This is a genomic window from Polaromonas sp., assembly GCF_029945925.1.
Classification (GTDB): Bacteria; Pseudomonadota; Gammaproteobacteria; order Burkholderiales; family Burkholderiaceae_C; genus Polaromonas.
This window is the reverse complement of record NZ_JAQSDN010000003.1, coordinates 1-56,466: the sequence shown is the minus strand read 5'-3', so window position 1 is coordinate 56,466 and position 56,466 is coordinate 1. Positions and strand designations below refer to the sequence as shown.

The 56,466-nt window shown below is 63.6% G+C and carries 51 protein-coding genes and 2 tRNA genes; 30 read left to right on the top strand and 23 right to left on the bottom strand.

The window, feature by feature from the left end; all coding sequences use genetic code 11:
* The first annotated feature begins 72 nt into the window (after positions 1–72).
* Complete coding sequence (locus PSV40_RS01125; RefSeq protein WP_300533258.1) at positions 73–468, top strand: cell envelope biogenesis protein TolA; 396 nt, start codon at positions 73–75, stop codon at positions 466–468.
* Positions 469–558: 90 nt separating this feature from the next.
* Positions 559–1,044, top strand: a complete 486-nt coding sequence (locus PSV40_RS01120; RefSeq protein WP_300533256.1) for a DUF192 domain-containing protein — start codon at positions 559–561, stop codon at positions 1,042–1,044.
* Between the two features lie 86 nt (positions 1,045–1,130).
* Here PSV40_RS01120 and PSV40_RS01115 read toward each other — a convergent pair whose 3' ends face one another.
* The 3 genes from PSV40_RS01115 to xseA form a co-directional block, all read right to left on the bottom strand.
* Positions 1,131–3,368, bottom strand: a complete 2,238-nt coding sequence (locus tag PSV40_RS01115) for an NADP-dependent isocitrate dehydrogenase (protein ID WP_300533254.1) — start codon at positions 3,366–3,368, stop codon at positions 1,131–1,133.
* Between the two features lie 421 nt (positions 3,369–3,789).
* Positions 3,790–4,371, bottom strand: coding sequence for a Fe-Mn family superoxide dismutase (locus tag PSV40_RS01110; RefSeq protein WP_300533252.1), 582 nt, complete (start codon positions 4,369–4,371; stop codon positions 3,790–3,792).
* Between the two features lie 65 nt (positions 4,372–4,436).
* Positions 4,437–5,732, bottom strand: a complete 1,296-nt coding sequence (xseA, locus tag PSV40_RS01105; RefSeq protein WP_300533250.1) for an exodeoxyribonuclease VII large subunit — start codon at positions 5,730–5,732, stop codon at positions 4,437–4,439.
* 341 nt (positions 5,733–6,073) lie between these two features.
* Here xseA and PSV40_RS01100 point away from each other — a divergent pair, with 341 nt between their 5' ends.
* The 6 genes from PSV40_RS01100 (at position 6,074) to adk (ending at position 9,924) form a co-directional block, all read left to right on the top strand.
* Positions 6,074–6,715, top strand: a complete 642-nt coding sequence (locus PSV40_RS01100) for a MotA/TolQ/ExbB proton channel family protein (RefSeq protein ID WP_300533248.1) — start codon at positions 6,074–6,076, stop codon at positions 6,713–6,715.
* 31 nt (positions 6,716–6,746) lie between these two features.
* The gene (locus PSV40_RS01095; RefSeq protein ID WP_300533246.1) at positions 6,747–7,175 is read left to right on the top strand and encodes a biopolymer transporter ExbD; all 429 of its coding nucleotides are present in this window, start codon (positions 6,747–6,749) and stop codon (positions 7,173–7,175) included.
* 41 nt (positions 7,176–7,216) lie between these two features.
* Complete coding sequence (gene lpxK / locus PSV40_RS01090) at positions 7,217–8,227, top strand: tetraacyldisaccharide 4'-kinase (RefSeq protein ID WP_300533295.1); 1,011 nt, start codon at positions 7,217–7,219, stop codon at positions 8,225–8,227.
* Positions 8,208–8,390, top strand: a complete 183-nt coding sequence (locus PSV40_RS01085) for a Trm112 family protein (RefSeq protein ID WP_096662311.1) — start codon at positions 8,208–8,210, stop codon at positions 8,388–8,390. Before lpxK ends, PSV40_RS01085 begins: the two co-directional genes overlap by 20 nt.
* A 10-nt stretch (positions 8,391–8,400) precedes the next feature.
* A complete protein-coding gene (gene kdsB / locus PSV40_RS01080; protein ID WP_300533245.1) occupies positions 8,401–9,159 on the top strand; it encodes a 3-deoxy-manno-octulosonate cytidylyltransferase in 759 nt (252 codons plus the stop codon).
* Positions 9,160–9,267: 108 nt separating this feature from the next.
* The gene (gene adk, locus PSV40_RS01075; RefSeq protein WP_300533244.1) at positions 9,268–9,924 is read left to right on the top strand and encodes an adenylate kinase; all 657 of its coding nucleotides are present in this window, start codon (positions 9,268–9,270) and stop codon (positions 9,922–9,924) included.
* Positions 9,925–10,002: 78 nt separating this feature from the next.
* Here adk and PSV40_RS01070 read toward each other — a convergent pair whose 3' ends face one another.
* From PSV40_RS01070 to PSV40_RS01060, 3 genes are read right to left on the bottom strand one after another with little or no spacing between them, the layout of a single operon-like run.
* Positions 10,003–10,482 carry a DUF6152 family protein gene (locus PSV40_RS01070; protein ID WP_300533242.1) on the bottom strand — a complete coding sequence of 160 codons (480 nt, stop codon included), beginning with the start codon at positions 10,480–10,482 and terminating at the stop codon, positions 10,003–10,005.
* Between the two features lie 27 nt (positions 10,483–10,509).
* The gene (locus PSV40_RS01065) at positions 10,510–10,929 is read right to left on the bottom strand and encodes a hypothetical protein (protein WP_300533240.1); all 420 of its coding nucleotides are present in this window, start codon (positions 10,927–10,929) and stop codon (positions 10,510–10,512) included.
* Between the two features lie 4 nt (positions 10,930–10,933).
* Positions 10,934–11,893 carry an asparaginase gene (locus PSV40_RS01060; RefSeq protein ID WP_300533238.1) on the bottom strand — a complete coding sequence of 320 codons (960 nt, stop codon included), beginning with the start codon at positions 11,891–11,893 and terminating at the stop codon, positions 10,934–10,936.
* 126 nt (positions 11,894–12,019) lie between these two features.
* Between PSV40_RS01060 and lexA the strand changes: the two genes are divergently transcribed.
* The 3 genes from lexA to PSV40_RS01045 all read left to right on the top strand — a co-directional run bounded on the left by lexA (position 12,020) and on the right by PSV40_RS01045 (position 14,477).
* Entirely contained in the window at positions 12,020–12,712 is a 693-nt protein-coding gene (gene lexA / locus PSV40_RS01055; RefSeq protein WP_170954752.1) for a transcriptional repressor LexA, read from the top strand.
* Positions 12,713–13,035: 323 nt separating this feature from the next.
* A complete protein-coding gene (locus PSV40_RS01050) occupies positions 13,036–13,269 on the top strand; it encodes a hypothetical protein (RefSeq protein ID WP_300533236.1) in 234 nt (77 codons plus the stop codon).
* 200 nt (positions 13,270–13,469) lie between these two features.
* Entirely contained in the window at positions 13,470–14,477 is a 1,008-nt protein-coding gene (locus PSV40_RS01045) for a D-2-hydroxyacid dehydrogenase family protein (protein ID WP_300533234.1), read from the top strand.
* Between the two features lie 39 nt (positions 14,478–14,516).
* On the opposite strand, the gene PSV40_RS01040 is transcribed toward PSV40_RS01045, so the two are convergent.
* Entirely contained in the window at positions 14,517–16,520 is a 2,004-nt protein-coding gene (locus PSV40_RS01040; RefSeq protein WP_300533232.1) for a hypothetical protein, read from the bottom strand.
* Positions 16,521–16,746: 226 nt separating this feature from the next.
* The gene (locus PSV40_RS01035; RefSeq protein WP_300533231.1) at positions 16,747–18,384 is read right to left on the bottom strand and encodes a hypothetical protein; all 1,638 of its coding nucleotides are present in this window, start codon (positions 18,382–18,384) and stop codon (positions 16,747–16,749) included.
* A gap of 398 nt (positions 18,385–18,782) precedes the next feature.
* Between PSV40_RS01035 and PSV40_RS01030 the strand changes: the two genes are divergently transcribed.
* From PSV40_RS01030 to PSV40_RS01010, 5 genes are all read left to right on the top strand, one after another.
* Entirely contained in the window at positions 18,783–20,303 is a 1,521-nt protein-coding gene (locus PSV40_RS01030) for a 3-hydroxyacyl-CoA dehydrogenase (RefSeq protein WP_300533229.1), read from the top strand.
* Positions 20,304–20,453: 150 nt separating this feature from the next.
* On the top strand, positions 20,454–21,233 hold the full coding sequence (locus PSV40_RS01025) for an oxepin-CoA hydrolase, alternative type (protein ID WP_300533228.1): 780 nt from the start codon (positions 20,454–20,456) through the stop codon (positions 21,231–21,233).
* Positions 21,234–21,365: 132 nt separating this feature from the next.
* Positions 21,366–22,091, top strand: a complete 726-nt coding sequence (locus tag PSV40_RS01020; RefSeq protein WP_077594314.1) for a Crp/Fnr family transcriptional regulator — start codon at positions 21,366–21,368, stop codon at positions 22,089–22,091.
* 4 nt (positions 22,092–22,095) lie between these two features.
* The gene (locus PSV40_RS01015) at positions 22,096–23,196 is read left to right on the top strand and encodes a phosphotransferase (protein ID WP_300533226.1); all 1,101 of its coding nucleotides are present in this window, start codon (positions 22,096–22,098) and stop codon (positions 23,194–23,196) included.
* Positions 23,197–23,238: 42 nt separating this feature from the next.
* Complete coding sequence (locus PSV40_RS01010; protein ID WP_300533224.1) at positions 23,239–24,498, top strand: acyl-CoA dehydrogenase family protein; 1,260 nt, start codon at positions 23,239–23,241, stop codon at positions 24,496–24,498.
* A gap of 86 nt (positions 24,499–24,584) precedes the next feature.
* On the opposite strand, the gene PSV40_RS01005 is transcribed toward PSV40_RS01010, so the two are convergent.
* On the bottom strand, positions 24,585–25,241 hold the full coding sequence (locus tag PSV40_RS01005; protein ID WP_300533222.1) for a hypothetical protein: 657 nt from the start codon (positions 25,239–25,241) through the stop codon (positions 24,585–24,587).
* Between the two features lie 125 nt (positions 25,242–25,366).
* Between PSV40_RS01005 and PSV40_RS01000 the strand changes: the two genes are divergently transcribed.
* Positions 25,367–26,071, top strand: a complete 705-nt coding sequence (locus tag PSV40_RS01000; RefSeq protein WP_300533220.1) for a glutathione binding-like protein — start codon at positions 25,367–25,369, stop codon at positions 26,069–26,071.
* Between the two features lie 31 nt (positions 26,072–26,102).
* Here the strand turns inward: PSV40_RS01000 and PSV40_RS00995 are convergent, their stop codons facing one another.
* The 7 genes from PSV40_RS00995 to PSV40_RS00965 all read right to left on the bottom strand — a co-directional run bounded on the left by PSV40_RS00995 (position 26,103) and on the right by PSV40_RS00965 (position 32,689).
* Positions 26,103–26,654 (bottom strand): hypothetical protein, encoded by a 552-nt coding sequence (locus PSV40_RS00995; protein WP_300533219.1) that lies wholly within the window; start codon positions 26,652–26,654, stop codon positions 26,103–26,105.
* Positions 26,641–29,823 (bottom strand): carboxypeptidase-like regulatory domain-containing protein, encoded by a 3,183-nt coding sequence (locus PSV40_RS00990; protein WP_300533217.1) that lies wholly within the window; start codon positions 29,821–29,823, stop codon positions 26,641–26,643. The genes PSV40_RS00995 and PSV40_RS00990 overlap by 14 nt, the downstream gene beginning before the upstream one ends.
* Positions 29,824–29,910: 87 nt before the next feature.
* On the bottom strand, positions 29,911–30,825 hold the full coding sequence (locus PSV40_RS00985; RefSeq protein ID WP_300533215.1) for a fimbria/pilus periplasmic chaperone: 915 nt from the start codon (positions 30,823–30,825) through the stop codon (positions 29,911–29,913).
* A 78-nt stretch (positions 30,826–30,903) separates the two neighbouring features.
* Positions 30,904–31,359, bottom strand: coding sequence for a DUF4402 domain-containing protein (locus PSV40_RS00980; protein WP_300533214.1), 456 nt, complete (start codon positions 31,357–31,359; stop codon positions 30,904–30,906).
* A 171-nt stretch (positions 31,360–31,530) separates the two neighbouring features.
* Positions 31,531–32,067, bottom strand: coding sequence for a DUF4402 domain-containing protein (locus tag PSV40_RS00975; RefSeq protein WP_300533212.1), 537 nt, complete (start codon positions 32,065–32,067; stop codon positions 31,531–31,533).
* A 426-nt stretch (positions 32,068–32,493) separates the two neighbouring features.
* Positions 32,494–32,570 (bottom strand) — tRNA-Arg (locus PSV40_RS00970).
* A gap of 42 nt (positions 32,571–32,612) precedes the next feature.
* Positions 32,613–32,689, bottom strand: a tRNA-Pro gene (locus PSV40_RS00965).
* A 152-nt stretch (positions 32,690–32,841) separates the two neighbouring features.
* On the opposite strand from PSV40_RS00965, the gene PSV40_RS00960 reads away from it, so the two are divergent.
* Positions 32,842–33,228: a DUF488 family protein gene (locus PSV40_RS00960; protein WP_300533210.1), complete on the top strand. Its 387-nt coding sequence runs from the start codon at positions 32,842–32,844 to the stop codon at positions 33,226–33,228.
* A 115-nt stretch (positions 33,229–33,343) separates the two neighbouring features.
* On the opposite strand, the gene boxB is transcribed toward PSV40_RS00960, so the two are convergent.
* From boxB to PSV40_RS00945, 3 genes are read right to left on the bottom strand one after another with little or no spacing between them, the layout of a single operon-like run.
* Positions 33,344–34,768 (bottom strand): benzoyl-CoA 2,3-epoxidase subunit BoxB, encoded by a 1,425-nt coding sequence (gene boxB, locus PSV40_RS00955; protein WP_300533208.1) that lies wholly within the window; start codon positions 34,766–34,768, stop codon positions 33,344–33,346.
* 4 nt (positions 34,769–34,772) lie between these two features.
* A complete protein-coding gene (gene boxC, locus PSV40_RS00950; protein WP_300533207.1) occupies positions 34,773–36,476 on the bottom strand; it encodes a 2,3-epoxybenzoyl-CoA dihydrolase in 1,704 nt (567 codons plus the stop codon).
* 21 nt (positions 36,477–36,497) lie between these two features.
* Entirely contained in the window at positions 36,498–37,439 is a 942-nt protein-coding gene (locus PSV40_RS00945; RefSeq protein ID WP_300533205.1) for a helix-turn-helix transcriptional regulator, read from the bottom strand.
* Between the two features lie 101 nt (positions 37,440–37,540).
* Here PSV40_RS00945 and PSV40_RS00940 point away from each other — a divergent pair, with 101 nt between their 5' ends.
* The 9 genes from PSV40_RS00940 (at position 37,541) to PSV40_RS00900 (ending at position 48,799) form a co-directional block, all read left to right on the top strand.
* On the top strand, positions 37,541–38,029 hold the full coding sequence (locus PSV40_RS00940; protein ID WP_300533203.1) for a flavodoxin domain-containing protein: 489 nt from the start codon (positions 37,541–37,543) through the stop codon (positions 38,027–38,029).
* Between the two features lie 76 nt (positions 38,030–38,105).
* On the top strand, positions 38,106–39,689 hold the full coding sequence (locus tag PSV40_RS00935) for a benzoate-CoA ligase family protein (protein ID WP_300533202.1): 1,584 nt from the start codon (positions 38,106–38,108) through the stop codon (positions 39,687–39,689).
* A gap of 144 nt (positions 39,690–39,833) precedes the next feature.
* Positions 39,834–41,033, top strand: a complete 1,200-nt coding sequence (locus PSV40_RS00930) for an ABC transporter substrate-binding protein (protein ID WP_293595039.1) — start codon at positions 39,834–39,836, stop codon at positions 41,031–41,033.
* A 96-nt stretch (positions 41,034–41,129) separates the two neighbouring features.
* Positions 41,130–41,756: a LysE family translocator gene (locus tag PSV40_RS00925; protein ID WP_300533200.1), complete on the top strand. Its 627-nt coding sequence runs from the start codon at positions 41,130–41,132 to the stop codon at positions 41,754–41,756.
* A 9-nt stretch (positions 41,757–41,765) separates the two neighbouring features.
* Complete coding sequence (locus PSV40_RS00920; protein ID WP_300533199.1) at positions 41,766–42,629, top strand: branched-chain amino acid ABC transporter permease; 864 nt, start codon at positions 41,766–41,768, stop codon at positions 42,627–42,629.
* 145 nt (positions 42,630–42,774) lie between these two features.
* Positions 42,775–43,782 carry a branched-chain amino acid ABC transporter permease gene (locus tag PSV40_RS00915; RefSeq protein ID WP_300533197.1) on the top strand — a complete coding sequence of 336 codons (1,008 nt, stop codon included), beginning with the start codon at positions 42,775–42,777 and terminating at the stop codon, positions 43,780–43,782.
* A complete protein-coding gene (locus tag PSV40_RS00910) occupies positions 43,775–44,524 on the top strand; it encodes an ABC transporter ATP-binding protein (RefSeq protein WP_300533195.1) in 750 nt (249 codons plus the stop codon). The genes PSV40_RS00915 and PSV40_RS00910 overlap by 8 nt, the downstream gene beginning before the upstream one ends.
* Entirely contained in the window at positions 44,524–45,261 is a 738-nt protein-coding gene (locus tag PSV40_RS00905; RefSeq protein ID WP_300533193.1) for an ABC transporter ATP-binding protein, read from the top strand. The genes PSV40_RS00910 and PSV40_RS00905 overlap by 1 nt, the downstream gene beginning before the upstream one ends.
* A gap of 148 nt (positions 45,262–45,409) precedes the next feature.
* On the top strand, positions 45,410–48,799 hold the full coding sequence (locus tag PSV40_RS00900; protein WP_300533191.1) for a PAS domain S-box protein: 3,390 nt from the start codon (positions 45,410–45,412) through the stop codon (positions 48,797–48,799).
* A gap of 15 nt (positions 48,800–48,814) precedes the next feature.
* Here PSV40_RS00900 and PSV40_RS00895 read toward each other — a convergent pair whose 3' ends face one another.
* Complete coding sequence (locus tag PSV40_RS00895; RefSeq protein ID WP_300533189.1) at positions 48,815–49,654, bottom strand: IclR family transcriptional regulator C-terminal domain-containing protein; 840 nt, start codon at positions 49,652–49,654, stop codon at positions 48,815–48,817.
* A 115-nt stretch (positions 49,655–49,769) separates the two neighbouring features.
* Between PSV40_RS00895 and pobA the strand changes: the two genes are divergently transcribed.
* The gene (pobA, locus tag PSV40_RS00890) at positions 49,770–50,954 is read left to right on the top strand and encodes a 4-hydroxybenzoate 3-monooxygenase (RefSeq protein ID WP_300533187.1); all 1,185 of its coding nucleotides are present in this window, start codon (positions 49,770–49,772) and stop codon (positions 50,952–50,954) included.
* 20 nt (positions 50,955–50,974) lie between these two features.
* Here the strand turns inward: pobA and PSV40_RS00885 are convergent, their stop codons facing one another.
* Together PSV40_RS00885 and PSV40_RS00880 are read right to left on the bottom strand one after the other, a co-directional pair.
* Entirely contained in the window at positions 50,975–51,187 is a 213-nt protein-coding gene (locus PSV40_RS00885) for a helix-turn-helix transcriptional regulator (protein ID WP_300533185.1), read from the bottom strand.
* 275 nt (positions 51,188–51,462) lie between these two features.
* Complete coding sequence (locus PSV40_RS00880) at positions 51,463–52,032, bottom strand: DUF2975 domain-containing protein (protein ID WP_300533183.1); 570 nt, start codon at positions 52,030–52,032, stop codon at positions 51,463–51,465.
* Positions 52,033–52,260: 228 nt separating this feature from the next.
* On the opposite strand from PSV40_RS00880, the gene PSV40_RS00875 reads away from it, so the two are divergent.
* Both PSV40_RS00875 and PSV40_RS00870 read left to right on the top strand, forming a co-directional pair.
* The gene (locus PSV40_RS00875; RefSeq protein WP_300533181.1) at positions 52,261–53,175 is read left to right on the top strand and encodes a CoA transferase; all 915 of its coding nucleotides are present in this window, start codon (positions 52,261–52,263) and stop codon (positions 53,173–53,175) included.
* A 327-nt stretch (positions 53,176–53,502) separates the two neighbouring features.
* A complete protein-coding gene (locus PSV40_RS00870; RefSeq protein WP_300533179.1) occupies positions 53,503–55,005 on the top strand; it encodes a CYTH and CHAD domain-containing protein in 1,503 nt (500 codons plus the stop codon).
* 166 nt (positions 55,006–55,171) lie between these two features.
* Here the strand turns inward: PSV40_RS00870 and PSV40_RS00865 are convergent, their stop codons facing one another.
* Positions 55,172–56,083, bottom strand: a complete 912-nt coding sequence (locus PSV40_RS00865) for a DMT family transporter (protein ID WP_300533177.1) — start codon at positions 56,081–56,083, stop codon at positions 55,172–55,174.
* Between the last annotated feature and the right edge of the window lie 383 nt (positions 56,084–56,466).

Sequence of the window (56,466 nt, the reverse complement as noted above, 5' to 3'; positions counted from 1 at the left end):
AGGGCTCGTTACAGTCATGTCCACGAGTTTTTCGGGGGACCTGGTTCAAAAACTTATTTAGGAAAACTCCAAATGAACAAGATTCTTGCTGCCCTGATCGCTGGCCTTTTCGCCGTTGGTGTGTTTGCCCAGACTCCTGCCCAGCCAGCACAGCCAGCACAGCCGGCCAAGCCAGCGATGCCTGCTATGCCAGCTACGCCTGCCACTCCGGCAACGCCTGCTACCCCTGCTATGCCAGCTGCCAAAGTGGAAACCAAAGCCGATAAAGCTGCTGCTGCCAAGGCCGCCAAGGCAGAAAAAGCCGCCGCTGCCAAAGTCGCCAAAGCTGAAAAAGCAGCTGCCGTCAAGAAAGCAAAAGCTGATAAAGCAGCTGCTGCCAAGGCCGCCAAGGCAGAAAAAGCCGCCGCTGCCAAGAAAGCCAAGGAAGACAAAGCTGCTGCTGCCAAAGCCGCCGCTGCCAAGAAGTAATTCTTCGCGCGCACCTGAAATGCCCGCTTTGCGGGCATTTTTCATGGCTGTCGTTTATGCTGGCAGCCTGACCTCTTTCCGGTGAACCTTATGCCCTTCCTGCCCGATGTCCCGAAGCCGTCCCTGCGCGGACTGAAGCTCGCACTTTCCTGCCTGGTGTTGACCACCGGATGCGCGCTGGCGCAGGGAACGCCGCAAACAAACCTGCCGCGGGTCAAACTGTCGGCGGGAATGCACCAGATCGACGCGCAACTTGCGTTGACCCCCGAGCAGCGGCAAATCGGGCTGATGTTTCGCCAGGAGATGCCGTCAACCGAAGGCATGCTGTTTGTGTTCGAACAGCCTGCCCAGCAGTGTTTCTGGATGAAAAACACCCTGCTGCCGCTGACCGCGGCGTTTGTCGCTGACGACGGCACCATCGTGAACCTCGCTGACATGAAACCACAGACGACAGACTCGCACTGCTCGGAAAAACCGGTGCGTTACGTGCTGGAGATGAACGTCGGCTGGTTTGCCAAAAAAGGCGTCAAGGCCGGCAGCAAGCTGGCGGGACCGGTGTTCGCGCCACCCCGCTGAACGGAACGCGCCGCGTTGGCGGCACCATGAAAAAAAGCCGACGCGAAGTCGGCTTTTTTGTGCGCCGGTCAAGGCGTCAAGTTGGTTTACGCCTTGAAAGACGCCAGGGTCGCGTTCAGGGTCTTGCTCGGCCGCATCACGGCATCGAGCTTGTCGAAGTCAGGCTTGTAGTAACCGCCGATGTCCACCGCTTTGCCCTGCACGGACTGCAGTTCGGCGACGATGGCCTGCTCGTTGGTCGTCAGTTCCTTGGCCAGCGGAGCAAAGCGGGTAGCCAAGGCCGCGTCTTCGGTCTGTGCGGCCAGTTCCTGCGCCCAGTACATGGCCAGGTAGAACTGGCTGCCGCGGTTGTCCAGCTGACCGGTCTTCGGCGACGGATTTTTGTTGTTGTCGAGAAGCTTGCCAGTGGCGGCATCCAGCGTTTTGGCCAGGATCTTCGCCTGGGCGTTGCCAGTCTTGATACCGAGGTCTTCCAGCGACACCGCCAGGGCCAGGAATTCGCCCAGGGAGTCCCAGCGCAGGTGGTTTTCCTCAACCAGTTGCTGAACATGCTTGGGTGCGGAGCCGCCGGCGCCGGTTTCATACATGCCGCCGCCGGCCATCAGGGGCACGATGGACAACATCTTGGCGCTGGTGCCCAGCTCCATGATGGGGAACAGGTCGGTCAGATAGTCGCGCAGGATGTTTCCGGTGGCGCTGATGGTGTCCAGGCCACGCACAACGCGCTCCAGCGTGTAGCGCATGGCTCGCACCTGGCTCATGATCTGAATGTCCAGACCCGCCGTGTCGTGCTCGTGCAGGTACATCTTGACCTTGGTGATCATCTGCGCTTCGTGCGGGCGGTAGGAATCGAGCCAGAACACCACCGGCATGCCGGAGTTGCGCGCGCGGGTCACAGCCAGCTTCACCCAGTCACGGATCGCGGCGTCCTTGACCTGGCACATGCGCCAGATGTCGCCAGCTTCCACATTCTGGCTCAACAGCACCTCGCCGGTGGACAGGTCGGTGATGTTCGCCACGCCGTCTTCGGCGATCTCGAAGGTTTTGTCGTGCGAGCCGTATTCCTCGGCCTGCTGGGCCATCAGTCCCACGTTGGGCACCGTGCCCATGGTCTTGGGATCGAAGGCACCGTGCCACTTGCAGAAATTGATGATCTCCTGGTAGATGCGGGCGAAGGTCGATTCGGGCATCACGGCCTTGACGTCCTTCAGTCGACCGTCGGCGCCCCACATCTTGCCGCCGTTGCGGATGGCCGCTGGCATGGAAGCGTCCACGATGATGTCGTTCGGCGAATGGAAGTTGGTGATGCCCTTGGCCGAATCGACCATGGCCAGCTCGGGGCGGCCTTCGTGGCAGGCGTGCAGGTCGCGCTTGATCTCGTCCTGCTTGCTCTGCGGCAGCGTGCCGATCTTGTTGTACAGGTCGACCATGCCGTTGTTGACGTTAACACCCAGCTCCTCAAACAGTTTGGCGTGTTTTTCGAACGCTTCCTTGTAGAAGATCTTCACGCAGTGGCCGAACACGATGGGGTGCGACACCTTCATCATGGTCGCCTTCACGTGCAGGGAGAACATCACGCCGGTCTTGTGCGCGTCCTCGATCTCCTTCTCGTAGAAGGCCACCAGCGCCTTCTTGCTCATGAACATCGAGTCGATGATTTCGCGGTCCAGCAGCGCGACCTTGGGCTTGAGTACGATGGTCTTGCCGCTCTTGGCGATCAGCTCCATCTTGACTTCGCGCGCGCGGTCCAGTGTGATGGACTTTTCGCCGTGGTAGAAGTCGCCGGCGTGCATGTGCGAGACGTGCGAGCGTGAGGCCTGGCTCCAGTCGGCCATGCTGTGCGGGTTCTTGCGCGCGTATTCCTTGACGGCCTTGGGCGCGCGGCGGTCCGAATTGCCTTCGCGCAGCACCGGGTTCACGGCGCTGCCGGTGCACTTGTTGTAGCGCGCACGGATGTCCTTGTCCTCGTCGGTCTTGGGGGCTTCCGGGTAGTCCGGGATCTTGTAGCCCTTGCCCTGCAGCTCCTTGATCGCGTCCTTGAGCTGAGCCACCGACGCGCTGATGTTGGGCAGCTTGATGATGTTGGCTTCGGGTCTGAACGTGAGCCTGCCCAGCTCTGACAGGTTGTCCGCAACCCGTTGTTCCTCGGTCAGGCATTCCGGAAATTGCCCCAGAATCCGGCCAGCCACCGAGATGTCGCTGGTGGTGACCTTGATCCCGACCGGCGCGGTAAAAGTGCGAACGATAGGCAGGAAGGCACTGGTCGCGAGTAAGGGGGCCTCGTCGGTCAGGGTGTAGATGATGGTGGGTTGCTCGGTGCTCATCGTTTATCTCCAGAAATTGTTATGGGAACGCCACCGGCTGCGTCACAGACCGGAGGTCAAGATCGGATGTTGTCTGACTTTCCTTAGAGGAATCTGACCCAAGCTGCATTTTATGCAACGCAATATCACAATGCGAAATTGCAGGCATTTAAATCAATTTTTTTCCGCACTCCCGAAAAAAAATGCCGTCAGGTGAAAGGACCGTCCGCGGCCCACTGCGCAGGTCCGGCGAAGGCTTGCTGCCAGCCCCGGGAGCGCAAGACCCGTGGACGGCCATGAAAAAAGGGCTCGAAGATCAAATCTTCGAGCCCCTTTTTTTTGTTCCAGCCGGATGGTTCCTGCAGGCCTGCCCGGTTCAAAACCAGCTTGTTTTACGCAAAGCCCGCGTCCCGAGGAAGCACCGCGACCAGCCGAACGGATGTCAGGCGAAGTTCTTGGCGGCGAAGTCCCAGTTCACCAGCTTGTCGAGGAAAGTCTCGACAAACTTGGGACGCTGGTTGCGGTAGTCGATGTAGTAGGCGTGTTCCCACACGTCCACCGTCAGCAGCGCCTTGTCAGCGGTGGTTAGCGGTGTGCCGGCCGGGCCGGTGTTGACGATGTCAACCGAGCCATCGGCCTTTTTCACCAGCCAGGTCCAGCCCGAACCGAAGTTGCCGACAGCCGACTTCACAAAGGCTTCCTTGAAAGCCGCGTAGGAGCCGAACTTGGCATTGATGGCCGCGGCCAGCGCGCCGCCTGGTTCGCCGCCGCCGGCGGGCTTCATGCAGTCCCAGAAAAAGGTGTGGTTCCAGATCTGGGCCGCGTTGTTGTACACACCGCCGCTGGACTTCTTGATGATCTCTTCGAGCGTCATGGCCTCGAACTCGGTGCCTTTTTGCAGGTTGTTGAGGTTGACCACATAGGCATTGTGGTGCTTGCCATGGTGGTACTCAAACGTCTCCTGGCTGTAGTGGGGTGCCAGCGCGTCGATGGCGTACGGGAGTGGGGGGAGTTTGTGTTCCATGTTTTTTTCCTCGTGAGGTGTTGTTGATAAAGTGATAAAGGCGGTTTCAACGGGCATTGTAAAAACTAAATCAGCCGCGGTGCAGAAACGGTCAAATCGACCTCGCCGTCGGCAAGGGTAGCGCGCAGCGCCTGGCCGGGATGGGTGGCGCGGGCGCTGGTGACAGCCTGCCCCTGCAGGTCGGCCAGCCAGGCATACCCGCGTTGCAGCACGAGCTTGGGGTCCAGCGGTTCCAGCTTCAGTTGCGCACGCTCCAGCCGGCGTTGCTGCTGCGCCAGCGCTCCCGCCATGGCCTGCGGGAAAGCCAGCGCCAGTCCCTGGAGACGGCTGTTCTCCCGCTGCACACCCGACTGCAGCGCATGCCGCAGGCGCTGCGTCTGCCCGGCCAGCCGGGCTTGCTGGCGTGTCACCAGATGGGACGGCCGGCTCACGCGGGACGCGGCCCAGTCGAGCCGCTGGTTCCGGGCCTGCAGTTGCCGCTCCACGCCGTCCTGCATGCGCCCCTGGGCCAGGTCCAGCGCACCGAGCCAGACGCTTTGCGGCTGGGCACACATTTCGGCCGCCGCGGTGGGGGTGGGCGCGCGCAGGTCAGCACAAAAATCGGCAATCGTGAAATCGGTCTCGTGGCCGACGCCGCACACCACCGGCACCGGCGAAGCCACGATCAGGCGGGCCAGCTGCTCGTCGTTGAAAGCCCACAGGTCTTCCATGGCCCCGCCGCCGCGCACCAACAACAGCACGTCCACCTCTGCGCGTTCGTTGGCCCTGCGCAGGGCCTGGCGCAACTCCTCGGGCGCCTGGACGCCCTGCACGCTGGCCGGGTAGATCACCACCGGAATGTGCGGCGCGCGCCGCTGCAAGGCCGTCACCACGTCATGCAGGGCAGCCGCCCCGAGTGAGGTCACCACGCCGATGGCGCGCGGCAACAGCGGCAAGGGCCGCTTGCGGCCGGGTTCGAACAGGCCCTCGGCCTCCAGCCTGGCCTTGAGCAACAGGAATTGTTCGAACAGGTTGCCCTGCCCGGCTTGCCGCATGGACTCGACCACCATCTGCAGCTCGCCGCGCGGCTCGTAGACGCCGAGCCGGCCACGCACTTCGACCAGCTGACCGTCGCGTGGCGAAAAATCCAGCAGGCCGGCGGCTCGCCGGAACATCGCGCAGCGGATCTGGCCCTGCTCGTCTTTCAGGGAAAAGTAGCAGTGACCACTGGCCGCCCGCGAAAACCCGCTGACCTCTCCTTGCACGGCCACCGGGTTGAAACGGGCCTCCAGGCTGTCGGCAATCGCGCGCAGCAATGAGCCGACGGGCCACACCCGCACACCCGGCGAGGCTCTTTCTGGTGCCCCGGAAGACTCAAACACGCGCAAACCCCCTGATAACTCGGGGGTAATACTCCACAGAGCCGCATGACAGCGGGGTTAAACCTGCGGTTTGCCGGGGAAGCCTAGATAAGTTCATGTAACTCATTGATTTATAAGAACTATATTCTGCTTATTTTTTCATCGTTCTGTCACAGCGCCCATTTGGCGCGGCCTGGCGGCCCGCCGCCGGCTACTTGCTAACAAAGTTATCCACAAGATCTGTGAGTTAGGTCCTACAAGCTTCCGCCTTGCGAAAAGGCGGCGGGCGCACAGCGTTGCTTCCGGGCCGCGCCCATGGCTGGGCCATAATCCACAGCAACTATTTGCCGGGAGACGTTTACTTGTTTTCGATCATACAAGCCGCAGGCTGGCCCATCTGGCCCCTGGTTGCCTGCTCCATACTGGCCCTGGCCCTGGTCATCGAGCGTTTTGTCAGCCTTAAAACCGGAAAAATTGCCCCGCCCAAATTGCTGGACGAAGCCATCACCGTGTCGCGCAGCACGGTTCCCGCCCCCGACGTGGTTTCGCACCTCGAGCAGAACTCGCTGCTCGGGCAGGTGCTGGCCAGCGGTTTTCGTGCGCTCAACACCAACCCGCGCATCAGCGAGGACGATCTGCGCTCCACGCTCGAAGGCGCGGGCCGGCGCGCTGCCCACACGCTGGAGCGTTACCTGGCGGCGCTGGCCACCATCGCCTCGGCGGCGCCGCTGCTGGGCCTGCTCGGCACGGTGATCGGCATGATCGAGATTTTCGGCTCGCAGGCCGGCAGCGGCGGCGTGGCCAATGCCGCCGGCGGCAACCCCGCGCAACTGGCACAGGGCATCTCGATTGCGCTGTACAACACCGCCTTCGGCCTCATCGTGGCGATTCCATCGCTGATTTTCTGGCGTTATTTCCGCGCCCGGGTGGACGGTTACCTGCTCACCATGGAGATTGCCTCCGAGCGTTTTGTGCGCCACCTGAACACGCTGCGCAAATCATGATTTCCCACGCCTGGCACCGCGGAGGCGCAGCATGAATTTCCGCCGCTCATCGCGCGATGAACCCGAGATCAACCTGATTCCGTTCATTGACGTGCTGCTGGTCGTGCTGATCTTCCTCATGCTGTCGACCACCTACAGCAAGTTCACCGAGCTGCAGATCAAGCTGCCGGTGGCCGACGCCGACCAGCAGCGCGACTACCCCAAGGAAGTGATCGTGGCCGTCAGCAGCGACGGCCGCTACATGGTCAGCAAGGTGCCTGTTCCCGGCCGCAGCATCGAGGCGCTGAGTGCCGCCATCAGCGCGGCGGCCAAGGCCGGCAAGGACAGCGTGATCATCATCAGCGCCGATGCCAGCGCCACGCACCAGTCGGTCATCACCGTGATGGAAGCGGCCCGGCGCAGCGGCCTGACCCAGATCACCTTTGCCACCCAGAGCGCGGCGCAGGCCGGCGCCCGGTAAACGTGGTAACCCGGCTGCAGCAGGCCTGGCTGCGGCGCGGCATGCTCGCCTGCCTGCTTTGGCCGCTGTCCCGGCTGTACGGCCTGCTGGCCGAGTTGCGCCGGCTGGCCTTCCGGGCCGGCTACTTCAGATCTGAACGCCTGCCCGTGCCGGTGGTGGTGGTGGGCAACGTGGTGGCGGGCGGAGCCGGCAAGACCCCGGTGGTGATTGCCCTGGTGCAGCACCTGCAGGCCCGCGGTCTGCAGGTCGGGGTGGTCTCGCGCGGCTACGGGCGTACCAGCCCGCATTGCCTGGAGGTGTTGCCGGGCACCCCCATCGAAGCGTCGGGCGATGAGCCGGCCCTGATCTGGCGGGCGACAGGCGCTCCTGTTTTTGTAGCATCCCGGCGCACCGAGGCCGCGCGTGCGCTGCTCGCTGCCCATCCCCAGACACAGGTGATTGTCTGTGACGACGGCCTGCAGCATTACGCGCTGCAGCGTGATGTCGAGATTGCGGTGTTCGACGAGCGCGGCGTCGGCAACGGCTGGCTGCTGCCGGCCGGCCCCTTGCGCGAGCCCTGGCCGGAACGCCTGCGACGCGGCGTGCGCGCCGGCGGGCGCGGGATTGACCTGGTGCTGCACACCGGCGAACACGCCGCCCTTAGGGGTTTTTCGGGCTTTGGCTCGACGCGGCGCCTGGCCGACCACGCGCTGCGCGCCGACGGCAGCCGCGTGGCACTGGAGAGTCTGGCCGGCCAGCCGCTGCTGGCGCTGGCCGGCATCGCCAAACCCGAGGCCTTTTTTGCCATGCTGCGGGCCCGCGGCCTGGTACTGACGGAAACACGGGCACTTCCCGATCACTACAGTTTTGATAGCTATCCGCGCCCGCAGGACAAGGGCTGCACCGTGATTTGTACCGAAAAAGACGCGGTCAAGCTGTTTCCCCGGCAAGCGGATGTGCTGGCCGTGCCGCTGGAGTTTTCACCCGAACCGGCCTTTTTCACGGCGGTCGACGCCTTGCTGGTCCCCCTGCTTTCTCCATTACCATCCTCCCATGGACACCAAACTGCTTGAACTGCTGGTCTGCCCCGTGACCAAGGGCCCGCTCGACTACGACCGTGAAAAACAGGAGCTGATCTCGCGCAGCGCACGTCTGGCCTACCCCATCCGCGACGGCCTGCCGGTGATGCTCGAGAGCGAGGCGCGCACCCTCACAGACGAGGAACTCGGGCTGTGACGGTCCTGGCATGAGCTTCACCGTCCTCATCCCGGCCCGCCTCGCGTCCACCCGCCTGCCCGACAAACCGCTGGCCGACATCGCGGGCATACCCATGGTGGTACGGGTGGCGCAACGCGCCTTGCTTAGCGGCGCATCGCGCGTCGTGGTGGCCACCGACAGCCCACGTATTGCCGAAAGCTGCGCGGCCTTCCAAGTCTCGACGGTTTTAACCCACGCCGATCACCCCAGCGGAAGCGACCGCCTGGCCGAAGCCTGCAATCTGCTGCGGCTCGGTGACGACGAAGTGGTGGTCAATGTGCAGGGCGACGAGCCGCTGATTGATCCCGCGCTGATTGACGCGGTGGCGGGTTTACTCGCCGATCGGCCCGACTGCGCCATGAGTACCGCCGCGCACGCCATCAACTCGATCACAGACCTGAACAACCCGAACGTGGTCAAGGTGGTGCTCGATGCGCGCAATACTGCGCTGTACTTCAGCCGTGCGCCCATACCCGTAGCGCGTGATGCCGGCGGTCAGGCTTGGTGGGGTGCCGGCAGTCAGTTGCCGCCGCCGCTGCGCCATGTCGGCATCTACGGCTACCGCGTCGGCTTCCTGCGGCAGTTTCCGGCCTTGCCGCAAGCACCGCTGGAGCAGCTCGAGCAGCTTGAGCAACTGCGCGCGCTCTGGCACGGCCACCGCATTGCCGTCCACGTCACCGCGCAGGCGCCCGGACCTGGCGTCGACACCCCCGAGGACCTGGAGCGCGTGCGACGGCTGTTTGTGTAAGCTGCGCGCAGGGGACGCATGCTATCCTTCAGCTCAAAATAATGTGAGGCCGGGGCCGGCATCAGGCCACCCGCCCGCTGCCGAATTCATAAAAATCCAAGGACATCCATGAGACTGATTTTGTTGGGCGCGCCAGGCGCTGGCAAGGGAACACAAGCGACCTTCATCTGCCAGAAATACGGCATTCCCCAGATTTCCACCGGCGACATGTTGCGTGCCGCGGTCAAGGCCGGCACGCCACTGGGCGTCGAAGCCAAAAAGATCATGGATGCCGGCGCGCTGGTCAGCGACGACCTGATCATCAACCTGGTCAAGGAACGTATCGCCCAGCCGGACTGTGCCCAGGGCTTTCTGTTCGACGGTTTCCCGCGCACCATTCCCCAGGCCGACGCCATGAAATCCGCCGGTGTGAAGCTGGACTATGTGCTGGAGATCGACGTGCCGTTCGAGGCCATCATCGAGCGCATGAGCGGCCGCCGCTCGCACCCGGCCTCGGGCCGCACCTACCACGTCAAGTTCAACCCGCCCAAGGTGGACGGCAAGGACGACGTGACCGGCGAACCGCTGATCCAGCGCGAAGACGACAAGGAAGAAACCGTGCGCAAGCGCCTCGAGGTCTACAGCGCGCAAACCCGTCCGCTGGTGGCGTACTACTCGAGTTGGGCCAAGGCAGCGCCCGAAGCCGCGCCCAAATACCGCGCGATCAGCGGCATGGGCGGTGTCGATGAAATCACGACCAGGGCCTTCGAAGCGCTGTCGAACTGAGCGCTCTCGCAACACGATAAAAAGGCCGTCTGTCGACGGCCTTTTTGCTGGGCGTCACTCGGCGCCATTCACCGTCACTCAGGCCGGACTGGACCTCAGGCCGTACGCCTTGCCGTCGACAAACAGGTATTCGGCGCGCAGCACCGCGTCCCCCTTCTCGCGGGCAAAGGTGAAGCCCAACACCGAGACCTGCGTGCCGGGTTTGATCTCGGCGACTTTCCAGGCCTGCAGTCGCGTCAGGGGCGCCAGCTCGATCTCCCAGCGCCTGTCCTTGCGCGTGGGCACGACGGCCCTGGCCAGCAACGCCTTGCCATCGACCGGGGCGCTCTGCGCAGGCAACGCGCGCTGGGCAAGGTCGGCCGGCAGCTTCAGTGTGGCTGGCAATTCAATTTCCAGCTCCACATGCGGGTTCTGCCAGAGGGACTTGAGCACCCTGCCCTCGAGGTAAATCGGCCGGTCCTGGTCAAAACCGCTCCAGCCGTGGTGCGCCCGCGCAAAAGGCATCAGGCTGGCGCTGGAAACGGCACATACGGCCCCGATCACGTCACGTCGTTTCATCTGTCAGCTCCTTGAAGGATGGTTTGCTCAGAGATAGGCGATCCAGCGGCCGCACGCCAGTACGGCCAGCCAGATCAGGGTGGAAACCGCCATCTGCACGCGCGCCCAGACATCGAGTTTGTCGAGCGAGCCGCGTCCGTGGAACCAGGCTGCATTACACGCCGCGGTGAATAACAGAAGCATCTTCAGGGTGAAAGCGCGATTCGCCAGCAACTCGGCCGGCTGGGACGCAAACATCAGCAGGCCGGACGCAGCCGCGATGACAAAGCCGCTGAGGGCAAGGCCCAGGCTCAGGCGCGCCAGGTCCCTGACGGGCAAGGCCGCACCCAACCCGAACACGCGCAATTCAAGCAGCACCAGGTTGCCGAGCAACAGCGCAATGCCGCTGATATGCACCATCTCCAGCGCCGGATAAGCCCACAGGTGGGACCTCAGGGCGGCAAACATCGCGTCAGCCGTGCCTGACCATCAATTGAAGCATCAGGTCCACCCGCGCCTTCACCGGGCTCAGGCCCTGCGAATCGGCTATCGCGTCGCCGGCCCTTTGCAACACCCTGCCCTCCAGGCAACGTGTGGCGCGAACCACGCGCACGCCGGCGGCCTGCGCCTGAAGCAGCGCCGCCTCGAGCTCATGGTGCAGCGTGCCGTTGCCCGTCGCCGCCACCACCAGGCCCTGCACCCCGCCGGCCACCAGCGCCTGCACCACACCGGCGCCCGCGCCCGCATAATTCATCACGATCTCGACGCGGGGCCAACCCCGTCCGTCCTGCTGCTCTACTATCTTTTCGATAGCTGCCGGCGCTTGATGGACGGTGGCTTCAGGCCAGTTTCTCACCAGGCGCAAGCGCCCTTCCTCGACATAACCGACCGGCCCGGCATCGCCCGAGCTGAAAGCGTTGAGCCGGTAGGTATGCACCTTCTGCACATCCGGCGCGCCGTGAATGACGCCCGCACACACGGCGAGCACGCCGCGAGCACCGGGATGTGCAGCGACGGCCACGGCGTCCAGCAGGTTCTGCGGGCCGTCGGGCGCCAGCGCCGTGGCCGGGCGCATCGCACAGGTCAGCACCACGGGCTTGCCGGGATGGAGCAGCGCGTGCAGCAACCAGGCGGTTTCCTCCAGCGTGTCGGTACCGTGCGTCACGACGATGCCCTGCACATCGGGCTGCGCCAGAAAGTGGCTGACCCGGGCAGCGAGCCGGGCCCAGACCGCAAAACTCATGTCCTTGCTGTCGATTTGCGCGACCTGCTCGGTCACCAGATCGCAGGAACCCTCGGCCAGAGCCGGCACGGCTTCGACCAGCTGGGCAATGCCCACCTGCGCGGCGGTGTAGCCCGTGTGGTCCGCGGCACTGGCTGCGGTGCCGGCAATCGTGCCGCCGGTACCCAGAATCACGATTTTTCTGTTCATAAGCGTTGAGACTTGCATTCTTTAAAAAACTGGATGAAAATACAGCTACTGGATATTAAAACAGCTCGCCAAGGTTCTTCATCCATTCTGGACGATGGAATCACCTGTTTGACAAGGAGCCCCGTGATGAGCAGCTTCAACGATTTTTCCGACATGCCCAAACTGACTGCACGCCAGCAGCAGATACTTGAACTGATTCAAAGCGCCATTGCCCGCACCGGCGCCCCGCCCACGCGCGCCGAAATTGCCAACGAACTCGGGTTCAAATCCGCCAACGCCGCCGAGGAACACCTGCAGGCCCTCGCCCGCAAAGGCGTGATCGAACTGGTCAGCGGCACCTCGCGCGGCATCCGCCTGCGCAGCGACACCCTGCGCTCCATCAACGAGTCACGCATCAAACAGTTTTCCCTGCCGTTGCAAAGCCTGGCCCAACTCGCCCTGCCTCTGGTGGGGCGGGTTGCTGCTGGCAGCCCCATTCTCGCGCAGGAGCATGTGGACCACACCTATTATTTCGAGAGCAGCCTGTTCCAGCGCCAGCCCGACTACCTGCTCAAGGTGCGTGGCATGAGCATGCGCGATGCCGGCATCATGGACGGTGACCTGCTGGCCGTGCAACAGACGAAGGAAGCCAAAAACGGGCAGATCGTGGTGGCGCGTCTGGGCGATGACGTCACCGTCAAGCGTTTTCGCCGCAACAAGAACCTGATCGAGTTGCTGCCCGAAAACCCCGACTTCAAAACCATTGTGGTCGAGCCCGGCGATGCCTTCGAGATCGAGGGGCTGGCTGTGGGCCTGATACGCAACACCATGCTGATGTAGCTGATGTAGCCATGGTTCGGGCAGTGCGCATGCGTGCACTGCCTCCCTTTTTTCCGCGCAACAGGTGGCGGGCGTTTGGTCGCGTGGACCAACACCCTGGTGCGGCGGTTGTTCAGTTTTCAATCCTGCCTGTGTTTACCTCTACTTCTGGAGTTCTCATGGGAATCGCCGTTTTTTCACGTTCACCCGCTCTCTCACCCCTTTTGTCCTTGCTGCTCTCGCCACTGCAGGCGCTTGCATCCTTGCTGCGGCCAGTATCGCCAGCAACCCCATTGCCTGCATTTGTCGCGGCATCACGGCGCCAGGCGACGGAGGAACTGCCAGTGACCCTCAAAAACACGACTGCGGGCGCCCGCCACGCAGCGACGGCAGGCCACAAGCCTTGTCAAACAGTGGCCAAGGCCACGTCGCCGCGCCGGCTGAAAATCGTCCGCGAATTTGAGGCCGGCGTCAGCCCTTCCTGCGCCGGCCGCATGGTCATTTCGGGCCGAATGGCCGATGTCTGCGCCGAGCTCGACCGCATGGCCCAAAGAGAGGCGGCTGTCCAGGCCGCCTGAAAAACCTTGCGGGTTGGGGTCCTGACCCCTGGTCCTGTCGTCCTGTCGTCCTGTCACAGGGAGGCTAAAACCGTTGCGGCACTTGCTGCCGCGCGGCGGCCCGCAACTGCGAAAGACATCTGCTTTCCTTTTCGGGATGGCTTGCCGTCCTTGTGCCCGCGCCGCCTCACAGGGGAAAAACTTGCAGGCACAATATCGGCATGAATATTGTGATTCTTGACGACTACCAGGATGCGGTGCGCAAACTCGCCTGCGCCGCGAAACTGGACGCTTACCAGGCCAAGGTCTACACCAACACCGTCAAAGGCATGGGCCAGCTCTCGGTACGGCTCAAGGATGCCGATGTAATCGTGTTGATCCGTGAGCGGACGCATTTGCCGCGCCAGCTGATTGAAAAACTGCCCAAGCTCAAGATGATTGCGCAGACCGGCCGCGTCGGAAGCCATGTCGATGTCGGCGCCTGTACCGAGCGTGGCATTGTCGTCGCCGAGGGCGTGGGATCACCAACGGCACCGGCAGAACTCACCTGGGCCCTGATCATGGCCGCCATGCGCCGGATTCCGCACTATGTCTCGCACCTCAAGCACGGCGCCTGGCAGCAGGCAGGCCTGAAAAACGCCTCGATGCCGCCCAATTTCGGCATCGGTTCGGTGCTCAAGGGCAAGACCCTGGGCATCTGGAGCTACGGCAAGATCGGCCAGATCGTTGCCGGTTATGGCCGCGCTTTTGGCATGCGCGTCCTGGTGTGGGGTAGCCAGGCCTCGCGCGCACGTGCCCAGGCCGACGGTTATGAAGTGGCCCTTTCCAAGAGCGAGTTTTTCCGGGACAGCGATGTGCTCAGCCTGCACCTTCGGCTGCAGGACGACACACGCGGGGCGGTGACCCTGGAAGACCTGGCGCAGATGAAAACCTCGTCCGTGCTGGTCAACACCTCACGCGCCGAACTGATCGAACCCGAAGCACTGATTGCCGGCCTGAACCGCGGGCGCCCCGGACTGGCAGCCGTCGATGTGTTCGAGTCAGAGCCCATTTTGCAGGGGCATGCCCTGCTGCGCCTGGAGAACTGCATCTGCACGCCGCATATTGGTTATGTGGAGCAGGAAAGCTACGAAATGTATTTCAGCTCTGCGTTTGACAACGTGGTCAACTTCATCAAGGGCACTCCCACCAATATCGTGAACCCCGGAGCGCTGCAGGTACGTCGCTGATGCGGCCTGCCAGCAAACCCGCAAGCCTGCAACAAAGCCCTAACTTTTTGCCGGCCTGACCGCCGCGGCAGGTGAAGGCGAAGACCCCGACACCTCGAAGTCGATCAGGTTGAAGTCGCCAAATCCGTCTGTCAGGGCTGCGGGCACAGGCGTTTTCAGCGCGGGGGCAAGGCCGGCGGGCAGTCCTGCCGTCGGGATCGGCCCGTCCTTCTCCAGCGTGCCCAGATCAATGTCCAGGACGGCCTCGGCATGCAAGTAGGGGAAATCCACTTCGCGCTCGCCGCCGCACGCCGCAGAATGGGGGTGGATCGCCGTGCGCCCGCCCTGCTCCCCCGCCCCGCCGTGGTGGGCGCGGCTGGGGGGGGCCGGGGCCGCGGCCGCGGCCGGCAAGGAAGGCAGGTCAAAATCCAGCAGGCTTTCACCCTCAGCAGACTGGGACTGCACGATCTCCTTGGCGATACCGTAGAGAAAAAGCAGCTCGCGATAGGCCTCCAGCCCAAACGCTTCCGCGCTAGCCCCCGGCTTGCGGAAAACCGACTCTTCGATCACCTCCAGGACCTTGGGGGTCGGCCACAGCGAGACGATGCGGGACAGCGCCGCCTGGTAGGCCTCCAAACCCGGACCGGTGCCCGAGTACGACTCGAACGCAGGCAGGTCGGCGTTGAACAGCCGGTTGAATTCAGCGCGCAAGCCCTCGAAATCCCCGCGCCGCTTGAGCTGGTGGTAAAGGCTGAACAGATCCAGATAGACCAGCGCGCTGGTTTGAACCTCTTCGGAAATATGGCTGCGCAACACCGCCACGGCCTGTTCGTGCTTTCCGATGGAGATGAAAAATTCAACCTGGTGCTGGACATCGAAAAGTTCTTCGGCTTTGACTGCACGCGGCGTGTGGGGCATGCTCAGCGCGAAATCCACCCGGTCGCGGCGCGACACGGGAGGTGGGGGAGCGGCCGGGGCCCTCGGCACTGGCAAAGGTGTGCCGCCCTTGCGTTGCGCGCCCTCCTCCCTGTCCTGTGAGGCCAGGTACAGCAGGTCGCTGTCTGCCGGGAAGCTGTCCGCGTGATCATTGGCATAGGCACCGGTGTCCTGCGCAAACCAGTTCAACTCACCGGGGTTTTTCCTGCGCCACCAGGGGCCGCCAGCGTCATCCGCCCCGAACCCGGCTCGCCGGCGCCGCCATATATAGGCCGCGGTGAGCAGGGCCAGAATCAGTCCTGCAATGCCTGCATAGAGCCAGACGCGCGCGTTGTGCTGCTGTTGCAGTTGGCCCTGGAGCGCGGCCAGCGCATCCCGGTTGATTCTGGTCTCGGCGCTCAGGCGCCGCAGGTCCGACTCCATCGCATTCATCTTGCCGACATCCCGGAGCACATCGCCCGGTTCCGCAGTCAGTGCCTTCCACATGGCTGCCGCCATGGCGCGCTGCTCGGCGCTGGCCGCCGGCAAGCTCAGAAGGTCCCGGGAAACCTTCAGTTGCGGGGGAAATTCCAGCGAGAGATCCAGCGGCTCGAGTGTGAGCCGCGCAACGGGTTTGACGGGCGCACGGACCGCTGTCCTGGCCTGAGCAGGTCCTGCCTGCGCACTGCGCGCCCCTTGCGGCTGGAGACGGCCCGTCACCGGCCTTTGCTTCACATCAGAAAGCACTGGCGGGGCGTCAACCGGAGTGGGGAGTGCCGCCACACGCTCGCGGGACGGCGCTGGCGGGTTAGCAGGAGCGGCGCTTGCCTGCGGGGGCGCCAGGTCGGCCAGCAGCACATAACGTTTTTCGATTGGCGACCCGCAACCAGCACGTACAAGCACGGTCACCACCGGCTCGTCCACCACGGAGGAGGCCCGGACGCGGATCAAGGCCTCCTGGCCGGCGCCGGTCTTCTCCAGGGAAACACGGACCCGGGAATTTTCCACCCGGTTGTCTGCATAAAAAACGTCGGCGCCCAGGCATGCGGTGGCGGAACTCTCGGAACCGTCGAGCACGGCCTGGATGGAAATATCCAGGGCGCGCCCCACGAGGGCTGGTCCCTGGCTGCGACCCAGCGAAACGGCCATCCCGGTCCCCGCCCAGCTGCCAAGCATCACCGCCAGAAGGAACCGGGAAAGGTTCAAGGGGTGAAGAAAAAAGTATGCATGGTTACATTTTGAAACAACGCGAGGCGTAAGTGCCGCCACGTGGGACGCTGACAGGCAGTGGGTGCGCAGGTCGGAGGAAACCCCGGCACTGTGGAGGCCGGGTTGCCCTGCAGGTCCGGGTTTGCTGGCTGGTCGCAGCGCTTTTTCAGGAGCGGCTGGATTTGTCGAAGTCGTCGGGCCGGTAGCCCGTGTCGTAGTCGTCAAAGTCCACCAGCGAGTCCAGCCCCGTCGGCCTCACGGAGTTGGGCGCAATGGACAAAGGTGAGGCCATGGAGGGCGCACCGGTGCGCTGACCGTCCCTGCGCCGTGCCGTGTGCAGCAGTTCCGCAAGGCTGGAGGGTGAGCCGGCCCCTGCACTTTCCGTTCGGAAATCACGCCCCGCCGGCGACATCCTGGCAGTGGCCTGGTTGCCCGCAGGTTTGCTGTCGCTGCCGCCTGACAGCTGGGTCAGGTCAATGTCCAGACCCAGGCGTGGCGAGGATCTCGGCTGCATCGCCAGATCGGGCCAATGGGTGTCACCGCTGCTGCCTGCCGAGCCGGATTCAAGTTCGATGATTTCGCGGCCCACCGCATACAGCAGCAGCAGTTCGCGATACCCTTCCAGGGCCAGCACCTCAGCGCCGTCCCCGGGCTCCCGAAACAGGGCCTCTTCAATGATCCTGAAGACCTGCCGCGTCGGCCAGGCGGCCTGGATCCGCAACAAAATGGCGGCATAGGCGGCCCCCCCCGCACTCGTCGCCACGTAACCGTCAAAAGGCAGGATCCGGGTGTTGAACACCTTGTTGACATCGTCACGCAAGTCTTCGTAATCCTGCAGGTTGCCGGTCTGGTGGTACAGATCCAGCAGGTCCAGATAAACCAGCGCACTGGTTTTGACGTTGTCGACCAGATGCTTGCGAAGCAGCGCGATGGCCTTGGCTTGCTGCCCCATGGAGCTGAAAAATTCCACCTGTTGCTGAAGATCGAACAGTTCCGGAACCTTGACGGTACGCGGCACGAAAGGCACGCTGACCGAGAAGCGGGGCCGGTCGCGCGGCGGCAACGACGGGATGGACTCGACCGCCGGATAGCGGGAGGCGCGCCTGAGCCCGTCGAACAGCGACTCATTGACATCGAGCTCGGCGGAGCGGCTTGCAGCGGCCAGCGTCACGCCTGGCGAGAGGCCGGATTCAGGACTGAAAGTGCTGTGTTCGGAGGAAGAGACGGTGCCCGCCGCTTGGGCGGTGGAGCGCAGGTACAACAGGAACAGCAGGCCCATGACCGCGATGGAAAAGAGTGCGGCCAGGCCATACACAACCACCTTGCCGAATCGCGCGTTCTCGGCCTGCTCGAGCTGGAGCCGGCTTTCGGCCAGCGCTGCCTGGTTGCGCATCATGTCTGCGCGCAATTGGCGAAGCTCGGATTCCAGCGTCTGGACCTTGTTGCCTTCAGTCGTGCCGGCCACCGCTGACGCCGCCGGGGGGGCGCCCGCAGACATTGGCTGCAGATCTGCCGCCGCAAGCGTGGTTTGCAGACTGGCTCCTACCGCGCGCGGTTTGGTTGCCGCAAGCACCACATAACGACGGGTGGTTTTTTGTACGCACCCGGCACGCAGATGCACAGTGACCACAGGTCCTTCGACGGGTGTCGCAGAGCGGATACGGATCAACCAGTCCTGGGCGGTGGTCGCCTTTTCCGGCGTTATCCGGACACTGGCCTTGTCCAGCTGTTTGTCCACGTAGAAAACATCGGCTTCGAGACACAGTGCCTGCGGGTCATCGCCGGCGTCAAGCATCAGCTGCATGGAGAGATCCAGCGGCTGACCCAACACGGCCGAGCGGGTGCTGGGCCCCAGTGTCACCGCCAAAGCACCCGCCGACAGACACAGCCACAACCCCCCTGTCAGAAGGGCACGGTGTTGGAGTGGATGCAAAAAGGTGTTCACTTGGTTGATTCTGGCATGTCCGGCACATACGGAAGGTGCAGACAGAGAGCACTGGGACGAAAAAAGACAAGGCCCCGTGCCCTGCAGGCCCTGGGCCGACCCGTCTGACCCTGCAGCCCACCTCTGCGCACTACCGTGGAGAAACCAGACGCACAAGTCTAACTCGCGCTCCGGGACCGCGCAAACGACGCAGGCCCTGCCAACACCCCTCCAACAGGATGTCGAACGCGGTCCGGGCTGCTGGATAATACTTTTCCATGAAACCTCTTTTTAAAACTGTTGGCCTGGTTGGCACGGGCGCCATGGGCCGTGGCATCGCACAAATCGCCGCTCAGGCGGGCAGCACAGTCAAGCTGTTCGACACCCAGTCGGGCGCAGCCGACAAGGCGCGCGACGCGCTGGCGGCGCAGTGGGACAAACTGGTGGACAAGGGCCGCCTCGACGGCGCGCTGGCCACCGGCCACAAAGCCCGCCTGCTGCGTGCCGACACCCTTGACGATCTGGCCGATTGCGACCTCGTCATCGAAGCGGTTGTAGAACGTCTGGATGTGAAGAAGTCACTGTTTTTGTCGCTGGAAAGTGTTGTTTCCGGACAAACCATCCTGGTAAGCAACACCTCCTCGCTGTCCATCACGGCCATTGCCGCCGGACTGAAGCATCCGGGGCGTTTTGCCGGCTACCATTTTTTCAACCCTGTTCCGCTGATGAAAGTGGTCGAGGTGATTGCCGGCCTCAAGACAGAAGCTGCAACCTGCAGCGCGCTGGCGAACTTCGCGCGGCAGATGGGCCACACGCCGGTGCAGGCCCAGGACACGCCGGGCTTCATCGTCAACCACGCCGGAAGGGCCTACGGCACCGAGGCCCTGCGCATTGTCAGTGAAGGCATTGCCGATTTCGCCACCATCGACCGCATCCTCAAGGACCAGGCCGGCTTCAAGCTCGGGCCGTTTGAACTGATGGACCTGACCGCGCTTGATGTCTCGCACCCGGTGATGGAGTCGGTGTACCACCAGTACTACGAGGAGCCGCGCTACCGCCCCAGCGTGATCACCGCGCAGCGCCTGGCCGGTGGCCTGCTGGGCCGCAAAACCGGCGAAGGGTTTTACCGCTACACCGACGGCGCCCCGCAAACCCCTGCGGAGCCGCCTGTTCCCGTGGTGGCCGAAATGCCCCCGGTCTGGGTGTCGCCCCGGGCGGCGCGCCGGTCGGAGCTGCTGCAACTGCTCAAGAACCTCGGCGCCAGCATAGAGACCGGTGCATCGCCTTCGATGAATGCCCTGGTGCTGGTGGCGCCTCTGGGTTTTGACATCACCACCGTGGCCGTGGTCGAGCGGCTCGACCCCGCACGCACGGTGGGTATCGACATGCTGATCGACGACGCAACCTGCAAGCGCCGCGTGCTGGCGACCAACCCCGCGACGCGCAGCGACATGCGTGACGCCGCGCACGCGCTGTTTGCGCGCGACGGCAAGGCCGTCAGCGTGATTCGCGACAGCGGCGGCTTTGTCACGCAACGTGTGGTGGCCGCCATCGTCAACATTGCCAGCGACATCTGCCAGCAGGGCATCTGCAGCCCCAAAGACCTGGAGACCGCCGTCACGCTGGGGCTGGGTTATCCCATGGGCCCGCTCGCCATGGGCGACCGTTACGGTCCCACCAACGTCCTCGAAGTGCTGTTCAACATGCAGACCGTGTACGGCGATCCGCGTTTCCGCCCTTCCCCGTGGCTGCGCCGCCGCGGAGCGATCGGCCTGAGCCTGATGCACGAAGAAGCATGAAGCACCCCCGTCGGACGCTCACTGCGTGTAGCGCCTTCCCCCCTATAGGGGGCGGCGCCTGCGGCCCGGCGAAGCCGGTTCCGCGGCCCCCGTTTGTATGGGACCATGCTTCCTGCTTGTTCCCTATTTCGCTGTACTGGAAAAACTGACATGGCAGGCGCACTGAAAAGCACCAGCGACGGCGCCACCCTGGTGCTGACCCTGAGCAACCCCGAGTTCAAGAATGCACTCGGCCCGGAAATCTATGCCGCGGGCGTGGAAGCGCTCAACGCGGCCGAGAACAACCCCGACATCCGCAGCGTGGTCATCACCGGGGAAGGCGCCAACTTCTGCGCTGGCGGCAACCTGCATCGCCTGCAGGGCAACCGGCAACTGCCGACGGAGGTGCAAGCCCAGAGCATCAACGGCTTGCACAGCTGGATCGATTCGATACGCACTTTCCCGAAGCCGGTGATTGCAGCGGTCGAGGGCGCCGCGGCCGGTGCCGGTTTTTCACTGGCATTGGCCTGCGATTTCGTGGTCGCGGCAGACAACGCCGTGTTTGTGATGGCCTACAGCAGCGTGGCGCTGTCGCCTGACGGCGGCGGCAGCTGGGCACTGAGCCGTGCCCTGCCGCGCGCGCTGGTCGCCGAACTGCTGATGTGTGGTGAACGCATAGGCGCACCGCGGCTGCAGGCGCTGGGCCTGGTCAACCGCAGCGTCGCCGCCGGTGATGCGCTCAACGAGGCACTGAAACTGGCCGACACGCTTAATGCACGCGCGCCCAATGTGCTGGCCAGCATCAAGGAACTCATCAATGACGCGCAGGCCAACACCCTGAGCCAGCAGCTGGACGCCGAACGCGGGCATTTCGTGCGCAACCTGCACCACCCCAATGGCGGCGAAGGCATTGCGGCCTTTCTGGAAAAGCGGCCGCCGGTCTACGACTGAGCAGGCCCTGGGCGCGCAGGCCATGCCTGTGCAGCGGATGGGTGACCGGGACACCGAGGCGACAGATGGAGGTCTGCGGCATCGTCGCTGGCGCGACAATAGCTCTCTTGTGAGTCACCCAAAAGACAGGCTATGGACGATCCCATTCTTACGATAGACGAAAGAGAGGCCATCAACGGTGGCCGCTGGTTTTCATCCCTATCCCCCTCACTCAGGCACGACATACTTCGATGCGCTTACGTCCAACGTTTCAAGGATGGCGAACTGATCGCCGCCCGCGGCGACCCGCCGGAACAATGGATTGCCTGCGCCAAAGGCGCCGTGCGGGTGAGTTCGACCTCGATCTCGGGCAAGCAGATCACGCTGACCTATGTGGAGCCCGGCATCTGGTTCGGCGATGTGGCTATTTTCGACGGCGACCGGCGCACGCACGACGCCTATGCGCATGGCGAGACCACCATCCTGTGCGTGGCCAAGGCCGACTTCAAAAAGATTCTGGCCGCCCATGTGGAGTTGTACGAGGCCATGCTGCGCCTGCACGCGCGCCGCATCCGGCAGCTCTACGGCCTGGTGGAAGACCTCAACACCCTGCCCCTGCGCGCGCGGCTGGCCAAGCAGCTGCTGCACCTGGTGCGCAGCTACGGCGTCAGCAGCCTCAGCGACGGGCGCGAGGTGCGCATCGGCCTGCAACTGGCCCAGGAAGAACTGGCGCAATTGCTGGGGGCCTCGCGCCAGCGCGTGAACCAGGAGCTCAAGGCCATGGAGCGCGAAGATGCCATCCGCATCGAACCGGGCGGCTTGGTGGTGCGCAACCGCGAAGCGCTGATGCGCATTTCTGAAGCCGACCTGGAAAAATGAAACGATGAGCAACTTTGACCATTTCCTGGGTACCCGCGCGGTTTCGGGCCAGCACGCTTTCGACATGGACGCGCTGAGTACCTACCTCGAGAAACACCTGCCGGGTTTTCAGGGCCCGCTGAGCGCCGAAATATTCAAGGGCGGCCAGTCCAACCCGACCTACAAGCTGATCACGCCCCAGCGCTCGTACGTGATGCGCGCAAAACCAGGGCCGGTCGCGAAATTGCTGCCTTCGGCCCATGCAGTCGAGCGCGAGTTCAAGGTCATGACCGGCCTGCAGGGCACCGACGTGCCGGTCGCCAAAATGTATTGCCTGTGCGAAGACGAATCCGTGATAGGCCGGGCCTTCTACGTGATGGAGTTTGTCGAGGGCCGCGTCCTGTGGGACCAGGCACTGCCGGGCATGACGAATTCCCAGCGCGGCGATATTTACCGCGAGATGAACCGCGTCATTGCCGCGCTGCACAAGGTGAAGTTCGCCGAGCGCGGGCTGGCCGACTACGGCAAACCCGGCAACTACTTCGAGCGCCAGATCGGCCGCTGGAGCAAGCAGTACACCGCCTCCATCACCGAGCCCATCCCCGAGATGGACCAGTTGATGGTCTGGCTGCCTGCCAACATACCGGCCAGTGCGCGCGACGAGGCCATGGTCTCCATCGTGCATGGCGACTTCCGCCTGGACAACCTGATGTTTCACCCCACCGAGCCGCGTGTGTTGGCAGTGCTGGACTGGGAGTTGTCCACGCTGGGCCACCCGCTGGCCGATTTCAGCTACCACTGCATGGCCTGGCACATTCCGCCGGGGGCTTTCCGCGGCATCGGCGGTCTGGACGTCGCCAGCCTGGGCATCCCGAGCGAAGCCGAATACATCCGCCTGTACTGCGAACGCACCGGGTTTGCCAGCCCCGAGCTGATCAAGGCCGACTGGAATTTTTACCTCGCCTACAACCTGTTCCGGCTCGCGGCCATTTTGCAGGGCATCGCCAAGCGCGTTGAAACCGGCACCGCGGCCAGCGCCCAGGCCGTCGCCTCTGCCAAAGGTGCGCCTGCACTGGCTCGCATGGCATGGGATTTTGCGCAGAAAAGCCAGTCACAGAGCGCCTGACGGCCTTCCCCCTTTACGACGACGCCACTCCAGGAGATAACGATGGAATTCAACTACACCCCCAAAGTCCAGGAACTGCAGGCCCGCCTGCTGGCCTTCATGGACCAGCATGTTTACCCGAACGAGGCGCGTTTCTTCCGCGAGATTGCCGAGAACCGCGCCAAGGGCAATCCGTGGATTCCGACCACCCTCATCGAGGAGCTCAAACCCAAGGCCCGCGCTGCGGGCTTGTGGAACCTGTTCCTGCCGCATTCGCCGCGAGCGCCCGAAGGCCTGTCCAACCTCGAATACGCGCCCCTGTGCGAAATCATGGGCCGCGTGCCTTTTGCGCCAGAAATCTTCAACTGCTCCGCGCCCGACACCGGCAACATGGAAACGATCGCCCGTTACGGTTCGGAAGCCAACAAGGACCGCTGGCTGGAACCCCTGCTCAAGGGCGAGATCCGTTCGGCCTTCCTGATGACCGAGCCCGAAGTGGCTTCGTCCGACGCCACCAACATCCAGTGCAGCATCGTCCGCGACGGTGACGACTATGTGATCAACGGCCTGAAGTGGTGGTCGTCGGGCGCCGGCGATCCGCGCTGCGCGATTTACATCGTCATGGGCAAAACCAACCCCGACGCGGGCCGCCATGAGCAGCAGTCCATGATCCTGGTGCCGGCCAATGCGCCCGGCATCACCGTGATCCGCCCCCTGAGCGTGTTCGGTTACGACGACGCACCGCACGGCCACATGGAAGTGCGGCTGACCAACGTGCGCGTGCCGGTGGGCAACCTGCTGCTCGGCGAAGGCCGCGGTTTTGAAATTGCGCAAGGCCGCCTTGGCCCCGGACGCATTCACCACTGCATGCGCAGCATCGGCATTGCCGAACGCGCACTCGAACTGATGTGCAAGCGCCTGAACAGCCGCATCGCTTTCGGCAAACCGGTGGCACGCCAGTCGGTCTGGCACGAACGGATTGCCGATGCACGCTGCATGATCGACCAGGCCAGGTTGCTGACGCTCAAGGCGGCGTACATGATGGACACGGTCGGCAACAAGGTCGCCAAGGCCGAAATCGCGATGATCAAGGTGGTTGCGCCCAACATGGCCTGCCAGATCATCGACTGGGCCATCCAGGCGCATGGCGGTGGCGGCGTGTCCGACGATTTCCCGCTGGCCTATGCCTACGCCCACCAGCGCACGTTGCGCCTGGCCGACGGTCCGGACGAGGTGCACCGTGCCTCGCTGGCCAAGCTGGAACTGGCCAAACACTTGGGCCTACCCGGTGCGGTCGAGATGCCCATTACCCGCGGCAGCTGAACCGGCGGCCAGCTCCTACATTCGCTATCAAAAATATAGCTGGCAGCGCCCGACCCTGTTGGGCTGGAGCCCGATTTCACTTAAAACTACAGGGTGATATCGGTCGACAGGCCGGCCAGCGCCGATTCACAGGCGCTGGTGTACACGATCGCGGCATGTTGCAGCGTGGCGATGCTGGGCGGGCTGTACTGCATGCGCAGGTAGGCCTTGCCGCGCAACAGCATCAGGATGAAGGGAGTTTGCGCATCCGGGCCCGGCTCGGGCCAGTGAAGCAGCAGTTCGGCCAGGTTGCTGTCCAGCCATGCCAGGGCATTTTCGCGCCGGTCGGCCAGCACGGTGTACCGCTCCCAGAATTCGGGCACCAGACTGCTCCAGCCGAACTCCTCGTACATGGCCAGCCAGCGCATCTCCTCGGGCAGGCTGGGGTCGGCGGTGGTCTGCAGCGTGTCGGTGTAAATCGCGTAGGCGCGTTTTTCCAGCGACTCCTTGAGTGGCCGGTTCATGATGAGCACCGCCGCATCTTCGTTGATGTCCAGCGCTGCACGGGCACGGAGCTCCTCCCCGACGATGTAGTCGCGTGATGCCGCCCCGCTCTCCAGCTTCCAGGGCTTGCCTTTCACCTTGCCGGTCAGCACACAACCGGCGCCCTTGCCCTGGCTGGAGTAACTGAAGCCGTGCGTGCTGGCCCACTCCGACACCGCGTCGGGCCTTACCGCTTCCAGCGGCTGAGTCTCGCTTCGCACAAAGACCTTTTTCAGGCGCTCAAACATGGTTCCGGCTTTTCTCTTAAAGTGCTTGAGAACCTGTCCACCCGCCAGCAAGCGGCGCGGACAAGCTCTTTGCCATCATAGTTCCAAAGGTTGCGTTCATGCTCAAAGTCTATTCCTGGCCCACACCCAACGGCCACAAGGTCCACATCATGCTGGAAGAGTGCGGCTTTCGCCTCGGTCGCGACTGGGAAGCGATTCCGGTCAACATCGGCACCGGCGACCAGTTCCAGCCCGAGTTTCTGGCCATCAGCCCGAACAACAAGATTCCCGCGCTGGTGGACCCCGAGGGGCCAGACGGCAAACCCATGGCACTGTTCGAATCCGGTGCCATCTTGCTGTACCTGGCGGCCAAAACCGGCAGATTCCTGCCGAAAAGTGACCGGTTGAAGTTCCAGGTCCTGCAATGGCTGATGTTCCAGATGGGCGGCGTCGGCCCCATGATCGGGCAGACCCACCACTTCCGCCAGTACGCGCCCGAGAAAATCGACTACGCGATCGAACGCTACACCAACGAGACCCGACGGCTTTACGGTGTGATGAACCAGCAGCTGGCGGGCAGCAAGTTCATCGCCTGCAACCAGTACACGATTGCAGACATCGCCATCTTCCCGTGGCTGCGCAACTGGGAAAACCACGGCATCACCTGGGCCGACTACCCGCACCTGAAGAAATGGTTTGACGTCATCGCGGTCCGGCCTGCCGTGCAGCGCGGCGTCAAGGTGCTGGCCGATCTGCGCCGCCCCATCACCGACGACAAGGCACGCGAAGTGCTGTTTGGCAAGACGCAATATCAAAAACGTTAGCGGCGCCGGTGCAATCGTAGCTGCAGCCAGGTCAGTTGTACTCGATGTTGACCGCGCCATTGACCGGTTCCGACACGGCAAAGGTCAGCCCTGACCCACCGCTGACGGCCAGGGAGCCATCGGCCTTGCGCGTCACATTGACGGTCGCGGTACTGGCCGCTGGCGGCGCGGCACCTGCGCCCACGCTGCCCTGTGTAGCCGTGGCGCCCTGCGTTCCGCCGCCCCCTTCCGCCGCTCCGCTCCCCTGAACACCACTTCCACCGGTGCCGGAGGGAGGCGCCCCCCCGACACGCAGCAAGGGACCGCTGGTGGACAGGCTGCTGGTGAAACTTTCAACGGTGAAGACGGTCCCCGCCAAGGCCGGCGTTTCAACCACGGCAGGCGCGGGGGCGGGTGTCGCCACGGGTGTGGGCGCCGGCGGCGGCGTGATGACCACTGTCACCGACTCAACCACGGTGGCCCCCACCGTACCTACCGCCGATGCAGCATGGCTGCTGCCGGCCGTCAGGGCCCAAGCGCCGATTAAAAGCGCGCAGGCCATGGCCGGCTGAGGAATCGTTGGCCACCAATCATTTCTTTTCATGATGCTCCTCGCGGGGAAAACCGGACACCGGTCCGGCCGGCTTTTTTCGCAGCAGAAAATCCACGCCGTTGATGAATTTCCCGTCGGGCAGGATGTTGATCTCACGCACACCCGGATCAACCAGACCGAACCGCCCCAGTTGCTCCAGGGAAACCTGCACGTAATAGCGGCCCTGGGGTATGGCCGGAACAATGTAATAGCCGTCGGAACTGGTCTTGATTGTAGTGACGACACGCCGGTTGCTGTCAAGCAATTCGATCACCACATCGCCGATGCCGCGCTTCGAATTGTGCTCGGCGAGGTACACCGTGCCATCAATTTCGCTGGTCAAAATGATGGGAAAGTCAATTTCCGCCACATGTCCGGGGCGTGGCACCATACGCACGCCCTTGCGCACCGGCGCCCAGTAAGGGTCTTCCAGTGTCTGCGTATCGACCGCCAGGTCCACATGTTGCCGCGTCGGCAAACGGTCCAGCCAGGCAATGCCTGCGGCATCGGTCCGCACCGGCGCCCGGCTGCCGTTGACGGTGATCGCGGCGTTTTCAACCGCCTCTTCGCCGGCGTCCATGATGCCGTTGGCATTGCTGTCCACAAAAACCCGTGCCGATGCGGCGCCGCTGTCGGCTTTGGGCAGCGCGTCAAACCGCCACTGTCCCTGGCGCGGTTCCCGGCCCATGGCAATAAAGAGCTGCACGCCCACGGTCAGCACCCCTGTGCTGGAATAGCTGGTGCTCAGTCCCAGCCCGTAACTGCCCAGGCTTTTGTTCAAGCCTGCCGTGTACAGGGTTTCGCGGCTGCTGATGGCGCGCACCAGGCCGAGGTTGAGCAGATAGCCTTCGCCCAGCCGCCTGTCACCCGAAAGCACCACGGTATCGAGTTTTGCCTGCGGTTTGAGGAGGTAGCCCAACTGGCCACTCAGACCGGTGACCCCGACGCGGTAACTCAGTTGCAGGGCGCCGCTGGCCGTGGTCGCTCCGCCCGAGTTTTGCCAGGTCAGCTGATTGGCTATTGACGTGCCCCTGACATAGGCGGCGACGCGGCCGGTCAGGGCCACGTTGCTGAGGCCGGATTGAAACTGCTCGCGCTGGACTTCCACGGTCACCGGCAAGCGCGGCAACCAGCCGGCCGGAATGGCGCCGTCGAGCCGCAGCTTGTCGCGTGTGCGCAATGGATCGGCGCTGCGCGAAAACAGCTCACTGACGAAATCCTTGAGCCGCAGGTGGCTGTAACTCAGCGAGACAGGTCCGACACGGGTCTTCAGGCCTGACTCATTGAGCCAGCCGCGATTGGACGAGCGGTAAAGGTCGCTGCTGAGAATGAAGGATTTCCAGAAGCCACGCAGTCCCAGGTTGCTGTACAGCTGTCCGTCGCTACCGGAGACGCCGGTGGCCGCCGTGGTGGTGCTGCCGGTGGTCAGCGATGACGGCAAACGGACAAAGCCGCCGGTTCCCGTCAGGTACTTGTTCAGACCCCACTCGAACTGGGCCACCGAGCGCGACTGGCCCGCGCTGTCCTGGTGCTGGGCGAGGTTGTAGTAAAACGCACCGGTCGGCGTGCTGGATTGCTCGAGCAAAAAACTCTGCCGCTCCACCCGTTGCTGGCCCAGCGGCCCGTGAAACACGAGGCGAAATTCGTTGGCCCCATACGCCAGAGGCTGGTCGTCAAAGCTGTAGCGGCCGTCCGCGCGCGAGCTCTGAAAACCGACCAGGGCCTCGTTGAAATACAGTTCCACATCCCAGCCGGGCGGCAGGTCACCCTGCAGCGTATGGCGGTCAAAACTGGTCGGCTGGGTGATGGGACGATTGCTGAGTGTTAGCCCATAACCCTTGCCGGTTGCACTGCGGCCGGCGATGTTCGTCACACTGGGAGAGGAGACACCGCTGCCGAACATCACCGATCGGGCGCGCAAAGGGCCGAGCAGGCCTGCATCAGGGTCGTGGCGTGCCAGGGTGAAACGCACGTCGGGCGACGGGTCCTGCCGGGTGCTGCTGACAAAAAAAGCAGATTCCAGGCCCAGAAGGTCGCCCGTCAGGTAAGCGGTGTAGTTGGCGCTGGTCTGCCTGCTGCCATTGCCGGTTCGCAGCCCCATTCCAAAGGTCTGGTCGATAAAAGGCACGCCCAGCAGGCGGTAAGGCATGTCCACGCGTGGGTAGCCCGGATCTTCGTAACCGGTGCGGGCGCCCAGCTTGCCTGCGCGGCGCTCACGCTCCAGGCGCTCCTGCAAAGGAAGGCGTTCCCTGGGCTTGACCCGCAGCGCCAGGCTCGAAAGGTCCACCTCGAAATCAAGTGGCAACCAGCGCGACAGCAGAGAAGCCGCGACATAGATGTCGTCGCCCTCCACTCGGACCAGCGTCCGGTCAAAGAGCTGGGTCTGGTCGGCCAGCGTGATCCTGCCTTGGGGCGCATCCAGGTTGAAGCCCCGAGCCTCGCTCAGCACATAACCGTCGGCGGTGCCCTGCCCGGCTTGCGTCCGGATCGCCAGCGTCAGCAGCCTGGCCAGTTCACCCAGAGGCAGAAATGTCTCGCGGCCAGCCTGGTAGGTCGTGATGGCATCGGCCAACACCTGTTCATCCAGCTGCACCTCCAGCAACACCAGGTTCAACTCATCGGCGCGGCGCAGGGGTCCGGGAGTTGTGGCGGGCGCCGCCGGGGGCGACGTTGAGGCTGCCAGCGCCGGCGGCTGCCGGGGGGGCATTGTGGGGCGCGCCGCAGGTGCAGGTGCAGGTGCAGGTGCAGGTGGGGTTGTGGGTGCGGCAGATGGTGCAATGTCCAGCACCAGCCTGTAGCCCCTGCCCGTTTCGGGCTTGAGCGAAAAAATGTTGGGTTCGGCCTCCGCCTTGAGCCCGAACTCCAGAAGAACCGCCCCGGTGCCAGAGGGGGAGGGCCTGACCTGCATCGCTTGCATGTAGGGATGATCGGCGGTGATCTGGCCTGCCAGCCCCGTCAGCGCCGCGGTGAGTTCCACGTCTTCGAGCTCCAGCACCACGCGCCCGGGATGGCGCAGGATATACAGGCTGAAGCGCAGCTCCGTGCGGGACTCCAGCACGATGCGCGTCCTGGCGTCGCCCCTTTCCAAGGATGCTGTGCTGATCGACACACTGGCAAGCGCCATGCCCGGCACCAGTACCAGCGCCACCGGGAGAAGCAGCCAGCTCCTGCAACCGCGCATCAGCATCCCCCAAGCGGCGCTGCAAAAAAAACGTATCCCCTCATGATGAAAGCTGCTGCGTCATGGGTGGGCGCAACCGCTGTCCGGTCAAGGCAATTCGAGAGCGGCTTCCGCCAGCAACTTGCCACCCGCGTCTGGCCGTTCCCGGAAGGCTACCCGCAGGGTGCCCCGCGCCAGCGCCAGCCCGGCGGGCGGCTTCAACTCCAGCCTCATGCGGCGCAAGGCGTTGGGTGTGTACACTGCCACGCCACCGGCCTTGCCGACTTCCTGCGGCGCGCCGCCTTGGGGCGTGAAGGTCGCAATCAGGTCTCCATACACAGAACGGTTGCCGCTGCGCTGCAGCACCACCGCCAGCATCGCAGGCTGGCCGGCCGGGGGGTTGGGCAGTTCCAGCCCGGACAGCGTGACGGTGGCAGATGTTTCACCGTGCCGCACAATGACAGGAATGGACACACCGATCAAAGCCGTCAACTGCACACCTACTTCACCGGGGCCCAGCGCAGGACCTTGGGCGTTGATACTGCTGGTGCCGGTGGTCTCGGGAACCCGGTCAAACTGAAGGTGGGACCGGTACTCACCGGCTGGCAAATCTGCCGGTTTGCGCAGCAAAATACGTACGGTCTGGCCACGGCCCGGGGCCAATACCACCTGCCGTGGCGAATAACGCACCAACTCATCTGCAAATTGCTCGCCTGGTCGCGGGCTGTCTATCGCGGAAAACTCCCCTGTCTCGCTCATGCGCCTATTGACCAGGTTGATGCGGTAAGTCGCTGTTTCCTGGCCATTGTTGATGAGGTCGAGTTGGGCCGAGCGCTGGTTTTTTTCAAGAATGATCCGCGTCGGAGTCAGCATCAGATCGGCAAAAGCGTGGGGCGCGGCAATCAGCACGAGACAAGCGCCGAGCAGCCAGGCACCGCTCTCCCGCCGCAAAGGGAGCCATCGGATAGGACGACAGTCAGCATCCGCAGCAAGGGGCCGGACATCAAAAATGGAAAACCACATGACGGGCTCCTGAGTGTCTTGTTTGTAAGCAGGCATGACGATGAACCGGAATTGGGATGATGGGATGAAGTGCGGCCTTCATTGCAGGTTGATCGTGACCTCAAAATTGCCGGTGTAATTGCCCATTGCCTGGTTGCTGCCCACACTGAGTGTGGCGCCGACCGTAAAGGCCAGTGCACCGGTGCCACTGAGCTGGCCGCTCGATGTGCTGCTACTGAAGCCATTGACAGCCATGGTGGTCCCCGGACTCCCCACGAGTGACAGCGACACCACACCGTTGCTAGGCAAGGTGATGGAATAAGGCTGATTCGCCCCCCCCCCGCTCACGCTGAACGACGCGGCCGAGCCCAGGTTGACCGCGATCGGATACGCACCCCCACTCTTGCCCCGGAGGCCCACCGGGGGAATAACGATCGTGCCCGCCACCGCACTGGGCGCAAAAGTACCAAAGGCCAAAGCCTGGGTGGCCGTGAAAGTCTGCGCCCAACTCACCGATGCGCAAGCCACGGTACTTAGCAGAGCGATTACAGCCAAAACACGGTGTTTCTTCAACGTGGCCCTTCCTTGAACTCATCTCGCCTGTGCGATAACGGCCTGCAACACGGTTAACTGACAAAAAACAGAGTGCAATAGCAAGCACAGCCCTACCGGAGCGAGTTTCCAGCCTGCTTGGCGGCCCGAGGCCGCCACTCACAGATCAGCGTCTCAGTTATAGGCAACGGTGATCGAATAGGTCCCGCTGTAAGTCCCCGCAGCATTCGCGGCACCTTGGGTCAAAGTAGCACCGACATATACCACCTGACTCCCCTGAGAACCTGATGTACCACTGAGTACACCGCCTGTTGTGACCGAAGGGGTAATGGCGGTCACGTTCATGGTGGTATTCCCATCAGTGATCGTCGTGCTTGCATCTGCCGTCAGCGTATAGGTTGCCGCTCCGTCACCGGTGACAGTGAATTGCCCTGAAGCAGCGGTGCTCGGACTGACCCTGACGGAGGTGCCTCCCACGACAGTAGTGGCAACGTTGGTCAAGGTCACTGTTCCGCCATTGCTCGCAACAAATTTGCCAAAATTGAGGGCCCTGTTTTGCGTGATATCAATGGCCTGGACCACGGTGGCGGTGGCGTCGCCACTGATGGCGTGGGCATTGCCAACAAGCCCCAAGCCCCCCAGCACAGCAGTTGACGCCAACGCTGCATGCAACGCACCGCGTTTGAATGTCGAAAAACGCTCTGATTTCATGATCACTCCTTCGTTAATGAATCAACTTGAACCTGCCCCAGCCTGACCACACCCTGCCTGGCGGCGGAAGTGGGGGAACTGCATTTCCATGGCGCCCTAGCGCTCATTTCGTCCCTTTGGAAGTCTTTTTTTGTATCTTTTATGCGATTCTATTTATCCAAGTGTGACTTTTGTAGGAAATATGAGGTGATGTTTGGTGATTTTTTTACAGATCCGGCTTTTCTATGCTAAAGGATGAATTTCTGCGAATTTGCGTCGGCCGTTCTATGACTTTGGACTTATATCCGCGTCGAGCCGGGCAACCACAGCGACGTGATTTCGCAACGCATTGGCGCGGCAAGGCGCCGCGCACGACTACAGGGCGGCGCCTGAGACGGTCAGAACGATAAAAATGGGGAGGGTTGGAGGACGCAATGCATTGAGCACTGGTCTGCCCGGAGGGGATCGAACCCCCGACCCTCAGCTTAGAAGGCTGATGCTCTATCCAACTGAGCTACGGGCAGATATGAAAAAAGCCCACAGAGTGAGCTTTTTCATTGGATTCTTGGTCGGAGTACAAGGATTCGAACCTTGGACCCCCTGGTCCCAAACCAGGTGCGCTACCAGACTGCGCCACACTCCGACTAGTCAAATATTATAGCCCGAACAAAGCCCAATTTTGCGCCTCGCTCCGTTTATTTGCAGAGGCAGCGTTGCAAGCACCAGGACCGGCCGGGGGCAGCACAAAAGGTTTCACAATGGCAACCCTGAAACACCGTCAAACAGGAGGCGCTCATGGGGGTAAGCATCGTGAGACTGGGCACGGCCCGGCAGGCTGGCGAAGGTCTGCGCATAGGCACGGTACGTCGGCCACCGCGCGGCGTGCCCAAAAGCGAATTCGCCACGCAGGACTGGTACGACGTCTGGTACCCCAACCTCGCCCCCAGCGCCGAGACCATGAAACAGGGCCAGTCGGTGGAGACCGACAAGGACTGGGCCGCGTTCAGCAAAAAATACCGCGCCGAAATGAACGAGCCCGATGCCAGCCGGGACCTGGACCTGCTGGCGGCGCTGTCGCACCAGACGAATTTTGCGATGGGTTGTTACTGCGAGAACGAGGCACGCTGCCACCGTTCGCTGCTGCGGGACCTGCTCAAGGAACGCGGCGCGGAGATTACCTGAACGTTGAGGCGCCCTCCCCCTTCAAACAGGGGCCGCGGGACTGGCTTTGCCAGACCGCAGGCGCAGCGGCCCCCTCGGGGGGCAGCGGCTACACGCAGTGAGCAAGCGTGGGGGCTTACAACTTCACGTATTCGTATTCGACCGCGTTCGCGTTGATGCCACGATCCGGCGGTGCGATCCAGCCGGCCATCTTGCCCGGCTCGGTCACACGCTGCATCAGGCTGTGAATGAAGGTCTTGTCGGCGTCGTTGGGTAGCCACTCGTCTTTTCGGGCGTTGAATTCGGCTTCGCTGATCGGGTTGCCCTGCGGATCGGTGTGGGCGGCCGACCAGACACCGACGCTTCGGCGGAAACGCGAGCTCGGCAGGCTCAGCTCGAAGTCCACACCCGCGCGTTTGATCGCCATGTTCCAGCGTGTCACGCCGACATTGCAGTCTTTCACGTATTCCAGGCGCGTGATCTCGTTCATGCCGTTGCGTGTTGAAATCGTTTCGTTCTTCAAACCACCCTTGCCGTCCGGCACCTGGATGGTCATTTCGCTGTCGAGCTCAACGTGGTCGGCGAATTTGGCTTCGTCGGGCCGGCCCTTGATGCCGTTGCTGAAGTAGTTGGCCGCGTTGGACGAGGCTTCCGAGCCGAACAGGTCCAGCGAGGAGGTGAACCAGAAGTTCATGAATTTCTGCACCGTCGGCAAGTCGATCACGCCGGCCTTGCGCAAGGTGTCCACGTTGTCGGTGTCCAGCTCTTTCATGACTTCCAGCGTGCGTTTGATGACGCGGCCAATGCCGGTCTCGCCGACAAACATGTGGTGGGCTTCTTCGGTCAGCATGAAACGCGTGGTGCGCGCCAGCGGGTCAAAGGCGCTTTCGGCAAAGGACTTGAGCTGGAACTTGCCGTCACGGTCGGTGAAGTAAGTGAACATGAAGAAGCTCAGCCAGTTGTCCATGGGCTCGTTGAAGGTGCCCAGGATACGTGGCTTGTCGGCGTCGCCGCTGTGGCGCGTCAAGAGCTCTTCGGCTTCCTCGCGGCCGTCACGACCGAAGTGCGCGTGCAGCAGGTAGACCATGGCCCACAGATGGCGGCCTTCCTCGACGTTGACCTGAAACAGGTTGCGCAGGTCGTACAAAGAAGGCGCGGTGTGGCCCAGCAGGCGCTGCTGCTCGACAGAGGCCGGCTCGGTGTCGCCCTGGGTCACGATCAGGCGGCGGAAGGCGCTGCGGTACTCACCCGGCACTTCCTGCCAGACGTCCTGGCCCATGTGGTCGCCAAAACCGATCTTGCGGTTTTCTTCCTGGTCGGCGAGAAAAATGCCCCAGCGGTAGTCGGGCATGGGTGTGTAGCCGTAGCTGGCCCAGCCCGAAGCGTCCACGCCGACGGCGGTGCGCAGGTAGACCTCCTTGGCATTGAAGTCACTCGGGCCCATTTCGTCCCACCAGCTCATGAAGGCCGGCTGCCAGTGCTCGAGCGCACGCTGCAGCTGGCGGTTCTCGCCGAGGTTGACGTTGTTGGGGATCAGGGCTTGCAGGTCAATGGTGCTCATGGTGTTAAATCCTTTTCCAGTCGAATTTCGCTTTTTTACCGGTGCCAAAAAGTTTGAGGGCGCCCTCCTCACCCACCGCATTCGGGCGGATGAAAATCCAGTTCTGCCAGGCCGACAGGCGGCCGAACACGCGTGTTTCCATGGTCTCCTTGCCCGGAAAGCGCAGCGAGGCTTCCATGCCGGTCATGGCGTCGGGCGACATGGACGCGCGTTCTTCCAGCATGATGCGGATCTCGTCGTCCCAGTCGATGTCGTCGGGGCTCAGGGTCACCAGGCCCAGTTCGAGCGCCTGGTCGGCACGCAAGGGGCTGCCGGAGAGTTTTTGCAGCTGCGCGATGGTGGCGTCGTCTTCATAAAACCGGGTCTGCAGCCGCGTCAGGTGATTGACGGCCGGGAACCAGCCAAAGTTGGCTGGGCTCAGTTGCAGCGTGGGCGCGACGTCGGGCGAATCCGGCAGGTCCAGCATGTAGATGCGGTCGCAGCTCAGGGCCAGTTCGTAAAACGTGCCGGCAAAACAGGAACCGGCATCGACCAGCGCAATCAGCGAACGGCTGGTCACGTCCAGGCGCGCCAGCGTGCGGCGCAGCGCGCCTGTGGTTTCCTTGACCAGCCAGTGGTCCTTCAGTTGGGCCAGCACCTCGTCCATGCGCATCACCTGGCCGGCATCGCCCTGGGTCTTGATGACCCAGGTGCCGACTTCAAGTTCGTTGGTGCGCAGGTTCAGGATGGCGTCGTCGAGTTCGCGCTGCAGCTTGAGTGGGTACCAGTTGGCGCCGGCGGCTTCGATGGCTTGCGGCGTGGACTCAATGGCGGCGGCCGGTGCCTTGACGGTGAGGGTGGCAATGCGTTTTTCGCGGTCCACCTGGGCATCGACCACGCTGTAGTGGTAGCCGGCATCGTCGATGAGCACCTTCAGTGGCGTCAGTTCAATGCCTTTTGAGGCTGCAGCCCTTGTGGACTGGGCGCGAAGCGCTTCTATTTCAGTAGCAAGCAAGGCGCTGAACTGCTGCGGTTTGGCATAGGCGTCGATCAGTTTCCAGTCGCGGGCCCGGTCTGCGCGCACGCCTTCGGACGTGGTGCAGAAGATGTCGGCCAGGTCGCGGCGCACCTTGCGCTTGTCGGTCACGCGGGTCAGGCCGCCGGTGCCGGGCAAGACGCCGAGCAGCGGCACTTCGGGCAGGCTCACGGTGGAACTGCGGTCGTCAACCATCACGATGCGGTCGCAGGCCAGGGCCAGCTCGTAGCCGCCGCCGGCGCAGGCGCCGGTCACGGCCGCAATCGCCTTGAGGCCATCATGGCGCGAGGAGTCTTCCAGGCCGTTGCGGGTCTCGTTGGTGAATTTGCAGAAGTTGACCTTCCATCCATGCGTGGACAGACCCAGCATGTAGATGTTGGCGCCCGAGCACCAGATCTTTTCCTTGCCCGACTCGAACACCACCACCTTGACGGCCGGATGCTCGAAGCGGATGCGGTTGATCGCGTCGTGCAGCTCGATGTCCACGCCGAGGTCGTAGCTGTTGAGCTTGAGCTTGTAGCCGGGCTTGATGCCGCCGTCTTCATTGATGTCGAGCTTGAGGCGGGCAACATCGCCCTCCACGCTCAGTGTCCAGTGCTGGTACTTGGTCGGATGCGTGGCAAAGCTCACGAGCTCGCGCTCCTGGCCCTCAATCACCTGTTTGAATAACAGCGGTTCGGTCATGGCGTTCATTGGGGTCTCCTGTGTGTCGGGTTAAGGCCGTTCGCCCTGAGCTAGTCGAAGGGCTTCGACAGGCTCAGCCCGAACGGTTGTTTGCGGAACGGCGCGTTCCAGGTCTTTCAGGCTTTGTTTGAGGGTTCGGGCGGCGGTGTCCACCACGGCATCGGCGCGGGCATACAGCGCTTCGCGGCTGGCCAGGATGCGGCGCAGGTCTTCCATCGCCTCGTCCGTGGCACCGCGGGTGGCAGTAAAAGGCCGCATGTCGCCCTGCGCCACCACCCGTGCCATGTGTTCTTCCGGGCTGGCCTTGAGCCAGACGCAGTAGAAGCGGCTTTGCAGCAGGTCAAAGGTTTCGCGCTCGCTGACGATGCTGCCGCCGGTGGTCATGACGACGCCGTCGGCATGGTCCTCGGCAATACGGAACAGCGCGCGGCGCTCGTAGCGGCGGTAGCCGGCCTGCCCGTGCAGCAGCAGGATTTCATTCATGCTGGTGCCGGCTTCACGTTCGATCTCGCGGTCGAGTTCGACAAAAGGCACGCCGCGCTCGGTGGCCAGCTTCAGGCCGAGTGTGGACTTGCCCGCACCGCGCAGACCGATCAGCGCAATGCGCTGTTCCCGGCCCAGCGCATCGCTCAGGCCGAAGGTGCTGCCGAGCAGTGCGTAGGCCTGGTCCAGCTGCGTGTCGTCGAGCCGGCCCAGCAGCCCCTGGACACGGGCCAGCGCCGGGCGCGGTGCGTCCTGCAGCAGTTCCAGAATCGAGATGTTCAGCGCGCGGGCAGCGGCTTCCAGCGAGTTGATCGAGACATTGCCCTTGCCGCTTTCCACATCGGCCAGGAAACGCTCGCTCAGGCCGGAGTCGCTCGCCAGCGCCTTGCGCGTCATGCCGCGGCGGGCGCGCCAGGCACGCACCCGGGCACCCAGCTCGGTGAGCGTGGCTTTGTTCGCCTGTTCGGACAGATTTTCGATGTTGGACATCTGCGTTATTTGAAAAAAGTTTGCGTTAAATCAATATTGCACTATACTTCACGTAATTCGCTTGTCAAGCAGTTTATTGCATCTTTTATCGGAGATCACTGATGAAACTCAAAATACTCGTGGGCACCATGACCAGCACGGCCGACTATGTGGCCCAGGCCATCCAGATGGATTGCGCCGATCTCGTCAGTGATATCGAGGTTCAGCTGATGGACGGCCTGGACATCGGCGTCTTTGACAGCGCCGCCGAAGAAGATGCAATATATCTCATCTGCTCTTCCACCTACGGCCAGGGCGATGTACCCGACAACGCCCGGCTGCTCTATGACTCGCTCGATGCCCAGCCCAAATTCCTGGGCCACGTGCGTTACGGCGTGATCGCCCTTGGTGACCGCACCTACCTGCAGACCTTCTGCTTCGGTGGCAAAAAGTTTGACGAGCGCCTGCAGGGCCTGGGCGCGCAGCGTATCGGTGAGGTCTGGTGCCACGACGCCAGCGCCGGCACCCTGCCCGAGACCGAGGGTGCCGCCTGGTGCCGCGACTGGCTGGCGCTGGCACTGAGCAGCACGCCCAGCACCGAAACCGCCTGAGTTTTACTAAAATGAGCCTCCAACCCAATAATGGCGGGCGCAGGCAGCTATAAAAACGAGAGCATCCGGAGACCCCATGAACCTGAGCCGCGCCGACCATTCGGTGAGCCCCCCTCGCGTTGACATTCCCCGCGACTACAACGCCGCCCATGACCTGCTGGAGCGCAACGCCAACCGCGCCGACAAGCTCGCATTTGTCGATGCCGTCAACGGTGCGACGCTGACTTACGGTGAACTCGCCAACCAGTCCCACCGCTTCGCCAATGCGCTGCGCGCCCAGGGCTTCGCCCCCGAAAGCCGCGTCCTGCTGGCCATGCTGGACACCCCTGAATGGCCGGTGGCTTTTCTGGGCTGCATCCTGGCCGGTGTGGTACCGGTGGCCGCCAACACCCTGCTGACCACGCCCGACTTCGACTTCATGCTGCGCGACTCGCGCGCCCAGGGCCTGATTGTGTCCCGGGCGCTGCTGCCCGCGTTTGAGCCGCTGATCGGGCACATCCCCACACTGCGCAGCGTGATTGTTGCCGGCGCGGAAGACGCCGCACCGCATGCGAGCCTGGCCCAGATGGTACGGGCGCAAGAAGCTACCAAAACCATAGCGCCCACCTGCGCCGACGACGCCTGCTTTTGGCTGTACTCCAGCGGCTCGACCGGCGCCCCCAAAGGCACGGTGCACCTGCACAGTCACCTGATCCAGACCGCCGAGCTCTACGGCCGGGGTGTGCTGGGCATCCAGGAATCCGATGTGGTGTATTCCGCGGCCAAGCTGTTTTTTGCCTACGGGCTGGGCAACGGCCTGACCTTCCCGATGAGCGTGGGCGCCACGGCCATCCTGCTGCCGGCGCGCCCGACCACGGCCGAGGTCTTCCGCATCCTGAAAGAACACCAGCCCACCATTTTCTACGGCGTGCCCACGCTCTACGCCTCCCTGCTGGCAGACCCGGCCCGCCCGCCCCGGGCCGCGTTAAACCTGCGCGTCTGCACCAGCGCCGGTGAGGCCCTGCCCGCCGGCATCGGCACCAAGTGGGCCGCCGAGTATGGCTGCGACATCCTCGACGGCATCGGTTCGACCGAGATGCTGCACATCTTCCTGAGCAACCGGCCCGGCGAAGTACGTTACGGCAGCACCGGCAAGGCCGTCCCCGGTTATGCGCTGCGCATCGTCGGTGATGACGGCCAGGACTGCGGCGTCGGCGAGATCGGCGAGCTGCAGATCAAAGGCCCGAGTTCAGCCCTGATGTACTGGAACAGCCGCGCCAAGACCAAAGCCACGTTTGCCGGCGAGTGGACACGCAGCGGCGACAAATACACGGTGGATGCCGACGGCTACTACACCTACAGCGGCCGCACCGACGACATGCTCAAAGTCGGCGGCATCTATGTCTCGCCCTTCGAGGTGGAGGCGTCGCTAATGACGCACCCGGCGGTGCTGGAAGTGGCGGTGGTCGGCCTGGCCGATGCCGACCAGCTGGTCAAACCCAAGGCCTTTGTGGTGCTCAAGAAGGGCCAGACCGCCTCGGCCGACGACCTCAAGGTTCACGTCAAGCAGCAACTGGCGCCTTACAAATACCCGCGCTGGATCGAGTTTGTGGACGAGCTGCCGAAAACCGCGACCGGCAAGATCCAGCGCTTCAAGCTGCGCCAGCAGGGCACGGCCTGAGCACTCAGGCTGGCAGGGTAATTGCTTTAGGTATAAACAATTTAATCCTGAATCTCGGGTTTTTCACTAGGGTTTTCGCAGCACCGCGCCGTTACCATCAAAGCCTTCCGGCGCTATTCGTTCCGTCCCAACCAGGAGTTATCCATGACCTCACGCCTTCCTTCACGTCGTTTGATCCTGAGCCAGAGTGCGGCCGTCATCGGCGCCGCCTCCACCGGCCTGCTGCTCCCTCAAGTGGTGCGGGCGCAGTCCGGCAAGGTGCGCGTGGGTTTCATGCTGCCCTACACCGGAACCTTCGCGCAGCTCGGCGTGGCGATTGAAAACGGTTTCCGCCTGGCCATCGACCAGCAGGGCGGCAAGCTCGGCGGCCGCGAGATCGAATACTTCAAGGTGGACGACGAGTCCGAACCTTCCAAGGGCGTTGAAAACGCCAGCAAGCTGGTGCAGCGCGACAAGGTCGATGTGCTGGTCGGCACCGTGCACTCGGGCGTGCAGATGGGCATCCAGAAAGTGGCGCGCGACTCCGGCGTGCTGAGCCTGATCCCGAACGCCGGTGTGCATGCCGCCACCCGCGGCCTGTGCGCACCCAATGTATTCCGCACCTCCTTCAGCAACTCCCAGCCCACCCGCGCGCTGGGCCAGGCCATGGTCGCCCGCGGCCACAAAAAAGCCGTGTGGATCACCTGGAAATACGCTGCCGGCGACGAGGCCTTTGAAGGCTTCAAGGAAAGCTACACCGCGGCCGGCGGCACCATCATCAAGGAACTGGGCCTGCCCTTCCCCAACGTCGAGTTCCAGGCGCTGCTGACCGAAATTGCCGCGCTCAAGCCCGACGCCGTGGCCTGCTTCTTTGCCGGCGGCGGCGCTGCCAAGTTCATCCGCGACTACGCGGCGGCGGGTCTCAAGGGCAAGATTCCCCTTTACGGCTCAGGCTTCCTGACCGAAGGTGTTCTGAACGCAGCCGGCCCCGCAGCCGACGGCATCATCACCACCATGCATTACAGCGACTCGCTGGACACGCCGCGCAACAAGGCCTTCCGCCTGGCCTACGCCACCGCCTTCCGCAGCCAGCCCGACGTGTACGCGGTGCAGGGTTACGACACCGGCCTGCTGCTGGTCCAGGGCGCCAATGCGGTCAAGGGCGACCTGAACAGCAAACCGGCCCTGTACAAGGCGCTCGAGTCCGCCGTGATCGACAGCCCGCGCGGCAAGTGGACCATGAGCAAGGCCCACAACCCGGTGCAGGACATCTACCTGCGCCAGGTCGAGAACAAGGAAAACAAGGTCATCGGCGTGGCCGCCAAGGCGCTGGCCGACTCCGGCGCCGGTTGCAAGATGGGCTAAGCTTTTTTCCCGCCAAAATGGGAGGTTCGTGAACCTCCCATTTTTTTGGTACGTGCATTGCTTGGCTTCGCAGCGACCATCCTTTTCGCTTCCCCCATGACCCTCACCACCTACTTTCTCTACCTCGCGGCCGTCGCCTTGCTGATCTTCACGCCAGGCCCGACCATGCTGATGTGCATGACGACCTCGCTGAACCATGGGCCGCGCAAGGCCATGACCTCGGTGGCGGGCAGCGTCAGCGCCGTGCTGGGCGTGATGTTGCTGTCAGCCCTGGGCCTGGGCGCGCTGCTGGCCGCATCTGAAACAGCCTTCACGGCGGCCAAGCTGCTGGGCGCGGCCTACCTGATTTACCTGGGCGTCAAAACCTTTCGCAATGACGCCTCGGTGCTGCGGGCCGATGCGGGTCCGCTTGAGGCGCCGCGCCGCTCGTTTTTTCTGCGCGGCTTCCTGGTCGGTGCGAGCAACCCCAAGGCCGTGCTTTTTTTCGCCGCCTTCTTTCCCCAGTTTCTCAATCCGGCCGAGCCCTTCGTGCCGCAGTTCGCCATCCTCGCGCTGACCTTCATGGCCTTCGAGTTCAGTGTGCTCAGCGGTTGCGCGCTGGGCGTGTCGCGCCTTGCGCCGCTGCTGCGTTCGAGCCGCGCGGTGCGCTGGTTCAATCGCGTCTCTGGCGGGCTGTTCACGCTCATGGGGGGGCTCCTGCTGCTCACCCGCAGGCAGGCCTGAAGCAACACGATGGATCTCGCGAACTTTCTCATCCAGCTGCTCAACAGCGTCCAGTACGGCCTGCTGCTGTTCATGCTGGCCGCCGGCCTGACGCTGATTTTCGGCATCATGGGTGTGGTCAACCTGGCCCACGGCAGCTTCTACATGCTGGGCGCCTACCTGGCCTGGTCGCTCAGTGCCTATTTCGGCAGCCTGACGCTGGCCATCCTCGGCGGCGCCGTGTTGTCGGCCATCTTCGGCCTAGCGCTGGAATGGCTGCTGTTTCGCCATTTCTACCAGCGCGACCACCTCGACCAGGTGTTGCTGACCTTCGGCCTGATCTACATCTTTGAAGAGCTGCGTTCCATTGTCTGGGGGGACGATGTCCATGGTGTGCCGATTCCCGAGCTGCTCAGCGCGTCCATCCCGCTGACCGAGAACCTGTCCTACCCGGTCTACCGCCTGTTCATGTCGGGCGTGTGTATTGCATTGGCGGTCGGCCTGTACCTGCTGATTTCAAAAACCCGGCTGGGCATGAAAATCCGCGCCGGCGCCTTCAACCGCGACATGGCCGGCGCCCTGGGCATCAACATCAAGCTTATTCACGCGGTGGTGTTTGCCCTCGGCGTGACGCTGGCCGCGGTGGCCGGCATGATTGCCGCGCCGATCGCCAGCGTCTACCCCAACATGGGCTCGCAGGTGCTCATCATGTGTTTTGTGGTGGTGGTCATCGGCGGCATCGGCTCGGTGCGCGGCGCCCTCATTTCTGCGCTGCTGGTTGGCCTGGTCGATACCTTCGGCAAGGTGCTGCTGCCGCAGGTGGCCGGCATGCTGATTTACATGTTGATGGCGGCGGTGCTGCTCTGGAAGCCTGAAGGCTTGTTCAAGCAATGAGCACGTTAACACCCCCACGCTTTTCACTTCGTGTAATGCGCTGCCCCCCGAGGGGGCCGCTGCGCCTGCGGACTGGCAAAGCCAGATCCGCGGCCCTGACTGAAAGGTCTTTCCCTTCAAGCTATTCACTTTCCGTGGTGGTGGCATGACCAAGTCAAATCTCGAATTCCTGCCGCGCGGCGTGCAGGTCACGCTGGCACTTGGCCTGGTCGCCCTCGTCGCCTTCCCGTTTGCGGGCACCGATTTCTACACCCAGATGGTCACACGCATGATGATCATGGCGATTTTTGCCATGAGCCTGGACCTGCTGCAGGGCGTCACCGGCCTGGTTTCGCTCGGGCACGCCGCCTACTTCGGCCTGGCCGGCTATGCGCTGGCCTTCCTCATGCCGCAGGGCGAAGCCGTCAGTCTGTGGTGGACATTGCCCGTGGCGGTGCTGGCCTCGGGACTGGCCGCGCTGATCATCGGTTTTTTTGTCGTTCGCACCCACGGCATCTACTTCATCATGGTCACCATGGCGTTTGCGCAAATGGTGTTCTTCCTGTTTTTCGACAACAAGGTGCTGGGTGGTTCGGACGGGCTGTACATCAATTTCAAGCCCGACACCACCTTGTTCGGCTGGATGCCGTTCGATCTGGACAACAAGCGCACGCTGTATTACTTCACGCTGGCCGTGATGCTGATGGTCTACGCCTTTTTGCGCCGCCTGCTGTGGAGCCCGTTCGGCCGCGCGCTGGCCGGCATCCGCGTCAACGAACACCGCATGCGTGCCATGGGTTTCGGCACCTTCCGCTACAAACTCACGGCCTTCACATTGGCCGGCGCGCTGGCCGGCCTGGCGGGCTACCTGTGGGGCACACAAACCGGCTACATCAACCCCGAACTGATGGGTTTTCACATGAGCGCGCACGCGATCATGATGGTCATTCTCGGCGGCATGGGCAACTTCGCCGGCGCGATTGTCGGCGCCTTCGCTTTTGAATACCTGCTGCATGTCTTCAAGGACCTGCCGCAGGTCGGCAGCGTCAACCTCGGCAAGCACTGGCAGTTGTGGATGGGCTTGTTCATCGTGTTGCTGGTGACCTTTGCGCCGCGCGGCATTCTGGGTCTGGTGGAACGCTTTGGCAAAAGCAGAGGGGCCAGCGATGAGTGAAATACTGCTCTCTGCGAAAAACCTGACCAAACGTTTCGGCGGCCTGGCTGCGGTCAGCGACGTGTCGCTGGACCTGCAGCGCAAGCAGATCCACGCCGTGATCGGCCCCAACGGCGCCGGCAAATCGACGCTGACCAACCTGCTCTCCGGCGACCTGCCGCCCACCTCGGGCTCGGTGCGGCTCGGCGACCGCGACATCACCGGCTGGAACCCGGAGAAAATCTCGCGCCAGGGCCTGGGCCGCAGCTACCAGAAAACCAATATCTTCCTGCCCTTCACGGTCTGGGAAAACGTCCGCCTGGCCGCGCAGTCGCGCCAGCCGCATGCCCTGCACTGGCTCAGCCGTGCTACCCATTTAAGAGCAGTCAACGCCCGGACTGAAAGGGCCATTGAGCTTTCCGGCCTGGAAAACCGCAAACAGGCGATCGCCGGCGCCACCAGCCATGGCGAACAGCGCCAGCTTGAAATTGCCATGACACTGGCCACCGAGCCGCAGGTGCTGCTGCTCGACGAACCACTGGCCGGCATGGGTGTGGCCGAGGCCGAACGCATGGTCGCGCTGCTGCTCAAACTCAAGGCCGACCACGGCATCCTGCTGGTCGAACACGACATGGACGCGGTCTTCACTCTGGCCGACCGGCTGACCGTCATGGTCAACGGCCAGGTGATTGCCAGCGGCACACCCGCCGAGATCCGGGCCGATGCCGGCGTGCAGGCCGCCTATCTTGGGGAGGAACACTGATGGCCGACCTGCTGATCGACGCCAAGGACCTGCACACCTATTACGGCGCAAGCCATATCCTGCGCGGCATCAACTTTTCCGTCGCGCGTGGTGAAACCATAGGCCTCATGGGCCGCAACGGCATGGGAAAAAGCACCCTGCTCAAAAGCATCATGGGCCTGGTCAAGCCGCGATCGGGCAGCCTGGACATCATGGGCCAACCGATGATGGGCCGGGCACCCTACGAAATTTCCCAGCTCGGCATCGCCTATGTGCCCGAAGGCCGCGGCATCTTCGGCAACCTCAGTGTGGTCGAGAACCTCAAGATGGCCGCGCGTGCCGGCCGACCGGGAAGCGCCGCAGACGGCGTGGGCCGAAGGAACGACTGGACCTACGACCGGGTGCTGGAGACCTTCCCGCGCCTGAAGGAACGCCTGGGCCACGGCGGGCAGCAACTGTCGGGCGGCGAGCAGCAGATGCTCACCATCGGTCGCGCGCTGATGACCAACCCCGACGTACTGATCCTCGACGAAGCCACCGAAGGCCTGGCACCGCTGATTGCGCGCGAGATCTGGCGCATCTGCGGCGTGATTCGCGAAAGCGGCATCAGCAGCGTGATCGTCGACAAGAACTGGAAACACGTGACGCAGATCACCGATCGCAACGTGATTCTGGTCAAGGGCGAGGTGGTGTTTGAAGGCAGCTCGGCCGAGCTGCACGCACGGCCGGCGCTGCTGACGCAATATCTGGGCGTCTAGCCGACACAGAAGGAACAGAAAAAAATGTGAAGCGGGCGTAGCCGGACCCAGGCGCAGCAAGGGCTTGTCGCAATCGACAAAGTTCGACCCGCATGGCATCATGATCCACGCCGGGCAACATGACCGGCCCCACTGAAAGGCTGGATGCATGCGTTGGCCCTGGCAAGTTGATGCGCCGCTCCGGCAATCACAGACGCATGCAGACTCTGCGCAGGACTCCATCGGTCGCCCGATCGCCTGGCTGATTGGCGGCCTGATGGTGGTTTCTGCCTGCGCGGTGGTCATCGCCCTCTTTTACCTTCGCGGCGAAGCCTTGCGCGCCGGCGAGAAACTGACCCAGTCGCTGGTGCAGGTGATCGAGGAACAAACCGGCCAGTCCTTCCAGACGGTGGACCAGCGCCTTCAACTTGCCGCCAGCCGGCTGCTGGCATTGCAGGAAGAAAAACGGCTTGACGAACACTCGGCCCGCGCCATGCTGCGCGAGCAGCTGAACGGCCTCCCCTTCGTGCGCGCCATCTGGGTGCTGGATGCCGGCGGCCGCATCGTTTTCGACTCGGACCTCGGCAACATCGGTGTCAAGCTGGCAGACCGCGAGTATTTCCAGATCTACCAGCAGCGCCCGTCTGCCGGTTTCCACATCAGCGCGCCGGTACGCAGCCGCACGACAGGCGCCTGGCTGATCAGCGCGTCCAGGCCTCTGCGGGCGGCGAACGGCAGCTTCGCGGGCGTGATCGTGGCCGCCGTGGAACCGCTCTATTTCGACAGGCTCTGGCGCGGGGTGGACCTGGGCGACGGCGGCGCGATTGCGCTGTTCCGCCGGGGCGGGGTGCTGATGATGCGCAGCCCGATGGACGACACCGTGATGGGCAAGGCCTTTCCCGACCGGCCCCTGTTTTCCGAACATCTCCCCAGGAGCGCGCAGGGCGTCTACCAGGCCACCAGTCCGATCGACGGGAAGGTCCGCATGATTGCCTACCGTGCCCTCGCGCCCTATCCCGAGCTGGTGATCTACGTTGGCGCCCCGTACGACGAGGTACTCGCGCCCTGGAAGCGTTTTGCCACGCTGACCTGGCTGATCTGGCTGGCAGCCGCGGCAGCCGTGGCGCTGCTGTCGGCGCTGCTCTACCGGTATTCCCAGCAGCGTGCACGGACCCAGCTGCGCTTTCGCCAGTTGGCCCAGGCCATGCCGCAAATCGTGTTCATCACCGATGCAAGCGGGCACATGGCGTTCGTCAATGACCAATGGACCAACGTGACCGGCCTGCCGGCGGAGGCTTCACTCCAGGGCGGCTGGTTCACACGTGTTCACCCGGATGACCTGGAAAGGACCGCCGAGGATTTCCGCCGTGCCATCGAAAGCGGGCAAGGCATTCACAACGAACACCGCCTGCTCTGCGGTGACGGAACTTATCGCTGGCAGCTGGCGCGGGTGATTCCCAACCGCGACGACGCCGGGCGCATTGTCTCGTGGTACGGCACCTCCACCGACATTGACGACCTGAAACAGGCCGAAGCTGCGCTGCATGCCCAAACCGAGCTGCTGCGCATGGCGGGACAGTTGTCCCGGGTGGGCGGCTGGGCACTGGAGTTGCCCGGGATGCGCTTTCTCTGGTCGGATGAGGCCCTGTTGATCCTCGAGCAGCCCCCAGGCAGCGCGCCCACCCTGGCCTCCGCCATCGGCCTTTGCACAGAACAGTCGCAGGCACTGGCCGCCCGGGTGACACAGGAATGCGTGGCAAGCGGCACGCCCTTCGACGTTGAGGTGGAGATGGTGACCAGCACCGGCCGCCACATCTGGGTACGCTCGTTGGGCCAGGCCGTGCGGGACGGCCAGGGCACCATCATCCGCATGCAGGGGGCACTGCAGGATGTCACCGAACGCGTCAAGGCCGAGCATGAAGTCCAGGCCCATCTGCAGACCTTGCAGCGTGCCGCAGAGGCGGCACAGGCCATCACCCAGCACCACACGCTGGAGGCGGTCATGCAGGAAGTGGCGGATCAGGCGCGCAGCATCATCGGTGCCCACCAGGCGGTCATCAGCCTGCGTCGCGGCCCTGAAAAGGACCAGACCACCACCGCACTGTCGCTGTCCGACAAATACGCGAACGACCGCCATTGGATGGACCCGCCCGATGGCAGCGGAATCTCCGCCGTTCCCGGCGAGACCCGCCGGTCCATGCGTCTGACGCAGGCGGAGCTCCAGGCCCATCCGCGCTGGCGCGGCTTCGGCGCGTATACGGACCAGCACCCGCCCCTGCGCGGCTGGCTCGCCGTGCCACTCACGGGACGGGACGGCAGCAACGTCGGCCTGTTGCAGCTGTCGGACAAACACGAAGGTGACTTCACCCGACAGGATGAATACGTTGTTGCCGAACTCGCCCAGCTGGCCCTGATCGCGATCGACAACGTCAACCTGCTGGCCCAGGTCCAGGAGTTCAACAGCAGCCTGGAGGAAAAAATCGCCCAGCGCACCCGCGAGCTGTCCCGCCAGGAAGCCCTGCTCAGGGCGCTGGCCGAGCAGGCACCGTACCCGATCTGGACGATTGATCCGGAGGGCAATGCCACCTTTGTCAGCCAGGCCTGGTACGAACTATTCGGCGGCGCACCGCCCGACTGGCACGGCAGGGCCTGGATGGGTCTGGTGCATGCGGACGATTTGCCCGGCATGCTTGAAGCATGGCATGGCCACCGCCAGACGCGCACGCCCCATGCCGGAACCCGGCGCCTGCGCACGCCGGACGGCAGCTACCGCCTCATGGCCTACCGCGTGTCACCGGTACTCAACGACGCCGGCGAAGAAATGTTCTGGGTCGGCATCGATGTGGACATCACGGAAATCAAGGCGACCGAGACCGCCTTGCGGCTGACGAACGCGGAACTGGAAGCGTTTTCCTACTCGGTCTCGCACGACCTTCGCTCGCCGCTGACCACGGTGGACGGCTTCAGCCGCTTGCTGCTCAATGAGCTGCAGGGCCAGGAGTCGCTCAAGGTCCAGCACTACCTGGCTCGCATCCAGGCCGGCGTCGACAAGATGGGGCACCTGATCGAAGCGCTGCTGTCCCTGGCCCATGTGACACGACAGGCCCTCCAGCATGAGCCGGTGGACCTGAGCGCCATCAGCACCGAGATACTCGCGCGCCTGCAGTCCGCGGACCGTTCGCGCCATGGGGTGTTCAGCGTCGAGCCTGGCCTGCTGGTGCACGGCGACAGCCGGTTGCTGCAGGCCGTCATGGAAAACCTGCTGGGCAACGCCTGGAAATTCAGTGCGCACTGCTCCAACGCCACAATATCGGTGGGCCGGCTGGGGCCGCGCGGCGCCTTCTTTGTGCGCGACAACGGTGCCGGCTTTGACATGGCTTATGCCGACAAGCTGTTCGGCACCTTTCAGCGTCTGCACGATGTCGCGGAGTTCGCCGGCACCGGCATCGGCCTGGCCACGGTTGCGCGCGTGATTTCACGTCATGGCGGCCGCATCTGGGCCGAGTCGGCGCCGGGACAGGGCGCGACTTTTTTCTTTACGCTGCAGGCAACGACATGACGCCCCGCCGCGCTGCTACATCAGGGGCCGCAGTTCCCGCGCCGCGTCGAACAGCAGCGGCAGCAGATCACGCTGCATCTGCTGGGCGCTCAGCCGCTGCGGCGATGCAACAACGTTAAGCGCGGCCACCGTTTTCCCCTGCATGTTGCGCAGCGGTACCGCGAGCGCATGCACACCGAGCTCGTGTTCTTCCACCGCCAGGCAGCAGTCGTCCGCGCGCACCTGCTCGATCACCGCGCGAAACTGCTTGATGTCAATGATGGTGCGGGTGGTCAGGCGTGGCAGTGTGCGGCCCTTGAGCCACTGCGTCAGGCCGGTTTTGGGCTTGGCGGCCAGCAGCACCCGCCCGGTGGACGTGGCATGCGCCGGCAGGCGCGCGCCCAGGTGCAGGCCGTAGGCCAGCACGCGCACGGCACCGTCGGCACCACTTTTCCACTCATAACCGCTGCGCCCGACGATCACCACCTCGTCGCCGTCTAGCACACCGGCAGAAAACGACTCCTGGGTCTGCGCCGCCAGCCGGTTCAAGGTGGGCTGAACGGCACGCGGCAGCCGCGCCGACGCCAGGTAGCTGCCTGAAAAGCGCAGCACCTTGGGAGCCAGCCAGAAATAGCTGCCGTCGGTCTCCAGGTAGCCCAGGTGCGCCAGCGTCAGCAGGTGGCGGCGCGCGGCGGCGCGCGTGATGCCGGCACGTTCGGCGGCAAGTGTGGCGTTCAGCCGCTGGCGCTGTGTGTCAAAACTCTCCAGCACCGCCATGCCCTTGGCCATGCCTTCAATCATGTCGGCCTTGGCGATGGGCCGGCTGGCCGGGAGGACCGTGCCCATCGTCTCGGAGGGTGGCGAATTTCTGCTCATTGCGCGATCATCGCACAAATGGGCTGCAGATCGTGCACCGCGCGCGTGGCCGTCTGGTCGCGGGAAGATGCAACGCCTACGCTAGCGACTCAGTCAAAACGAAACGGAGACAGACATGCGTACCCAGGTTGCCATCATCGGTGCAGGCCCCTCCGGCCTGCTGCTCGGCCAGTTGCTGCACAAGGCTGGCATCGACGCGGTCATTGTCGAGCGCCAGAGCGGCGACTACGTGCTGGGCCGCATCCGCGCCGGCGTGCTGGAGCAGGTCTGCATCGACCTGCTCGACGAAGCCGGCGTCGGCCAGCGCATGCACCAGGAAGGCCTGGTGCACGGCGGTTTCGACATGCTGTTCAAGGGCGAGCGCCACCGCATCGATATGAACGGCCTGACCGGCGGCAAAAACGTCATGGTTTACGGCCAGACCGAAGTCACCCGCGACCTGATGGATGCGCGCCAGGCCGCCGGCCTGACCACCATCTACGAAGCCAGCAACGTGGCCGTGCACGACTTCGACACGAAGAAGCCGCGCGTGAGTTACGAGAAAGACGGCCAGACGCATGAGATCGAATGCGACTTCATCGCCGGCTGCGACGGCTTTCACGGTGTGTGCCGCGCCAGCGTGCCCGAGGGCGCGGTGGCCGAGTACGAAAAGGTCTATCCCTTCGGCTGGCTGGGCGTGCTTTCCGACACCCCACCGGTGCACCATGAACTCATCTACGTCAACAGCACGCGCGGCTTTGCGCTGTGTTCGCAGCGCAGCGCCACACGCAGCCGCTACTACCTGCAGGTGCCCCTCACCGACAAGGTCGAAGCCTGGTCGGACGATGCCTTCTGGAACGAGCTGCGCCTGCGCCTGGACAAGAACGGCCGCGACAAACTCGTCACCGGCCCGTCGATTGAGAAAAGCATCGCCCCGCTGCGCAGCTTTGTCGCCGAGCCCATGCGTTTTGGGCGCATGTTTCTCGCCGGCGACGCCGCCCACATCGTGCCGCCCACCGGCGCCAAAGGCCTGAACCTGGCCGCCACCGATGTGAAATACCTGTCCGGCGCGCTGATCGAGTTCTACGCCGACAAAACCGAAGCCGGCATCGACACCTATTCCGAGCGCTGCCTCAAGCGCATCTGGCGGGCCGAGCGTTTCTCATGGTGGTTCACCAGCCTGATGCACCACTTCCCGGAAAACGGCCCGATCGGCCAGAAGTTGCAGGACGCCGAGCTGGACTACATCGTCCACTCGGAGACCGGCGCGCGCTCGGTCGCTGAAAACTACGTCGGCCTGCCACTCGATTTCGGCAGCTGACGCCGGCGTGACAGCCCCCGTCAGCCGCTATCGGCCTCATGCACCAGCAGGTCGCCGGGCTGGCAATCGAGAAACTCGCAGATCTTCTGCAGCGTGTCGAAACGCACGCCCTTGACCTTGCCCTGCTTGAGCAGGGACAGGTTGGCTTCCGTGATGCCGACGTAGGCCGCCAGGTCTTTGGACCTGGCCTTGCGCTGCGACAGCATCACGTCGAGTTTGACGACGATGCCCACGGGCTAGGGCCTGTTCACACTATTTATACAAGTGCGAACGTGGTTAAAACGACGCCAATCTAGGCGCACGACGACGCTCAGCCTGGGCGGCTGGGCTAGGAGTGCAACGACGAGTGGTGCTGTTTTAAACACGTTCCCTCCGGGTTGCGGCCAAAAAGGCCATGCGCAGCGTTGCAAAGCCTTGCCGGGCGCCAGCCCGGCTGCATTTTGCGCCTCGCGCATGGCCTTTTTGACTCGCAACGCATCTTGCATAAATAGTGTGAACAGGCCCTTGCTCAGACGAACTGCGCGTTTTCTTCAGCGAGGGCCACGGCCTTGGCCATGACCGCAGAGATCTGCCACACCATGCCGGCAAACAGCAGCGTCATCAGCTCGTTGCTGCCCAGGCCGATGGACAGCGCGCGCTGGCCCGCCGGTGCGCCCAGGGTCAACACCACGCTGATCAACATGGAACCAAAAAAGCCCGCCACCACCGAGGCAAAAACGCCCGCGGCGAAACCGCGCAGATAACGCACGTTGCGCAGGCTGAAATACTCGCTCTGGGAAAACCCCGAAAAGCAGCGCATCGCGCAGACCAGCCCGTAGGAGGCGCAGCACACCGGCACCATGCCCAGCACCACGGCCAGAATACGTTGCCACAACGCCACGTCCAGCATGGCCACCTGCAGCGTCGACACGTTGACGCCTGATCGGAGCAGCAAACCCTCGGTCGGTGTGGTCACCAGCTGGTAAAGCACGGCCAGCGGCAAGGCCACGGCCAGCAGGGCGCAAACCCAGGCAAAGGCACTGTTCAGGCGTTGCACGTCAGGGCGTGTCAGGGTGCTTGCGGCGAATGCGTTTTTCATGGGTCACCTTTTGAGTCGTGAGGTGCATATTGTGCTTCACAAATATCTGTTAAACAATAATTAATTACTGTGAAACATAAATTTCTATAAAAACAACCGAAGCTGACCGGCTTCCGGCCGGGTGTCGGCAGGCTCCTTCCAAGGCGCCAAGGCAAGGGGCAAAGTCTGGTAAGGTCCATTGCCTTTGGGCGCCTTCTACCTTCCTGCTCCAGACCATCAGCCACCACGATGACCTCCTCTGCCCCCGCCAAAACCCCTCCTCTCCAGGCCCTGCAGGGCATCCGCATCCTGAGCCTGGCGCTCAACCTGCCCGGCCCGGCCGCGCTGATGCGTTGCCGGCAGATGGGTGCCACCTGCATCAAGCTCGAGCCGCCCTCGGGCGACCCGATGGGCCTGTACAACCAGCCCGCCTACGCACAGCTGCATGAAGGCGTGAAGGTGCTGACGGCCGACCTGAAAACCGAAGCCGGCCAGAAGGCGCTGCACCGCGAACTTGAAAAAACCGATGTGCTGCTCACCTCCTTCCGTCCTTCAGCCATCGACAAGCTGGGCCTGGGCTGGAAAAAAATCCACACGCTGTACCCCGCGCTGTCGCATGTCGCCATCGTCGGTGCCCCAGGCGCACGCGCTGAAGAGCCCGGCCACGACCTGACCTACCTCGCCGACAACGGCCTGGTGCCCGGGCTGGAACTGCCCGCCACGCTGTACGCCGACATGAGCGGCTCGCTGATGGCCAGCGAAGCCGTGCTGCAGGCGGCCCTGCAGCGGCAGGAGCCGTATGCCGGCTCGGGTGACCCGCATCCGCGCGGAGCCTTTATCGAAGTGGCCCTGTCCGATGCCGCCGCCTACCTGGCGCTGCCGCGGCAATGGGGCCTGACGCAACCCACCGGTTCGGTCGGCGGCGCGCATGCCGGCTACCGGGTCTACCCCTGCCGGGATGGCCGTGTGGCGGTGGCCGCGCTGGAGCCGCATTTCGCCGCCGCCCTGTGTGCCGCGGCGGGTGTGGAAGCGCCAAACATCCAGGCCATGTTCGCACCCGCCACACATCAGGCGATAGCGGCTTTCATGCTCACCCAGACACGCGCGCAGCTCGATCAGCTCGCGGCCGCGAAAGACATTCCCCTGCACACGCTATTGAATTAATAGCTGCCTGCGCCCGTGCAATAAGGGCTGGAGGCCGATTTGGCTTCATAAATGCAACTCCTCAGCTCGCTGCATGCAGCACGCTTTTCTTGCCCCCTCGCCCTCTTGGGAGAGGGTTGGGGTGAGGGTGCGCAGCAGTCCACAACATACGACGATCACTCCATGCACAGGTCGCAGCCCTCACCCCCGCCCTCTCCCAGGGGGAGAGGGAGTAAAAAAAGACCTGGGTAGTTACCCATAAACGGCGGGGAAACGCCTGTCGCTCACCTTGCATTGCATCTCTGAATGCGTAGGATGGAAAGCCCCCTCCCTGCCGCAGGCCCCAGCATGACCGAGTTCGAACTCAAGCTTGAAATCCCGCCCGCCCGGCTCGCTTCGGTGGAAGCGGCGCTGCGCCGCGGGATGACACGCACCCAGCGCCTGCGGGCACGCTACTTCGACACGGCCGACCGCGCACTGGCGGCGCAGGGCGTGGTGCTGCGCCTGCGCAAGGAAGGCCGGCACTGGGTGCAGACGGCCAAGGCCCCGGGCAGCCGGCCGCTGGAGCGGCTGGAACACAACGTCGTGCTGGGCAACCAGACCGCACCCCTGCCCGACTTGTCGCGCCACGACGGCACGCCGGTCGGCGAGCGCCTGCGCCAGGCCCTGAAGCACCAGCCCGATGCGGCTTCTCCTGACCTCACCCTCGTCTACCAGACCGACATGGTTCGCCTCACGCGAATCGTGCGGGCGCGCGGCGCGCTGGTCGAGCTTGCGCTGGACCAGGGCCACATCACCGCCGGCGACAGAACCTTGCCCGTGCGCGAGCTGGAGCTCGAACTCAAGCAGGGCCAGGCCGCCAGCGCGGTGGCGCTGGCCAGCGGCTGGTGTATCTGGCATGGCCTGTGGCTCAGCAGCGTGAGCAAGTCGCTGAAAGGCCAGCGCCTGGCGCTGGGCCAGGACTTCGGCGCGGCCGTGGGCGCCGAAGCGCCCCGCTTTCCCCGCCACGCCTCGGGCCGCGGGGTGGCCGCCGCCGTGGTGGCCACCTGCCTGAACCAGGTGCTGACCAACGCCAGCGACGTGGCCGCCGGCTGCAGCGCCGAAGAGCACATCCACCAGCTGCGCGTCGGTCTGCGCCGGTTGCGCACCGCGCTGCAGCAACTCGAGGCCCTCGCCGGCGGCTGGGGCGATCAAGGCGATGCCTGGAAGGCGTCGCTGGCCCGTGTGTTCCGCGCGCTGGGCCAGCACCGCGACCGCGACTACCTGCTCGGCAAGCTGCAGGGCCAGATCGAAGCCGCAGGCGGGCCGCCGCTCGACTGGCAGGAAACACTGGGCGCCCTGCCCAGCGCCGCCGAATCGGTACGCTCGCCGGCTTTCCAGCAGGCACTGCTGGGCCTGATCGGTTTTGTTCACGCCGTCCCCGACGAGGGCAAGTCTGCGCCAGACGACACATCGGCAACATCACCGAAAAAATTCCTGCGCAAGCGCCTGGCCAAGCTGCACAAGCAGGTGCTGGCACAGGGCCGCCAATTCACGGCCCTGCCCGAAGCCGAACAACACGCGCTGCGCAAGCGCCTCAAGCGCCTGCGTTACCTGGCCGAGTTCGCGCAACCCCTGTTTGCCAAACGCAAGGCCACCGCCTACCTGGCCGCACTCAAGCCGCTGCAGGACGCGCTGGGCATCTACCACGACGAAGTGGCGGCGCTGCTGGTCTGGCAAGGCCTGTCGGGGCACGACCCGCGCGCCCTGTTCGGCGCTGGCTGGCTCAGCGCGCGCCGCGAGGCGCATGTGCAGGCGTGCCAGCAGGCCTGCGACCTGTTGGCCCGGCAAGCCCGGCCGTTCTGGGACTAGAGCCTGTCATTGCGGGACGGGTACGCGAAATGCTCCTGCGCCTGTCATTGCGGGCTTGACCCGCAATCCATCCCGGCAGACCGGCGCCGCTGGTTCATGCCACCTGGATCCCGGATCAGAGCCTGCCCCGGACCGGATACGGGGTCCGGGATGACAAGCCAAACAACTAAGCCGAGCGCCGCCGCGCCAGCAACACCATCGCAGCACCCAGCAACAAGGCCCCGACGCCCTGCCGCGCTGTCAGCGGCTCGGCAAACAGCCACGCAGCCCCCAGCGCAGCCCCCAGCGGTTCAATCAGCGTGCCCACGACGGCGGCAGTAGGTGACAGTCGCCGCGCGCCCCAGGCAAAAGCAAGGTAGGCAACCGAGGTGGTGGCCACACCGGTGTAAGCCACCTGCAACCAGGCCGTACCGTCGCGCGGCCACGTAATGCCCTGCGCGCCGGCCAGCACAAGCATCAGCAGCGCCGCCACCGCCATGCCCCAGGCCGAGGCGCTGACGGCCGGCACATGCGCCGGCATGCGCGCATTGCCCAGCACCACCAGCGAGTACAAGGCCGCCGAGGCAAACGACCAGGCCAGGCCCGCCACGTAGTCGCGCGGCAGGGTCAAGGCTTCCACCGGCACAACGATCAAGGCCACACCCATGAGTGCCAGCACCAGCGCCGCCAGCAGTTGCCCACTGGCGCGTTCATACCCGCGCAACACCGAGAGCAGCGCCACGATCACCGGCGCGCAGCAAATCGAAATCACCGTCGGCAAGGCCGCGCCGATGTAGGCGACGCCCATGAACCAGCAGGTCACGTTCATCGCCATGGCCAGGCCGGTCAGCACGATAAGCGCCCTCTCCCGCGACGGCAAGTGCCGCCATTGCCCGGTGGCCGGCGTGGCAGCCACCTGCCGCCAGTGCCACCACCACAACAGCGGCAAGCCCAGCGCAAAACGCGCCAGCGACAAACTGAAAGGCGACATGCCACCGCCCTCCATCACCGACTGGGCAACCAACGCGCCCACACCCCACAAGACGCCCGCAAGCAGGATGCCACCCCAGGCCAAAGCGGCCGATGTTCGGGAATTCATGAAAAAAGTTCTCCATCCGGGCGCCTGCTGCAGGGCTGTATGCAGCCAGAGGAAAGAGAAAAGGCAGGCAGGCGCGTCAACTCATGGCCGCGTGCTGTTGTTCTCCGTCAATCAGAACAAGCGCGGCCGCATGCGCAACCCGGTGCGAAACCGGGTGCAGTGCGAGTTAGGCGGAAGGGGGAGAGAGTTGGAGGAACATGACCAACATCTTAATCAGTTGGCAATCTTGTGACATCGTTGAATTGCTTCTTGATCAAGCGGACGTATGGCTCAAACAACAATGTATAGAGATGTTTTCTACTCTGACTTGGCGGTCGTAACCTTCAGAGGAGCCTGTCAGAAATTTTGTGTGTGAGGCATAACATGTCACGAAGGAACATGAA

Bases quoted from the DNA above. Each gene is read 5' to 3' on its own strand.
- PSV40_RS01125 (WP_300533258.1), top strand. From the start codon at position 73: ATGAACAAGATTCTTGCTGCCCTGATCGCTGGCCTTTTCGCCGTTGGT.
- PSV40_RS01120 (WP_300533256.1), top strand. From the start codon at position 559: ATGCCCTTCCTGCCCGATGTCCCGAAGCCGTCCCTGCGCGGACTGAAG.
- PSV40_RS01115 (WP_300533254.1), bottom strand. From the start codon at position 3,368: ATGAGCACCGAGCAACCCACCATCATCTACACCCTGACCGACGAGGCC.
- PSV40_RS01110 (WP_300533252.1), bottom strand. From the start codon at position 4,371: ATGGAACACAAACTCCCCCCACTCCCGTACGCCATCGACGCGCTGGCA.
- PSV40_RS01095 (WP_300533246.1), top strand. From the start codon at position 6,747: ATGAATTTCCGCCGCTCATCGCGCGATGAACCCGAGATCAACCTGATT.
- lpxK (WP_300533295.1), top strand. From the start codon at position 7,217: ATGCTCGCCTGCCTGCTTTGGCCGCTGTCCCGGCTGTACGGCCTGCTG.
- PSV40_RS01085 (WP_096662311.1), top strand. From the start codon at position 8,208: ATGGACACCAAACTGCTTGAACTGCTGGTCTGCCCCGTGACCAAGGGC.
- kdsB (WP_300533245.1), top strand. From the start codon at position 8,401: ATGAGCTTCACCGTCCTCATCCCGGCCCGCCTCGCGTCCACCCGCCTG.
- adk (WP_300533244.1), top strand. From the start codon at position 9,268: ATGAGACTGATTTTGTTGGGCGCGCCAGGCGCTGGCAAGGGAACACAA.
- PSV40_RS01070 (WP_300533242.1), bottom strand. From the start codon at position 10,482: ATGAAACGACGTGACGTGATCGGGGCCGTATGTGCCGTTTCCAGCGCC.
- PSV40_RS01065 (WP_300533240.1), bottom strand. From the start codon at position 10,929: ATGTTTGCCGCCCTGAGGTCCCACCTGTGGGCTTATCCGGCGCTGGAG.
- PSV40_RS01060 (WP_300533238.1), bottom strand. From the start codon at position 11,893: ATGAACAGAAAAATCGTGATTCTGGGTACCGGCGGCACGATTGCCGGC.
- lexA (WP_170954752.1), top strand. From the start codon at position 12,020: ATGAGCAGCTTCAACGATTTTTCCGACATGCCCAAACTGACTGCACGC.
- PSV40_RS01045 (WP_300533234.1), top strand. From the start codon at position 13,470: ATGAATATTGTGATTCTTGACGACTACCAGGATGCGGTGCGCAAACTC.
- PSV40_RS01040 (WP_300533232.1), bottom strand. From the start codon at position 16,520: ATGGCCGTTTCGCTGGGTCGCAGCCAGGGACCAGCCCTCGTGGGGCGC.
- PSV40_RS01035 (WP_300533231.1), bottom strand. From the start codon at position 18,384: ATGCAGCTGATGCTTGACGCCGGCGATGACCCGCAGGCACTGTGTCTC.
- PSV40_RS01030 (WP_300533229.1), top strand. From the start codon at position 18,783: ATGAAACCTCTTTTTAAAACTGTTGGCCTGGTTGGCACGGGCGCCATG.
- PSV40_RS01025 (WP_300533228.1), top strand. From the start codon at position 20,454: ATGGCAGGCGCACTGAAAAGCACCAGCGACGGCGCCACCCTGGTGCTG.
- PSV40_RS01020 (WP_077594314.1), top strand. From the start codon at position 21,366: ATGGACGATCCCATTCTTACGATAGACGAAAGAGAGGCCATCAACGGT.
- PSV40_RS01015 (WP_300533226.1), top strand. From the start codon at position 22,096: ATGAGCAACTTTGACCATTTCCTGGGTACCCGCGCGGTTTCGGGCCAG.
- PSV40_RS01010 (WP_300533224.1), top strand. From the start codon at position 23,239: ATGGAATTCAACTACACCCCCAAAGTCCAGGAACTGCAGGCCCGCCTG.
- PSV40_RS01000 (WP_300533220.1), top strand. From the start codon at position 25,367: ATGCTCAAAGTCTATTCCTGGCCCACACCCAACGGCCACAAGGTCCAC.
- PSV40_RS00995 (WP_300533219.1), bottom strand. From the start codon at position 26,654: ATGAAAAGAAATGATTGGTGGCCAACGATTCCTCAGCCGGCCATGGCC.
- PSV40_RS00990 (WP_300533217.1), bottom strand. From the start codon at position 29,823: ATGCGCGGTTGCAGGAGCTGGCTGCTTCTCCCGGTGGCGCTGGTACTG.
- PSV40_RS00985 (WP_300533215.1), bottom strand. From the start codon at position 30,825: ATGTGGTTTTCCATTTTTGATGTCCGGCCCCTTGCTGCGGATGCTGAC.
- PSV40_RS00975 (WP_300533212.1), bottom strand. From the start codon at position 32,067: ATGAAATCAGAGCGTTTTTCGACATTCAAACGCGGTGCGTTGCATGCA.
- PSV40_RS00960 (WP_300533210.1), top strand. From the start codon at position 32,842: ATGGGGGTAAGCATCGTGAGACTGGGCACGGCCCGGCAGGCTGGCGAA.
- boxB (WP_300533208.1), bottom strand. From the start codon at position 34,768: ATGAGCACCATTGACCTGCAAGCCCTGATCCCCAACAACGTCAACCTC.
- boxC (WP_300533207.1), bottom strand. From the start codon at position 36,476: ATGAACGCCATGACCGAACCGCTGTTATTCAAACAGGTGATTGAGGGC.
- PSV40_RS00945 (WP_300533205.1), bottom strand. From the start codon at position 37,439: ATGTCCAACATCGAAAATCTGTCCGAACAGGCGAACAAAGCCACGCTC.
- PSV40_RS00940 (WP_300533203.1), top strand. From the start codon at position 37,541: ATGAAACTCAAAATACTCGTGGGCACCATGACCAGCACGGCCGACTAT.
- PSV40_RS00935 (WP_300533202.1), top strand. From the start codon at position 38,106: ATGAACCTGAGCCGCGCCGACCATTCGGTGAGCCCCCCTCGCGTTGAC.
- PSV40_RS00930 (WP_293595039.1), top strand. From the start codon at position 39,834: ATGACCTCACGCCTTCCTTCACGTCGTTTGATCCTGAGCCAGAGTGCG.
- PSV40_RS00925 (WP_300533200.1), top strand. From the start codon at position 41,130: ATGACCCTCACCACCTACTTTCTCTACCTCGCGGCCGTCGCCTTGCTG.
- PSV40_RS00920 (WP_300533199.1), top strand. From the start codon at position 41,766: ATGGATCTCGCGAACTTTCTCATCCAGCTGCTCAACAGCGTCCAGTAC.
- PSV40_RS00915 (WP_300533197.1), top strand. From the start codon at position 42,775: ATGACCAAGTCAAATCTCGAATTCCTGCCGCGCGGCGTGCAGGTCACG.
- PSV40_RS00910 (WP_300533195.1), top strand. From the start codon at position 43,775: ATGAGTGAAATACTGCTCTCTGCGAAAAACCTGACCAAACGTTTCGGC.
- PSV40_RS00905 (WP_300533193.1), top strand. From the start codon at position 44,524: ATGGCCGACCTGCTGATCGACGCCAAGGACCTGCACACCTATTACGGC.
- PSV40_RS00900 (WP_300533191.1), top strand. From the start codon at position 45,410: ATGCGTTGGCCCTGGCAAGTTGATGCGCCGCTCCGGCAATCACAGACG.
- PSV40_RS00895 (WP_300533189.1), bottom strand. From the start codon at position 49,654: ATGAGCAGAAATTCGCCACCCTCCGAGACGATGGGCACGGTCCTCCCG.
- pobA (WP_300533187.1), top strand. From the start codon at position 49,770: ATGCGTACCCAGGTTGCCATCATCGGTGCAGGCCCCTCCGGCCTGCTG.
- PSV40_RS00880 (WP_300533183.1), bottom strand. From the start codon at position 52,032: ATGAAAAACGCATTCGCCGCAAGCACCCTGACACGCCCTGACGTGCAA.
- PSV40_RS00875 (WP_300533181.1), top strand. From the start codon at position 52,261: ATGACCTCCTCTGCCCCCGCCAAAACCCCTCCTCTCCAGGCCCTGCAG.
- PSV40_RS00870 (WP_300533179.1), top strand. From the start codon at position 53,503: ATGACCGAGTTCGAACTCAAGCTTGAAATCCCGCCCGCCCGGCTCGCT.
- PSV40_RS00865 (WP_300533177.1), bottom strand. From the start codon at position 56,083: ATGAATTCCCGAACATCGGCCGCTTTGGCCTGGGGTGGCATCCTGCTT.